Source organism: Serratia sp. GW822-FHT06E05, assembly GCF_058799445.1.
This window is the reverse complement of the sequence record NZ_JBXALM010000009.1, coordinates 171,878-226,776: the sequence shown is the minus strand read 5'-3', so window position 1 is coordinate 226,776 and position 54,899 is coordinate 171,878. Positions and strand designations below refer to the sequence as shown.

Annotated in this window: 59 protein-coding genes and 2 tRNA genes (2 of these 61 running past the window's edge); 41 read left to right on the top strand and 20 right to left on the bottom strand. The window is 54.8% G+C overall.

Annotated elements, in window-relative coordinates; translation table 11 throughout:
• The 10 genes from hflX to AC1RKC_RS19670 all read left to right on the top strand — a co-directional run.
• Nucleotides 1-757: the 3' portion of a ribosome rescue GTPase HflX gene (gene hflX, locus AC1RKC_RS19715; RefSeq protein ID WP_020824906.1), read on the top strand. It extends 524 nt beyond the left edge of the window; only the last 757 of its 1,281 coding nucleotides appear in the window; the start codon falls outside the window, past its left edge; the stop codon is at nt 755-757.
• Between the two features lie 68 nt (nt 758-825).
• On the top strand, nt 826-2,085 hold the full coding sequence (hflK, locus tag AC1RKC_RS19710) for an FtsH protease activity modulator HflK (protein WP_020824907.1): 1,260 nt from the start codon (nt 826-828) through the stop codon (nt 2,083-2,085).
• Between the two features lie 3 nt (nt 2,086-2,088).
• A complete protein-coding gene (hflC, locus tag AC1RKC_RS19705) occupies nt 2,089-3,096 on the top strand; it encodes a protease modulator HflC (RefSeq protein WP_020824908.1) in 1,008 nt (335 codons plus the stop codon).
• Nucleotides 3,097-3,159: 63 nt separating this feature from the next.
• Nucleotides 3,160-3,360 (top strand): DUF2065 domain-containing protein, encoded by a 201-nt coding sequence (locus AC1RKC_RS19700; RefSeq protein WP_020824909.1) that lies wholly within the window; start codon nt 3,160-3,162, stop codon nt 3,358-3,360.
• Between the two features lie 97 nt (nt 3,361-3,457).
• On the top strand, nt 3,458-4,756 hold the full coding sequence (locus AC1RKC_RS19695) for an adenylosuccinate synthase (protein WP_041415174.1): 1,299 nt from the start codon (nt 3,458-3,460) through the stop codon (nt 4,754-4,756).
• 233 nt (nt 4,757-4,989) lie between these two features.
• A complete protein-coding gene (nsrR, locus tag AC1RKC_RS19690) occupies nt 4,990-5,415 on the top strand; it encodes a nitric oxide-sensing transcriptional repressor NsrR (protein WP_020824911.1) in 426 nt (141 codons plus the stop codon).
• 59 nt (nt 5,416-5,474) lie between these two features.
• Nucleotides 5,475-7,961: a ribonuclease R gene (rnr, locus tag AC1RKC_RS19685; RefSeq protein ID WP_046374661.1), complete on the top strand. Its 2,487-nt coding sequence runs from the start codon at nt 5,475-5,477 to the stop codon at nt 7,959-7,961.
• Nucleotides 7,962-8,020: 59 nt separating this feature from the next.
• Complete coding sequence (gene rlmB / locus AC1RKC_RS19680; RefSeq protein WP_020824913.1) at nt 8,021-8,752, top strand: 23S rRNA (guanosine(2251)-2'-O)-methyltransferase RlmB; 732 nt, start codon at nt 8,021-8,023, stop codon at nt 8,750-8,752.
• 129 nt (nt 8,753-8,881) lie between these two features.
• Nucleotides 8,882-10,513, top strand: a complete 1,632-nt coding sequence (locus AC1RKC_RS19675) for an isovaleryl-CoA dehydrogenase (protein WP_020824914.1) — start codon at nt 8,882-8,884, stop codon at nt 10,511-10,513.
• Nucleotides 10,514-10,600: 87 nt separating this feature from the next.
• Nucleotides 10,601-10,999, top strand: a complete 399-nt coding sequence (locus tag AC1RKC_RS19670; RefSeq protein ID WP_020824915.1) for a DUF350 domain-containing protein — start codon at nt 10,601-10,603, stop codon at nt 10,997-10,999.
• Here AC1RKC_RS19670 and AC1RKC_RS19665 read toward each other — a convergent pair.
• Together AC1RKC_RS19665 and bsmA are read right to left on the bottom strand one after the other, a co-directional pair.
• Nucleotides 10,996-11,271, bottom strand: coding sequence for a YdgH/BhsA/McbA family protein (locus tag AC1RKC_RS19665; RefSeq protein ID WP_020824916.1), 276 nt, complete (start codon nt 11,269-11,271; stop codon nt 10,996-10,998). The genes AC1RKC_RS19670 and AC1RKC_RS19665 overlap by 4 nt on opposite strands.
• 122 nt (nt 11,272-11,393) lie before the next feature.
• Nucleotides 11,394-11,702 (bottom strand): biofilm peroxide resistance protein BsmA, encoded by a 309-nt coding sequence (bsmA, locus tag AC1RKC_RS19660; RefSeq protein ID WP_020824917.1) that lies wholly within the window; start codon nt 11,700-11,702, stop codon nt 11,394-11,396.
• 126 nt (nt 11,703-11,828) lie between these two features.
• Here bsmA and yjfP point away from each other — a divergent pair, with 126 nt between their 5' ends.
• On the top strand, nt 11,829-12,581 hold the full coding sequence (yjfP, locus tag AC1RKC_RS19655; protein ID WP_046374660.1) for an esterase: 753 nt from the start codon (nt 11,829-11,831) through the stop codon (nt 12,579-12,581).
• A gap of 94 nt (nt 12,582-12,675) precedes the next feature.
• Here yjfP and AC1RKC_RS19650 read toward each other — a convergent pair whose 3' ends face one another.
• Nucleotides 12,676-12,942, bottom strand: a complete 267-nt coding sequence (locus AC1RKC_RS19650; RefSeq protein ID WP_020824919.1) for a YdgH/BhsA/McbA family protein — start codon at nt 12,940-12,942, stop codon at nt 12,676-12,678.
• A 457-nt stretch (nt 12,943-13,399) separates the two neighbouring features.
• Here AC1RKC_RS19650 and rpsF point away from each other — a divergent pair, with 457 nt between their 5' ends.
• The 5 genes from rpsF to AC1RKC_RS19625 all read left to right on the top strand — a co-directional run bounded on the left by rpsF (nt 13,400) and on the right by AC1RKC_RS19625 (nt 15,318).
• Entirely contained in the window at nt 13,400-13,798 is a 399-nt protein-coding gene (gene rpsF, locus AC1RKC_RS19645) for a 30S ribosomal protein S6 (protein WP_006317459.1), read from the top strand.
• 8 nt (nt 13,799-13,806) lie between these two features.
• Entirely contained in the window at nt 13,807-14,124 is a 318-nt protein-coding gene (gene priB / locus AC1RKC_RS19640; RefSeq protein WP_006317460.1) for a primosomal replication protein N, read from the top strand.
• A gap of 4 nt (nt 14,125-14,128) precedes the next feature.
• Nucleotides 14,129-14,356 carry a 30S ribosomal protein S18 gene (rpsR, locus tag AC1RKC_RS19635; protein WP_000135199.1) on the top strand — a complete coding sequence of 76 codons (228 nt, stop codon included), beginning with the start codon at nt 14,129-14,131 and terminating at the stop codon, nt 14,354-14,356.
• A 39-nt stretch (nt 14,357-14,395) separates the two neighbouring features.
• The gene (gene rplI / locus AC1RKC_RS19630; protein WP_004933629.1) at nt 14,396-14,848 is read left to right on the top strand and encodes a 50S ribosomal protein L9; all 453 of its coding nucleotides are present in this window, start codon (nt 14,396-14,398) and stop codon (nt 14,846-14,848) included.
• Between the two features lie 110 nt (nt 14,849-14,958).
• Nucleotides 14,959-15,318 carry a DUF488 domain-containing protein gene (locus AC1RKC_RS19625; protein WP_115060325.1) on the top strand — a complete coding sequence of 120 codons (360 nt, stop codon included), beginning with the start codon at nt 14,959-14,961 and terminating at the stop codon, nt 15,316-15,318.
• Here the strand turns inward: AC1RKC_RS19625 and AC1RKC_RS19620 are convergent.
• A complete protein-coding gene (locus AC1RKC_RS19620) occupies nt 15,315-15,983 on the bottom strand; it encodes an OapA family protein (RefSeq protein ID WP_046374658.1) in 669 nt (222 codons plus the stop codon). The two genes, AC1RKC_RS19625 and AC1RKC_RS19620, sit on opposite strands and share 4 nt — an antisense overlap.
• A gap of 288 nt (nt 15,984-16,271) precedes the next feature.
• On the opposite strand from AC1RKC_RS19620, the gene bamJ reads away from it, so the two are divergent.
• Nucleotides 16,272-16,892 carry a BamJ family beta-barrel-assembly machinery protein gene (bamJ, locus tag AC1RKC_RS19615; RefSeq protein WP_020824922.1) on the top strand — a complete coding sequence of 207 codons (621 nt, stop codon included), beginning with the start codon at nt 16,272-16,274 and terminating at the stop codon, nt 16,890-16,892.
• Between the two features lie 43 nt (nt 16,893-16,935).
• Here bamJ and ytfE read toward each other — a convergent pair whose 3' ends face one another.
• Nucleotides 16,936-17,601, bottom strand: coding sequence for an iron-sulfur cluster repair protein YtfE (gene ytfE, locus AC1RKC_RS19610; RefSeq protein ID WP_493092681.1), 666 nt, complete (start codon nt 17,599-17,601; stop codon nt 16,936-16,938).
• Nucleotides 17,602-17,720: 119 nt separating this feature from the next.
• Nucleotides 17,721-19,673 (bottom strand): bifunctional 2',3'-cyclic-nucleotide 2'-phosphodiesterase/3'-nucleotidase, encoded by a 1,953-nt coding sequence (locus AC1RKC_RS19605; protein ID WP_493092682.1) that lies wholly within the window; start codon nt 19,671-19,673, stop codon nt 17,721-17,723.
• Nucleotides 19,674-19,929: 256 nt separating this feature from the next.
• Between AC1RKC_RS19605 and cysQ the strand changes: the two genes are divergently transcribed.
• Nucleotides 19,930-20,670 carry a 3'(2'),5'-bisphosphate nucleotidase CysQ gene (gene cysQ, locus AC1RKC_RS19600; protein WP_041415176.1) on the top strand — a complete coding sequence of 247 codons (741 nt, stop codon included), beginning with the start codon at nt 19,930-19,932 and terminating at the stop codon, nt 20,668-20,670.
• A 1-nt stretch (nt 20,671) separates the two neighbouring features.
• Here the strand turns inward: cysQ and AC1RKC_RS19595 are convergent, their stop codons facing one another.
• A complete protein-coding gene (locus tag AC1RKC_RS19595; protein WP_020824926.1) occupies nt 20,672-21,229 on the bottom strand; it encodes a YtfJ family protein in 558 nt (185 codons plus the stop codon).
• 326 nt (nt 21,230-21,555) lie between these two features.
• Between AC1RKC_RS19595 and AC1RKC_RS19590 the strand changes: the two genes are divergently transcribed.
• Nucleotides 21,556-21,762, top strand: coding sequence for a DUF1107 domain-containing protein (locus AC1RKC_RS19590; RefSeq protein ID WP_012004917.1), 207 nt, complete (start codon nt 21,556-21,558; stop codon nt 21,760-21,762).
• Between the two features lie 90 nt (nt 21,763-21,852).
• Here the strand turns inward: AC1RKC_RS19590 and paeA are convergent, their stop codons facing one another.
• Together paeA and msrA are read right to left on the bottom strand one after the other, a co-directional pair.
• The gene (gene paeA / locus AC1RKC_RS19585; protein ID WP_020824927.1) at nt 21,853-23,184 is read right to left on the bottom strand and encodes a polyamine export protein PaeA; all 1,332 of its coding nucleotides are present in this window, start codon (nt 23,182-23,184) and stop codon (nt 21,853-21,855) included.
• Between the two features lie 177 nt (nt 23,185-23,361).
• Nucleotides 23,362-24,003 (bottom strand): peptide-methionine (S)-S-oxide reductase MsrA, encoded by a 642-nt coding sequence (gene msrA / locus AC1RKC_RS19580; RefSeq protein WP_020824928.1) that lies wholly within the window; start codon nt 24,001-24,003, stop codon nt 23,362-23,364.
• A gap of 286 nt (nt 24,004-24,289) precedes the next feature.
• On the opposite strand from msrA, the gene tamA reads away from it, so the two are divergent.
• From tamA to AC1RKC_RS19565, 3 genes are read left to right on the top strand one after another with little or no spacing between them, the layout of a single operon-like run.
• Nucleotides 24,290-26,026 (top strand): autotransporter assembly complex protein TamA, encoded by a 1,737-nt coding sequence (gene tamA / locus AC1RKC_RS19575; protein WP_046374655.1) that lies wholly within the window; start codon nt 24,290-24,292, stop codon nt 26,024-26,026.
• On the top strand, nt 26,023-29,841 hold the full coding sequence (gene tamB / locus AC1RKC_RS19570) for an autotransporter assembly complex protein TamB (protein WP_493092683.1): 3,819 nt from the start codon (nt 26,023-26,025) through the stop codon (nt 29,839-29,841). Before tamA ends, tamB begins: the two co-directional genes overlap by 4 nt.
• Before the next feature lie 2 nt (nt 29,842-29,843).
• The gene (locus tag AC1RKC_RS19565) at nt 29,844-30,191 is read left to right on the top strand and encodes a gamma-glutamylcyclotransferase family protein (RefSeq protein ID WP_006317485.1); all 348 of its coding nucleotides are present in this window, start codon (nt 29,844-29,846) and stop codon (nt 30,189-30,191) included.
• Between the two features lie 52 nt (nt 30,192-30,243).
• Here the strand turns inward: AC1RKC_RS19565 and ppa are convergent, their stop codons facing one another.
• On the bottom strand, nt 30,244-30,774 hold the full coding sequence (gene ppa / locus AC1RKC_RS19560) for an inorganic diphosphatase (protein WP_004952787.1): 531 nt from the start codon (nt 30,772-30,774) through the stop codon (nt 30,244-30,246).
• A gap of 256 nt (nt 30,775-31,030) precedes the next feature.
• Between ppa and AC1RKC_RS19555 the strand changes: the two genes are divergently transcribed.
• Nucleotides 31,031-32,584 carry a methyl-accepting chemotaxis protein gene (locus AC1RKC_RS19555; protein ID WP_020824932.1) on the top strand — a complete coding sequence of 518 codons (1,554 nt, stop codon included), beginning with the start codon at nt 31,031-31,033 and terminating at the stop codon, nt 32,582-32,584.
• Between the two features lie 37 nt (nt 32,585-32,621).
• On the opposite strand, the gene fbp is transcribed toward AC1RKC_RS19555, so the two are convergent.
• Nucleotides 32,622-33,626 (bottom strand): class 1 fructose-bisphosphatase, encoded by a 1,005-nt coding sequence (fbp, locus tag AC1RKC_RS19550; protein ID WP_020824933.1) that lies wholly within the window; start codon nt 33,624-33,626, stop codon nt 32,622-32,624.
• 168 nt (nt 33,627-33,794) lie between these two features.
• Here fbp and mpl point away from each other — a divergent pair, with 168 nt between their 5' ends.
• Nucleotides 33,795-35,174 carry a UDP-N-acetylmuramate:L-alanyl-gamma-D-glutamyl-meso-diaminopimelate ligase gene (gene mpl / locus AC1RKC_RS19545; protein ID WP_020824934.1) on the top strand — a complete coding sequence of 460 codons (1,380 nt, stop codon included), beginning with the start codon at nt 33,795-33,797 and terminating at the stop codon, nt 35,172-35,174.
• A gap of 203 nt (nt 35,175-35,377) precedes the next feature.
• Here mpl and yhcN (AC1RKC_RS19540) read toward each other — a convergent pair whose 3' ends face one another.
• From yhcN (AC1RKC_RS19540) to argR, 3 genes are all read right to left on the bottom strand, one after another.
• Nucleotides 35,378-35,641, bottom strand: a complete 264-nt coding sequence (gene yhcN / locus AC1RKC_RS19540; protein WP_020824935.1) for a peroxide/acid stress response protein YhcN — start codon at nt 35,639-35,641, stop codon at nt 35,378-35,380.
• Between the two features lie 124 nt (nt 35,642-35,765).
• Entirely contained in the window at nt 35,766-36,029 is a 264-nt protein-coding gene (gene yhcN, locus AC1RKC_RS19535) for a peroxide/acid stress response protein YhcN (RefSeq protein WP_048762811.1), read from the bottom strand.
• 405 nt (nt 36,030-36,434) lie between these two features.
• Nucleotides 36,435-36,905: a transcriptional regulator ArgR gene (gene argR, locus AC1RKC_RS19530; RefSeq protein ID WP_020824937.1), complete on the bottom strand. Its 471-nt coding sequence runs from the start codon at nt 36,903-36,905 to the stop codon at nt 36,435-36,437.
• Nucleotides 36,906-36,952: 47 nt separating this feature from the next.
• Between argR and AC1RKC_RS19525 the strand changes: the two genes are divergently transcribed.
• Complete coding sequence (locus AC1RKC_RS19525) at nt 36,953-37,120, top strand: hypothetical protein (RefSeq protein WP_169534188.1); 168 nt, start codon at nt 36,953-36,955, stop codon at nt 37,118-37,120.
• A 251-nt stretch (nt 37,121-37,371) separates the two neighbouring features.
• Complete coding sequence (gene mdh / locus AC1RKC_RS19520; RefSeq protein ID WP_174354051.1) at nt 37,372-38,310, top strand: malate dehydrogenase; 939 nt, start codon at nt 37,372-37,374, stop codon at nt 38,308-38,310.
• A gap of 68 nt (nt 38,311-38,378) precedes the next feature.
• On the opposite strand, the gene AC1RKC_RS19515 is transcribed toward mdh, so the two are convergent.
• On the bottom strand, nt 38,379-38,639 hold the full coding sequence (locus AC1RKC_RS19515) for a helix-turn-helix domain-containing protein (RefSeq protein WP_020824939.1): 261 nt from the start codon (nt 38,637-38,639) through the stop codon (nt 38,379-38,381).
• Nucleotides 38,640-38,821: 182 nt separating this feature from the next.
• Between AC1RKC_RS19515 and AC1RKC_RS19510 the strand changes: the two genes are divergently transcribed.
• Nucleotides 38,822-39,172: a DNA-binding protein gene (locus AC1RKC_RS19510; protein WP_048762812.1), complete on the top strand. Its 351-nt coding sequence runs from the start codon at nt 38,822-38,824 to the stop codon at nt 39,170-39,172.
• 49 nt (nt 39,173-39,221) lie between these two features.
• On the opposite strand, the gene ispB is transcribed toward AC1RKC_RS19510, so the two are convergent.
• Nucleotides 39,222-40,193, bottom strand: coding sequence for an octaprenyl diphosphate synthase (gene ispB / locus AC1RKC_RS19505; protein ID WP_046374652.1), 972 nt, complete (start codon nt 40,191-40,193; stop codon nt 39,222-39,224).
• 269 nt (nt 40,194-40,462) lie between these two features.
• Here ispB and rplU point away from each other — a divergent pair, with 269 nt between their 5' ends.
• The 4 genes from rplU (at nt 40,463) to cgtA (ending at nt 43,316) form a co-directional block, all read left to right on the top strand.
• Nucleotides 40,463-40,774 carry a 50S ribosomal protein L21 gene (gene rplU / locus AC1RKC_RS19500; protein ID WP_004933561.1) on the top strand — a complete coding sequence of 104 codons (312 nt, stop codon included), beginning with the start codon at nt 40,463-40,465 and terminating at the stop codon, nt 40,772-40,774.
• 17 nt (nt 40,775-40,791) lie between these two features.
• Nucleotides 40,792-41,049 carry a 50S ribosomal protein L27 gene (gene rpmA, locus AC1RKC_RS19495; RefSeq protein WP_004933559.1) on the top strand — a complete coding sequence of 86 codons (258 nt, stop codon included), beginning with the start codon at nt 40,792-40,794 and terminating at the stop codon, nt 41,047-41,049.
• A 106-nt stretch (nt 41,050-41,155) separates the two neighbouring features.
• Complete coding sequence (locus AC1RKC_RS19490) at nt 41,156-42,127, top strand: DMT family transporter (RefSeq protein WP_041415179.1); 972 nt, start codon at nt 41,156-41,158, stop codon at nt 42,125-42,127.
• A 16-nt stretch (nt 42,128-42,143) separates the two neighbouring features.
• Nucleotides 42,144-43,316: an Obg family GTPase CgtA gene (gene cgtA / locus AC1RKC_RS19485; protein WP_020824943.1), complete on the top strand. Its 1,173-nt coding sequence runs from the start codon at nt 42,144-42,146 to the stop codon at nt 43,314-43,316.
• Between the two features lie 51 nt (nt 43,317-43,367).
• On the opposite strand, the gene pmrB is transcribed toward cgtA, so the two are convergent.
• The 3 genes from pmrB to dacB are packed head-to-tail and all read right to left on the bottom strand — an operon-like array spanning nt 43,368 to nt 46,533.
• A complete protein-coding gene (gene pmrB / locus AC1RKC_RS19480) occupies nt 43,368-44,432 on the bottom strand; it encodes a two-component system sensor histidine kinase PmrB (protein ID WP_020824944.1) in 1,065 nt (354 codons plus the stop codon).
• Nucleotides 44,429-45,091: a two-component system response regulator PmrA gene (gene pmrA / locus AC1RKC_RS19475; protein WP_493092704.1), complete on the bottom strand. Its 663-nt coding sequence runs from the start codon at nt 45,089-45,091 to the stop codon at nt 44,429-44,431. The genes pmrB and pmrA overlap by 4 nt, the downstream gene beginning before the upstream one ends.
• Nucleotides 45,092-45,099: 8 nt before the next feature.
• On the bottom strand, nt 45,100-46,533 hold the full coding sequence (dacB, locus tag AC1RKC_RS19470; RefSeq protein ID WP_234530566.1) for a serine-type D-Ala-D-Ala carboxypeptidase: 1,434 nt from the start codon (nt 46,531-46,533) through the stop codon (nt 45,100-45,102).
• Nucleotides 46,534-46,789: 256 nt separating this feature from the next.
• On the opposite strand from dacB, the gene greA reads away from it, so the two are divergent.
• On the top strand, nt 46,790-47,266 hold the full coding sequence (gene greA, locus AC1RKC_RS19465; protein WP_020824947.1) for a transcription elongation factor GreA: 477 nt from the start codon (nt 46,790-46,792) through the stop codon (nt 47,264-47,266).
• Nucleotides 47,267-47,380: 114 nt separating this feature from the next.
• Here greA and yhbY read toward each other — a convergent pair whose 3' ends face one another.
• On the bottom strand, nt 47,381-47,674 hold the full coding sequence (gene yhbY / locus AC1RKC_RS19460; protein WP_004933536.1) for a ribosome assembly RNA-binding protein YhbY: 294 nt from the start codon (nt 47,672-47,674) through the stop codon (nt 47,381-47,383).
• A 144-nt stretch (nt 47,675-47,818) separates the two neighbouring features.
• Here yhbY and rlmE point away from each other — a divergent pair, with 144 nt between their 5' ends.
• From rlmE to nusA, 9 genes are all read left to right on the top strand, one after another.
• Nucleotides 47,819-48,448: a 23S rRNA (uridine(2552)-2'-O)-methyltransferase RlmE gene (gene rlmE, locus AC1RKC_RS19455; RefSeq protein WP_012004940.1), complete on the top strand. Its 630-nt coding sequence runs from the start codon at nt 47,819-47,821 to the stop codon at nt 48,446-48,448.
• A 56-nt stretch (nt 48,449-48,504) separates the two neighbouring features.
• A complete protein-coding gene (gene ftsH, locus AC1RKC_RS19450) occupies nt 48,505-50,436 on the top strand; it encodes an ATP-dependent zinc metalloprotease FtsH (RefSeq protein ID WP_041414147.1) in 1,932 nt (643 codons plus the stop codon).
• Nucleotides 50,437-50,528: 92 nt separating this feature from the next.
• A complete protein-coding gene (gene folP / locus AC1RKC_RS19445) occupies nt 50,529-51,362 on the top strand; it encodes a dihydropteroate synthase (protein ID WP_020824949.1) in 834 nt (277 codons plus the stop codon).
• Between the two features lie 7 nt (nt 51,363-51,369).
• Nucleotides 51,370-52,707 carry a phosphoglucosamine mutase gene (glmM, locus tag AC1RKC_RS19440; protein WP_046374649.1) on the top strand — a complete coding sequence of 446 codons (1,338 nt, stop codon included), beginning with the start codon at nt 51,370-51,372 and terminating at the stop codon, nt 52,705-52,707.
• 252 nt (nt 52,708-52,959) lie between these two features.
• Complete coding sequence (gene secG, locus AC1RKC_RS19435; protein WP_020824951.1) at nt 52,960-53,295, top strand: preprotein translocase subunit SecG; 336 nt, start codon at nt 52,960-52,962, stop codon at nt 53,293-53,295.
• A 77-nt stretch (nt 53,296-53,372) separates the two neighbouring features.
• Nucleotides 53,373-53,459 (top strand) — tRNA-Leu (locus AC1RKC_RS19430).
• A 60-nt stretch (nt 53,460-53,519) separates the two neighbouring features.
• Nucleotides 53,520-53,596 (top strand) — tRNA-Met (locus tag AC1RKC_RS19425).
• A 217-nt stretch (nt 53,597-53,813) separates the two neighbouring features.
• Nucleotides 53,814-54,266, top strand: a complete 453-nt coding sequence (gene rimP, locus AC1RKC_RS19420; RefSeq protein WP_071827073.1) for a ribosome maturation factor RimP — start codon at nt 53,814-53,816, stop codon at nt 54,264-54,266.
• Between the two features lie 21 nt (nt 54,267-54,287).
• On the top strand, nt 54,288-54,899 hold the 5' portion of the coding sequence (gene nusA, locus AC1RKC_RS19415; protein ID WP_004952855.1) for a transcription termination factor NusA. It continues 897 nt past the right edge of the window; the window shows 612 of its 1,509 coding nt (coding positions 1-612); its start codon is at nt 54,288-54,290; its stop codon lies beyond the right edge, outside the window.

Here is a 54,899-nt window from a genome sequence, read left to right as displayed (position 1 = left end):
ACGCCGCCTGGAGCGGGTAGCTAAGCAGCGTGAACAGGGCCGACGTGCGCGTACCCGTGCTGAAGTGCCGACCGTATCGCTGGTAGGGTATACCAACGCCGGAAAATCCACCCTGTTTAACCGAATTACGTCCGCCGATGTCTATGCGGCAGACCAGCTATTTGCCACTTTGGATCCTACCCTGCGGCGCATTGACGTGGCCGATGTGGGCGATACCGTGTTGGCGGATACCGTAGGCTTTATCCGGCACCTGCCGCACGATCTGGTGGCCGCCTTCAAGGCGACGCTGCAAGAAACGCGTCAGGCGTCTTTGCTGTTGCATGTAATCGATGCCGCGGATACTCGCGTCGATGAAAACATTGAAGCGGTCAATACCGTGCTGGCAGAGATTGAATCGGATGAGATCCCTACACTTTTAGTGATGAACAAAATAGATATGCTGGATGATTTTGTCCCGCGTATCGACCGCAACGATGAAAACTTACCGATCCGGGTGTGGCTGTCCGCCGCCAGCGGTGAAGGTATCCCGTTGCTGTATCAGGCGTTGACGGAGCGCTTATCGGGGGAAATCGCGCATTATGAGCTGCGCTTACCGCCAGAGGCAGGCCGTCTTCGTAGCCGTTTTTACCAGCTTCAGGCAATTGAAAAAGAGTGGAACGAAGAAGACGGCAGCATTGGCGTGGTGGTACGTATGCCTATCGTCGAATGGCGTCGCCTCTGCAAACAGGAACAGGAACTGATTAACTTTATAGTATGATCATATCCTGTTACATTTGAGCTTCGCGTAAGCCTGAAGTACCCAATCACAGAATATGGAGCTAAAACATGGCGTGGAATCAGCCCGGTAATAACGGACAGGACCGCGACCCGTGGGGGAGCAGCAATAATAATGGCGGCAACTCTGGCGGTAATAACAAAGGCGGTCGTGATCAAGGGCCACCTGATTTGGACGATATCTTCCGCAAACTGAGCAAGAAATTGAGCGGTTTGGGCGGGGGCAAAGGCTCCAACAGCAATAACAGCGGCGGCACCGGCACTTCTGGTCCGGGCCTCAGTGGTCGCATCATTGGCATTGCCGCGGTAGCGGTAGTGGTGATTTGGGCTGCCAGCGGCTTCTACACCATCAAGGAAGCCGAACGTGGTGTTGTGACCCGTTTTGGCAAGTTCAGCCACCTGGTACAGCCAGGTCTGAACTGGAAGCCGACCTTTATCGATGAAGTGCGTCCGGTTAACGTGGAGTCGGTTCGTGAATTGGCGGCGTCTGGCGTGATGCTGACCTCCGACGAGAACGTAGTGCGCGTAGAAATGAACGTGCAGTACCGCGTGACCAACCCGGAAGCCTATCTGTTCAGCGTGACCAATGCCGACGACAGCCTGAGCCAGGCTACCGACAGCGCCCTGCGTGGCGTTATCGGCAAGTACACCATGGACAAGATCCTGACCGAAGGTCGTACTATCGTGCGTAGCGATACCCAACGCGTACTGGAAGAAACTATTCGTCCGTACAACATGGGCATCACGCTGCTGGACGTCAACTTCCAGGCCGCTCGTCCGCCGGAAGAGGTGAAGGCCGCATTTGACGATGCGATTGCCGCACGTGAGAACGAGCAGCAGTACATCCGTGAAGCGGAAGCTTACGCCAACGAAGTTCAGCCACGTGCTAACGGCCAGGCGCAGCGTCTGTTGGAAGATGCCAAAGCGTATAAAGACCGTACCGTCCTGGAAGCTCAGGGTGAGGTTGCTCGCTTTGCCAAGCTGTTGCCGGAATACAAATCGGCACCGCAAATTACCCGTGAGCGTCTGTATATCGAAACCATGGAAAAAGTCCTGAGCCACACCCGCAAGGTGTTGGTGAATGACAAAGGCAACAATCTGATGGTGTTGCCGCTGGATCAAATGCTGCGTGGCCAAACCGGCGCGGCGGCGGACGGCAATAAAGACACCAGCCTGATTCGTCTCAACCCCGCTCCGTCTGCCAACAGCGGCGCCAGCTCCAGCAGCCAGCGCACCAGCAGCGGCTCGGTCATGGACCAGCGCCGGGCAAATGCGCAGCGTGACGACACCACTCGCGTAGGGAGAGAGTAATCAATGCGTAAGTCTTTTGTAGTAATCGTCCTCGCGGTGCTGGTGGCGTTATACGCTTCTTTGTTCGTGGTTCAGGAAGGTCAGCGTGGCATCGTGCTGCGCTTTGGCAAGGTTCTGCGTGACAGCGACAACAAGCCGCTGGTGTATGCGCCAGGCCTGCACTTCAAGATCCCGTTTATTGAATCAGTGAAGACGCTGGATGCGCGTATCCAGACCATGGATAACCAGGCTGACCGCTTTGTGACCAGCGAGAAGAAAGACCTGATTGTCGATTCTTACCTGAAATGGCGTATCAGCGATTTCAGCCGTTACTATCTGGCAACCGGCGGCGGTGATGTTTCACAGGCCGAAGTGCTGCTGAAACGTAAGTTCAGTGACCGTCTGCGTTCCGAGATTGGCCGTCTGGATGTGAAAGACATCGTCACCGACTCGCGTGGTAAGCTGATGTCCGACGTGCGTGATGCATTGAACACCGGTACCGTGGGTGACGATCAAGAAGTCACCACCACCGAAGCCGATGACGCTATCGCCTCTGCAGCGGCGCGTGTTGAGAAGGAAACCACCGGCAACCTGCCGAAGGTTAACCCGAACAGCATGGCGGCGTTGGGTATCGAAGTGATCGACGTGCGTATCAAGCAGATCAACCTGCCGGCGGAAGTGTCTGATGCGATCTACCAGCGTATGCGCGCCGAGCGTGAAGCGGTAGCCCGTCGTCACCGTTCACAGGGTCAGGAAGAAGCCGAGAAGCTGCGTGCGACCGCAGACTACGAAGTGACTCGTACCCTGGCGGAAGCTGAGCGTACTGCACGTATCACTCGCGGTGATGGCGATGCCGAAGCGGCCAAACTGTTTGCCAACGCATTCAGCCAGGATCCGGACTTCTACGCCTTTATCCGTAGCCTGCGTGCTTACGAAACCAGCTTCAGCAGCAATAACCAGGACGTGATGGTTCTGAGCCCAGACAGCGATTTCTTCCGCTACATGAAGTCGCCTGACTCCACGCGCAAATAATCACGACAGGTAATTGATCGAGGGCCCGTTTAAACGCGGGCCCTTTCTTTTTGGGAGTTTCTGATGAATTCAACGATCTGGCTGGCGTTAGGGCTGGTTTTGGTGCTGGAAGGCCTGGGGCCGATGCTGTTTCCACAGGCCTGGCGTAAAATGATACTGGCGATGACCCAGTTGCCTGACTCTACCTTACGGCGGTTTGGCGGCGGAATAGTGGTTGCGGGCTGTGTGATCTACTACATGTTGCGTAGTCGCACGGGGGTTTAAAGGTTAGCCTAAAAAATACGCAACTCAACGCTAAAAGTGCTGAAACTCACGAATTACGGTGGTAGAATCCATTTTTAAGCAACCGGTGATTTTTAAAATGGGTAAGAACGTCGTCGTACTGGGCACTCAATGGGGTGACGAAGGTAAGGGCAAGGTCGTAGACCTGCTGACCGAACGGGCTCAATATGTAGTGCGCTATCAAGGTGGTCACAACGCTGGCCATACTCTGGTAATTAACGGTGAAAAAACCGTCCTTCATTTAATTCCTTCAGGCATTCTGCGTGAAAACGTGACCAGCATCATCGGCAACGGTGTAGTTCTGGCGCCAGACGCGTTGATGAAAGAAATGGGTGAACTCGAAGCGCGCGGCATCCCGGTACGCGAACGTCTGTTACTGTCCGAAGCCTGTCCGCTGATCCTGCCTTACCATGTTGCGTTGGATAACGCGCGTGAGAAAGCACGTGGCGCGAAAGCTATCGGTACCACCGGTCGCGGTATCGGCCCGGCTTACGAAGATAAAGTAGCTCGTCGCGGTCTGCGCGTCAGCGACCTGTTCAACAAAGAAACCTTCGCCGTTAAGCTGAAGGAAATTGTTGATTATCATAACTTCCAGTTGGTTAACTACTACAAAGTCGAAGCTGTTGATTACCAGGCGACTCTGGATTACGTGCTGTCTATCGCCGACATCCTGACTGCAATGGTTGTTGACGTTTCTGAACTGTTGGACGGCGCGCGCAAGCGTGGCGACCTGATCATGTTCGAAGGCGCGCAGGGCACCCTGCTGGATATCGACCACGGTACCTATCCGTACGTAACCTCTTCCAATACCACTGCTGGCGGCGTTGCTACCGGTTCAGGTATTGGTCCGCGTTACGTGGATTACGTGCTGGGCATCGTGAAAGCCTACTCCACCCGCGTGGGTGCAGGTCCGTTCCCAACCGAACTGTTCGACGAAACTGGCGAATACCTGTGCAAACAGGGTAACGAATTCGGCGCCACTACTGGCCGTCGTCGTCGTACCGGCTGGTTGGATGCCGTAGCGGTTCGCCGCGCAGTGCAGATCAACTCCCTGTCTGGCTTCTGCCTGACCAAGTTGGACGTGCTGGATGGCCTGAAAGAAGTGAAAATCTGCGTGGGCTATCGCATGCCAGATGGCCGCGAAATGACCACCACGCCGCTGGCGGCTGAAGGTTGGGAAGGTATCGAACCAATCTACGAAAGCATGCCTGGCTGGAGCGACACCACTTTTGGCGTGAAAGAACACAGCAAATTGCCACAGGCAGCGCTGGACTACATCAAGCGCATTGAAGAACTGACTGGCGTACCGGTAGACATTATCTCTACTGGCCCGGACCGTAGCGAAACCATGATCCTGCGCGACCCGTTCGACGCATAATCTGACTTTGCTGCAATAAAACAAACCGGGCGTGTCCCGGTTTGTTTTTATCCTGATTTTCCCCGATTGCGGTTTCACGTCCAAAAATCCTTTCTTTAACCTGTCCCAGAGCTCGACATGCGCTAAATAATTAGCGGCGAACTCTCTGGCTGGTTTATTATCCAATAAGTAATCTTTTGAATAGTGCCGAAAATCGGCGTATCAGACGGGTAAAATGATACCCAGAGGTAGATGTGCAGTTAACAAGTTTTACTGATTATGGCCTGCGGGCGTTGATCTACATGGCCTCGCTGCCACCGGACAAAATGACCAGCATCTCGGAAGTCACCGAGGTCTACGGCGTGTCCCGAAACCATATGGTAAAGATCATCAATCAGTTAAGCCGGGTTGGGTTTGTCACCGCAGTGCGCGGTAAGAACGGCGGCATCCGTTTAGGCAAACCGGCCGAAACCATTCGCCTCGGCGACGTGGTCAGGGCGCTGGAGCCGCTCTCACTGGTTAATTGCAGCAGTACGTTTTGCCACATAACCCCTGCCTGCCGCCTGAAGCAGGTGCTCCAACAGGGCGTACAGAATTTCCTTGAAGAGCTGGATAACCACACGCTGGCCGATATGGTCGAAGACAATCCATCGCTCTACAAGCTATTGCTTGTCGAATAAAGCGTCGCTGAGAAGACAAGGCTCAGCGGCACCCTGCTGATGACAACGGAGGAACCGCAATGTCACAAGATCCATTCCTGGAACGAGAAGCAGAAAAATATGAATCCCCCATTCCGAGCCGTGAATTTATTTTGGCCCATTTGGCGAAAAGAGAAACGCCGGCCAGCCGCGAAGAGCTGGCCAAAGAGCTGAATTTAACCGGCGAAGAACCCCTGGAAGCGTTGCGCCGTCGCCTGCGGGCGATGGAACGTGATGGCCAATTAATCTTTACCCGCCGCCAGTGCTACGCGCTGCCGGAACGTCTGGACCTGCTGCGCGGCACCGTGATCGGCCACCGCGATGGCTTCGGCTTCCTGCGTATCGAAGGCAGCAAAGACGACCTGTATCTGTCAGCTGAACAGATGAAGATGGCGATCCACGGCGACGTGGTGTTGGCACAGGCCATGGCTGCCGATCGCAAGGGCCGCCGCGAAGCGCGTATCGTCCGTGTGCTGGTGCCGAAAACCAGTCAAATCGTCGGCCGCTTCTTCATGGACGCCGGTACCGGCTTCGTGGTGCCGGATGACAGCCGCCTGAGCTTCGATATCCTGATCCCGGCCGACGCCGTCAGCGGTGCGCGCATGGGCTTTATGGTGGTGGTTGAACTGACCCAGCGCCCAACCCGCCGTACCAAAGCGGTTGGCAAGATTGTCGAGATCCTCGGCGATAAAATGGGGACCAGCATGGCGGTAGATATCGCGCTGCGCACTCATGAAATCCCACATGTTTGGCCGCCGCAGGTGGAAAAACAGGTTGCCGACCTCAGTGAGCAGGTACCGGAATCCGCCAAAAAAGGCCGCGTTGATCTGCGTAAACTGCCTTTGGTAACGATTGATGGCGAAGATGCCCGCGATTTCGATGACGCAGTCTACTGCGAGAAAAAACGCGGCGGCGGTTGGCGCCTGTGGGTTGCCATTGCCGACGTCAGCTATTACGTGCGTCCGCGCACGGCACTGGATGACGAAGCCCGTAACCGTGGGACTTCAGTGTACTTCCCATCGCAGGTTATTCCGATGCTGCCGGAAGTGCTGTCTAACGGCCTGTGTTCGCTTAACCCGCAGGTAGACCGTCTGTGCATGGTGTGTGAGATGACCATCTCTGCACAAGGGCGCCTGTCGACGGCCAAATTCTATGAAGCGGTCATGAGCTCTCACGCCCGCTTAACGTATAACAAGGTCTGGCATATTCTGCAGGGCGATCAGGAGTTGCGTGAGCATTACCACCCGCTGGTCAAACACCTGGAAGAATTGCATGCGATGTACAAGGTGCTGGATCAGGCGCGTGCTGAACGTGGCGGTATCGCTTTCGAAACCGAAGAAGCCAAGTTTATCTTTAACGCCGAACGTCGTATTGAGCGCGTCGAACCTACGGTGCGTAACGACGCTCACAAACTGATCGAAGAGTGCATGATTATGGCGAACGTCGCCGCTGCACGCTTTGTCGAGAAAAATAACGAACCGGCGCTGTTCCGCGTGCACGATCGCCCAAGTGACGATCACATCAGTGCGCTGCGCAGCGTGCTGGGCGAGTTGGGCCTTACGCTGGGCGGTGGCAACAAGCCGCAGCCGAAGGACTACGCCACACTGATGGATGAAGTGTCCGAACGTCCTGACCATGAAATGCTGCAAACCATGCTGCTGCGTTCGATGAAGCAGGCGGTTTACGATCCGGAAAACCGCGGCCACTTTGGTCTGGCGCTGGCTTCTTATGGCCACTTCACCTCACCGATCCGCCGTTATCCGGATCTGGCGATGCACCGTGCGATCAAGTACCAACTGGCCAAAGAGCACGGCGAACCGAAAGAGCGCTGGACGCCGACTGGTGGTTGGCACAGCGAATTCGAAGAAATGCTGCAGTTGGGCGAGCACTGTTCAATGGCTGAACGCCGCGCCGATGAAGCGACGCGCAACGTTGCCGACTGGCTGAAATGCGACTTTATGCAGGATCACGTCGGTGAAGTGTTCAGCGGCATTATTGCCAGCGTGACCGGCTTCGGTTTCTTCGTGCGTCTCAACGATCTGTTTATCGACGGCCTGGTGCACGTATCGTCGCTGGATAATGATTATTATCGCTACGATAATATCGGCCAGCGTCTGATTGGCGAATCCTCAGGCGTGGTTTATCGCCTGGGCGACACGGTAGAGATCCGTGTGGAAGCGGTGCATATGGATGAGCGTAAAATTGACTTCGCTCTGGTCTCCAGCACCCGCAAACCACGCGGTGAAGGCAAAACTGAACGCGATCGCGCCAAGAAAGGCGGTCAGCGCACCTTGCGTGATGGCGCAGGCGCAGGCCGCACCACGTCACCGCGCAAACGCCGGGGCGGCAAACCGCCAGCCAATTTTGAGCCTGACAGCGCCTTCCGCAAGGATGAAGCCAAGCCCGCTGACAAGGTGAAGAAAGACAAAAAGGCAAAAGCCAAGAAAGTGTCCGACAAAACCCGGAAAATAGCGGCGGCGACCAAGGCCAAACGCGCCGGCAAGAAGAAAGGTGCTGAGCAGGCTTAACCTGCCACACGTCATTATCACCGGCAGGCGTTTGCCTGCCGCACAGTAAAAAGAGCATCATGAGCGAAATTATTTACGGTATTCATGCCGTCAAAGCCCTGTTAGACAACGATCCGCAACGCTTCCTGGAAGTGTTTATCCTCAAAGGCCGCGACGATCGTCGGCTACAGCCGTTGATTGCCGAGCTGGAAGCGACCGGCATTGTTATCCAGGTGGCGAACCGCCAGTGGCTGGATGAGAAGGTCGAGGGTGCGGTGCATCAGGGGATCATTGCCCGGGTGCGCGAAGGACGCCAGTATCAGGAAAATGACCTGCCGGCGCTGCTGGAAAGCGTGGATACCCCGTTCCTGCTGGTGCTGGACGGCGTGACCGACCCGCATAACCTCGGTGCCTGCTTGCGCAGCGCCGACGCGGCCGGTGTGCACGCGGTGATTGTCCCGCGCGATCGTTCTGCCCAGTTGAACGCAACGGCCAAGAAAGTGGCCTGTGGCGCGGCGGAGAATGTGCCGTTGATTCGCGTCACCAACCTGGCGCGCACCCTGCGATTGTTGCAGGAGATGAACGTCTGGATCGTGGGCACTGCGGGTGAAGCCGACCACACGCTGTTCCAGAGCAAAATGACCGGCCCGATGGCGCTGGTGATGGGGGCGGAAGGCGAAGGTATGCGTCGTCTGACTCGCGAGCACTGCGACGAGCTGATCAGCATTCCGATGGCCGGTACGGTTTCTTCACTGAACGTTTCGGTGGCGACCGGTATCTGCCTGTTTGAAGCGGTGCGTCAACGCAGTTGATTTATCCGTAAGGGCGCAGCTTTTGCGCCCTTAATTCCTTTCTCAATGCCTACCCTGTGATCTCGCCTGCGGCAGAATTCCCCCTGACGACCATAATTACTCCTGACGCTTTTATCAGGGAGCAAGCCAATGGTCTGGAATACACACACCGTTTTTAATCAGCCGAAGCCGCTGGGCAACAGTAATCTGTTCCTGTCCGATACGCCATTGCATGAAGCCATTCAGCGTGAGCAGGCCGGTTGGGATGCGGACGTGCTGGCCTCGCTGGGCCAACAGTTGGGCACTCAGGAGTCGCTGGAGTTGGGGCGGCTGGCCAATGCCAACCCACCGGAACTGCTGCGCTATGACGCCACCGGCCAGCGATTGGACGACGTCCGTTTTCATCCCGCCTGGCACATCCTGATGCAAGGGCTGATAGCCAACCGGGTGCATAACCTGCCGTGGCAGGAGGACGCCCGAATCGGCTCTTTTGTGGCGCGGGCGGCGCGGTTTGTATTACATGCGCAGGTCGAGGCCGGCACTTTGTGTCCGGTGACCATGACCTTTGGCGCAATTCCTTTGCTGCAGCGCTCGTTGCCTGCGGAGTTCCAATCCTGGCTAACGCCGCTACTGTCCGATCGTTACGACGCGCATTCATTGCCCGGCGGGCAAAAGCGCGGTTTGCTGATCGGCATGGGAATGACCGAAAAGCAGGGCGGTTCCGATGTGCTGAGTAATACCACCACCGCGAGCCCGCTGGGTGCACGCGGCCCAGGAGAAGCCTACCGTTTGGTCGGCCACAAGTGGTTTTTCTCGGTACCGCAGAGCGATGCGCACCTGGTGCTGGCGCAGACCGAAAATGGGCTGTCCTGTTTCTTCCTGCCGCGAATTTTGCCTGACGGCACACGCAATGCCATAAGGTTGGAACGGCTGAAGGATAAGTTGGGCAACAGGTCCAACGCCAGCAGCGAAGTAGAATTCCAGGATGCCAGCGCCTGGCTGGTGGGCGAGGAAGGGGATGGTGTACGACATATCCTGAAAATGGGGAGCCTGACGCGTTTTGACTGCGCACTGGGTAGCCACGGGCTGATGCGGCGCGGACTGTCGGTGGCGTTGTACCATGCTCTGCAGCGGCAGGCGTTTGGTAAGACGCTGATTGAACAACCGATGATGCGGCAGGTGCTGGCGCGAATGGCCCTGCGCCTGGAGGGGCAGACGGCGGCCCTGATGCGTCTGGCGCGTGCTTATGACAGCGCAGGTAGCACGCCCCTGGAGCAGGCGTTATGCCGTGTGATGACGCCTGCGGCGAAGTTTGAAGTCTGCCGGCAAGGCATTCCTTTTATTGGTGAAGCCATGGAGGCGCTGGGCGGTATTGGCTATTGCGAAGAGAGCGAACTGCCGAGGTTGTACCGTGAAATGCCGGTAAACAGCATCTGGGAAGGCTCCGGCAATATTATGTGTCTGGACGTCATGCGCGCCTGGGGCAAGCTGCCGGCGGTGCAGGAGGCGCTGGAGCAGGAGCTCGGTGAAGTGAGAGGGCAGAACCGCCATTATGATCACCAATGGCGACGGTTGCTTCAGCTGATGCGCAAACCTCAGGAAGAGCAAGGGCGTGCGGTGACCGGCGCCTTGTTTAATCTGTTCGCGGCGGCGCAGCTTCTGCGTTACAGTTCACCGCCGTTGGCGGAAGCCTGGTGTCAAATGATGCTTGATGCCCGTGGTGAGCGGACATTGCCGGAAAGGCTGTGCGAAACGCTGTTTACCCGCGCGATGGGCGGCTAGGGAAAACGGTGGCACCACAGCCGGAAAAGCTTTTTAATTCAGCTCTTGGCCCGTAAGGGATACTGACCTCTGACCAGGAAACATGACATGGATATTCTCAGCGCGTTGGCGGCATTCGCCTCTTATTTTTTCAGTGGCTTTGCCATGGTTCTGGTGTTTTTGTTCGTTTATACCCGCATTACGCCGCATGACGAATGGGCGTTGATCAAGGCTGACAATCAGGCCGCCGCTTTTGGATTCGTCGGTGCCTGCCTGGGGTATGTCATCCCGCTGGCGAGTGCAGCGATCAACTCCGTCAGCCTGTTGGACTATCTGTTGTGGGGCGTGGTGGCGCTGGTGGTACAGCTGCTGCTGTTTGCGGCGGTGAAAATCTATATGCCGCGAATTAGCGACAAAATTGAGTCCAATCACGTGGCGGCCGGGATTTTCCTCGGCGGCGTGTCGATCAGTGGCGGTGTGCTGAATGCGGCCTGCATGACCTACTAAAGGTAAAGTATTGCGGAGGCGCGCCAGCCTGGCTGATGCGCCTGTTCTTCCATTCGCAGGATGCGGTAATAGCTTGCCCCATGCTCATCCGCCTTTTGGGCGATCAATTGTTCTACGTCCTGAGGGGAGCCGGAGAGGTTGTTCAGGGTGATTTCCGCAATTTCGCTGAGTGGCGTAACGCGGTCTGCGGGGGCCAGTTCAGCGGACTGGGCGCTGGCGCTGAGTAACCCCATAGAAAGCAGGAGGGCGGTGAGTGCGGCGGAGCGTGTCATGGCGTTCCCCTTCGTCGGATCCTGGATTCACGGCCGCGGGCTGCGGCGCGCTGTTTGCCAGTGTGCTCTATCCAACTTCAGTCTGTGCAAAGCCAATGTAAATCTTATTAAAACTCCAGCAGTTACCGATACAGGATCGCCTGCGAATACCACTGGCCGGGAACCACGGTTTCGCTGTTCATGATGATCATGTAATAGCGCGCGCCGCTGGCATTGGCCTTCTGCTGAATTTCCGCTTCCACATCCATCGGGCTGCCGCGCACCAGGGCGCTGGTGGTGCCTATTTTTTCCAGGCTACCGGTTTGTGCCCGGGTTATCTCCTGCGCCTGTCCGGTCGGCGGTGGGGGCGCTTTGGGCGTCGTGGTCATCATGCCACAGGCGCTAAGCAGCGTGACCAGCGTCAAGGAGAGCAGCAGGCGGGACATTTTCATAGATACCTCAAGAAAGCGGATAGCGTGATTTGAGTGTAACCCATTATAAATTGGAACAGATTGAGCTAATGCTTTTTAGCGCAAGTTTGCCATTATGAAGGCAATGGCGATGCAGAGGGAAAATGAATGATTGAAATTTATGACGAGCGAGCAGGAGATATTGCGGTCATCCATGCCGTGCCGCAGGGGCAGTATCATCAGCCGTTGCCGACGGTATTTTTCTACCATGGTTATACCTCGTCGAAAGAAGTCTACGCCTACTTTGCCTACGCGTTAGCCAGGGTGGGATTTCGCGTGGTGCTGCCGGATGCCGATTTGCACGGCGAGCGTTTTGACGGCGATGAACAAAAGCGGTTGTCCCGCTTTTGGGAGATCCTGCGCAGCAATATCGATGAGTTACCGGCGTTGAAGGCGGACTTTGAACGGCGCGGGCTGATTGCCGAAGGGCGCATCGGCGTCGCGGGCGCGTCCATGGGGGGGATGACGACGTTGGGAGGCTTTGCTCGTTATCCGTGGGTGAAAGCTGCGGCGAGCCTGATGGGGGCCGGTTATTACAGTTCCCTGGCGCAGACGCTGTTCCCACCGCTGGATGAACAGGGAAACCCCTTGACGGCGAGCGGTTTTGATACGCGCATTGCCGCGCTTGCGGATTATGGCCTGGAACGCCAGTTGGAAAAAATTGCCGATCGTCCGCTGCTGTTATGGCACGGCGAAGCGGACGATGTGGTCCCGGCGGCTGAAAGTCGACGCCTGGCAACCGAGCTTCGCCAGAGTGGTTGGGACCGGCAACTGACATTTTTGACTGAACCGGACGTCAAGCACCGCATCACGCCGTTAGCGCTTGACGCAACGGCCGAGTTCTTCGTGAAAACCTTATAAAAAAAGCCCCCTGCGGGCAGGGGGCTGACGACATTTTCACATTTTAATTTGCCGCTTTTGGGCGCGGCTTGCTTCCCTGGCACTGCATGCAGGCTTAACGATACAGTTCCGCGCTGACGTGAATGGTGCTGTTGTTTTCCGGTTCGTGCAGCGCAATGATCCGGTAAGCGGTCGCGCCGCGCTGATCGGCTATTTTGCTCACTTGGCTGCTGGCGTCATCCGGCGACACCACATTCTGGTTCAACGTGACGAATCCCACGCTCTGGCGTTGGTCAGCCTGATGCGAAGTGATTTCGGTAGCGGCCATGACGTTGGCGGAAAACAGTAAAGCAATGGCGGTGGCGATGGTAATGCGTTTCATAAGTGCCTCTCTTAACTGTTTGCTTCAACGGCCTGACAGCAGGTGCCAGTGCAGCAAAAAGTTATTTGTCTGTATTGAATAACCTCAAATCTTTTTCGTCGCGCTGTCTGCGGCGGATAACAACAATTTTAGACCTTCCGGCAGGATTAAAAAGGGGGGCTTTTTGATGTCATCATTCAAAAAAAATGAATGAATTTTGCGCATCAGTGATGATTTCATTGAAAGATTTTTTGAACTGATGGATCTGTGTACATAGGTTGTACAGATAGCAAATCGTGCTATTTACGCATCGGGCCCGCATTACCGATAATAAATACCCTTCCGTCCTTGAGTTTCCCAGCCTGCGCAAGTATGATTACGCGTCATTTTTTCAGCCGCACACACATACACGTTCCTTGCTTCCATGGGCCGCGGTTGACCCTGACAGGAGGCTGAATAATCCGTAAGGAGCAATTCGATGCGTCATTACGAAATCGTTTTTATGGTCCATCCTGACCAAAGCGAACAGGTTCCGGGCATGATCGAGCGTTACAGTGCTACCATCACTAACGCTGCTGGTCAGATTCACCGTCTGGAAGACTGGGGCCGCCGTCAACTGGCTTACCCGATCAACAAACTGCACAAAGCTCACTACGTTCTGCTGAACGTTGAAGCTCCGCAGGAAGCGATCGATGAGCTGGAAACTAACTTCCGCTTCAACGACGCCGTTATCCGTAGCATGGTTATGCGCGTTAAGCACGCGGTAACTGAAGCATCTCCGATGGTTAAAGCGAAAGACGAACGTCGTGGCGATCGCCGCGAAGACTTCGCTAACGAAACCGCAGATGATGCAGATGCTGGGGATTCTGAAGAGTAATTGCCGCCGTGACATCTAATCGTCTGGTTTTGTCGGGCACTGTGTGCAAGGCGCCGGTTCGAAAAGTGAGTCCTTCCGGGATCCCCCACTGCCAATTTGTGCTAGAGCACCGTTCGCAGCAAATGGAAGCCGGATTTAGCAGGCAAGCATGGTGCCGAATGCCCGTGGTTGTCAGCGGACAACAGTCACAAGCACTAACTCAAAGATTAACGGTCGGCAGTCAGATAACCGTGCAAGGCTTCGTAAGCTGCCATCAAGGGCGCAACGGGCTGAACAAACTGGTTCTGCATGCCGAGCAGATTGAATTGATAGATTCTGGAGACTAGCCTAATGGCACGTTATTTCCGTCGTCGCAAGTTCTGCCGTTTCACCGCGGAAGGCGTTCAAGAGATTGACTATAAAGACATCGCTACGCTGAAAAACTACATCACTGAAAGTGGTAAAATTGTCCCGAGCCGTATTACCGGTACTCGTGCAAAATATCAGCGCCAGCTGGCCCGTGCTATCAAGCGCGCGCGCTACCTGTCTTTGTTGCCGTACACTGATCGTCATCAGTAATCGGCCACTGTCCATTAACGACTTTGAGAGGATAAGGTAATGCAAGTTATTCTGCTTGATAAAGTAGCAAACCTGGGCAGCCTGGGTGATCAAGTTAACGTTAAAGCGGGCTACGCCCGTAACTTCCTGGTACCACAGGGCAAAGCTGTTCCTGCTACCAAGAAAAACGTAGAGTTCTTCGAAGCACGCCGTGCTGAACTGGAAGCCAAACTGGCTGACGTTCTGGCTGCTGCTGAAGCTCGCGCAACCAAGATCAACGAACTGGGTTCAGTCACCATCGCGTCTAAATCAGGCGACGAAGGTAAACTGTTCGGCTCTATCGGCACCCGCGACATCGCTGACGCAGTTACTGCGGCAGGCGTTGAAGTTGCCAAGAGCGAAGTTCGTCTGCCGAACGGCGTTCTGCGTACCACTGGTGAACACGAAGTTCACTTCCAGGTACACAGCGACGTGTTCGCACAGCTGAATGTAGTTGTGGTTGCAGAAGCTTAATCGCTCCTGCCAGCCAAGTTAAAACGCCAGCCTCGTGCTGGCGTTTTGCTTTTCTGCGTCCGGTAAAACGCGCTACCCTGCTATCACAGCATGAATGAGGAGCAGCGGAAATGGCGGAGATTATCTTGCAGCGCGTTTACGATTTTACCGGCCCTGCACCGGAGCACTGTTATCTGATCGATCGCTTGTGGCCGCGAGGCATCAGCAAGGAACGATTGCAGGGCGTGCAGTGGCTAAAGCAGGTTGCGCCGGATAACGCGCTGCGGCAGTGGTTTCATCAACATCTTGACCAGTGGGACGAGTTCGAAAGCCACTACCGCTTGCAACTGGCTCAAAATGACGCCTGGCAGCCATTGGTGGCTTTACTAAGACAGGGGCAACCCTTGACCTTACTTTATGGCAGTAAAGACACACAGCACAACCATGGCATCGTGCTGCGCGACTTTCTGTTAGGGCAGTTAGTGGATTAACGCTCGCGGCGATAGCTGCCGTCGGCCTGGCGGCGGAATAACACCTGACTGTTGTCAGCGGTGGTGACAGATAGCGCGGTGATCACGCCGTTGGTATCACGTTCGATACGCACTTCCTGGCCGGCCTTCATGTTGCTGAGTGGCTTATCGTTACCTTCCACCTGCGCCATGGCGAAAACTTCGTTCACCGGCAGGTTGTTGTCACGGAAAAGCTGCGCCAGCGTCTGGCCCGGTTGGATCTGGTAGCGTTGCCAGTTGCCCGCCGGTTCCGGCTCTACAGCGTGCTGCTGCTGAGTGTCGTTTTGCAATTCGGCCTGCAAGGGAACGCTGTTTTCCTGCTGGGTGACAGGGAATGGCTGTTTTTCCGATGAATACGGCCACAGCAGTGCCAGCAGCAGGATGATGCCGAAAATCAGGGTCCAGCGACGATGAAAATAAGGCAGTGGCTCCATCCAACCGAAGCCGTCCGGCAGGTGCCAGATCTTCAGCAGTAACGCTTTGATGTTTTGCCCCTTACCGCTTTCCGGTGGTTGTTCTGAATCCGGGTCTTCTACCGACGCTGGCGCGGAGCCGGGCTTCAGGCGCTGACTGAAGTTCAGCCAGGTACGCAACAACGGCTGGTAGATACGGGTGGTCTTCCTTCTCCTGGGCGAGATTCTGCCCATGGTAACCTCTCTTCAACGGCGTAAAAATATCACGGTACAAAAGGGTGTACCGCCGACCCGATACCCTGTTTTCAGTATAGTCCGCTAACTGATTGAAGTGAAAGGCAGCAGCAAACCTATACCTGTTGCGGCAGGCGATTCGCCTGGGCGCGCGGGAGCGGGTGTTAACTGAGGGTTATTGTTTCTTTTTCTACGACAAAAGTCATCATTCTCCACACAAGATTTTACCCGGCATTGCGGCGCTGTTATGCTGCGCTTTCGACTTTTTACAGACTAAAGGAAAACCCCATGACAACCCCTTCTTTTGACAGCGTTGAAGCGCAGGCGAGCTACGGGATTGGTTTACAGGTCGGCCAGCAGCTGCAAGAGTCCGGTCTGGAAGGTTTACAACCGGAAGCTTTGCTGGCAGGTTTGCGTGACGCGCTGGAAGGGAATGCCCCGGCGGTTCCGGTAGACGTGGTGCACCGTGCGCTGCGCGAAATCCACGAACGTGCGGATGCCGTACGTCGTGAGCGTCAACAGGCGATGGCCGTTGAAGGCCAGAAATTCCTGGAAGACAACGCCAAGCGCGACGAAGTTACGCTGACCGAATCCGGTCTGCAGTTTTCCGTGCTGGAGCAGGGCAACGGCCCAATCCCGTCCCGTCAGGATCGCGTGCGTGTGCATTACACTGGCCGTCTGATTAACGGCGACGTGTTCGACAGCTCCGTAGAGCGCGGTCAACCGGCAGAATTCCCGGTTAGCGGCGTGATCCCTGGCTGGATCGAAGCGCTGACCCTGATGCCGGTCGGTTCCAAATGGCAGCTGTATATTCCACACGATCTGGCCTACGGCGAGCGTGGTGCCGGCGCATCCATCCCGCCATTCAGCGCGCTGGTGTTCGACGTCGAACTGCTGGAAATCCTGTAATTCTCTAACAGATTTCTCTGGGCGCCTTAATGGCGCCCTTATTTTATGCGCCGTTCAGCGCGCGGGGGAACAACAGGTTGTTCTCCAGATTGATGTGTTCCATCAGGTCATCAATAAACTCGTCGATACCACCATACAGCGCCTGCCAGGTATTGCAGGCACCTTCCGGTGGCGTCACGTTGTGGGTGAGGAACTTCACCACTTCCAGCTGTTCGCCCGCTTCGTCATGCTCATGTTCCATTACCGAGATCGGCCCTGCCGCCTGCCGGCCCATACCCTGCTTGATCATCGGGAACAGGATCTGTTCCTCTTTCATCATGTGATTTTCCAGATCCAGCCGGATCAGGTTCAGCTGTTTCGCCAGACCGCGTGGACAGGTGGCTTTGTCGGCATGAACCCGTTCGACTTTTTCCGCCATCAGTACCAGCTCGGCCAGCTGTTCACGGTGCCGCTGATGGAAGCGTGGCAGAATATAATCAATCAGTTCACCGAGCGGTGCAGTACGCCAGTCATAGCTTGCTGCCGGTCTGGCGGCGAGGGTGGCCAATTCGCTTTCAAGCTGCTCGAGATCCAGTCCTTTACGCTCGGCCGCGCGTTGCAGCGTTTGTTTTCCGCCACAGCAGAAATCCAAATCGTTCAGGCGGAACAGGCGTGATGCCCGGGGAATAGCGATGGCGAGAGCGCCGAGGGATTGATTACGGTAATCCATGAGAGTGCCTCTTTAAATGAAAAATCTATAACATGCATTTTAAATGCAATTTAAAGGACGCGCCAGCGAGAAAAAGGAGTAGATGGCCGGGGGGAACGCTGTGCCTCCCGGCCTGCAGCTTATTTGCTACTTAAATCAATCTTATAAACTGCGAAACCGATGTTATCCGTGCCTTCGGATTTCATTGGATACTGGGTATGTGCCTTGATAAATGCTGACGCTTTCTCGCTTGGCGAGGTTTCAAAGCGAATATCCAGCGGTTGCGGGCTGCGGAAGGTCGCCAGGCGCCAATTGTTATCCACCTGTGGCCGTACTGCGCCATGCTGCTTGGTTTCAGCGCTGATATAGGCCGCCAACACTGAACGGTTCTCGTCCGGCGAAGCGAAGGCAATATGCTGATCGCCAGTGCCGGCGAACTTGCCACCGTAAGCGCGATAGTTATTGGTCGCCACCAGGAAGGTGGCTTTAGGATCAATTGGCTTGCCTTTGAACGTCAGCTGCTTGATACGTTCCGCCTTGTTGTTTATCAACTGGCATTCGCCGTCGTAACGCGCAGGCTGGCTGACGTCGATCTGGTAATTAACCCCATCAATCACGTCGAAGTTATAGGTGCGGAAGCCATCCCAGTTGATCAGGCCCTGCGGTTGGCTGCTGTTGACGTCGATTTGATTGAACTGCCCGGCGGAGCACTCCAGCCACTCCTTCACCTCTTTGCCACTGGCTTTTACTACCACCAGGGTGTTGGGATAGAGGTAGAGATCCGAAGCGTTACGGAAGGTGAGCTGGCCTTTTTCCACTTCGACGAAGCTGGCCGGATCGTTTTTGCGGCCGCCGACCTTGAACGGCGCTGCCGCTGACAGCACCGGCAAATCGGCCAGATCCGGGTCGCCCTGAATGTAGTGTTCCACATAGGCTTTCTGCGCGTTATTTACGATTTGTACCGTTGGGTCATCCTGTACCAGCGCCAGGTAGCTGTACATGTTGTCATCAGCTTTGCCGACCGGCTTACTGACAAAATCGCGCGTGCCCTTATGATCTTCCGCCAGGACTTTCACCAGCTTGGCGTCTTCCGCCGCCAGCGATTTCTTGTTCTCTTTGTCGTAGATGGGCCGTGCTTCCGCTTTGGCGGAAGCTACTTTCCAACTGCCAGAGTCGTTGTTCAACTGCAGATCGACAACGCCGAGGTGGTCGCCCCACTGGCCGGGCATGACCGCAGGTATGCCGTTCAGCGTGCCCTGAGCGATGTCAGCGCCTTTGATATTGGCGAAGTCTTTGCTCGGGAATACCGCGTGAGCATGGCCGAACATGATGGCGTCAATGCCCGGAACCTGGCTGAGGTAGTACACCGAATTCTCTGCCATCGCCTTGTACGGCTCGCTGGACAGGCCGGAGTGCGGGATCGCCACGATCAGATCGGCCCCCTGTTTACGCATTTCCGGCACGTAGCGTTTGGCGGTTTCGGTGATGTCGTTGACCTTAACCTTGCCTTGCAGATTGGCCTTATCCCACACCAGAATTTGCGGTGGCACAAAACCGATATAGCCGATGCGTAAACTATGTTCCTTGCCGTCACGGTCTTTTACCGGCGTATCGACGATAATGTAAGGAGTGAACAGCGGTTTCTGCGTTTTAGCGTCGATCACGTTCGCATTGATATACGGGAACTTGGCACCGCTGATGGCGGTTTTCAGGTAATCGAGGCCGTAGTTGAATTCGTGGTTGCCGATATTGCCGACCACATAATTCAGGGTGTTCATGGCCTTATAGACAGGATGAATATCGCCGGGCTTCAGGCCCTTGGCCGCCATATAGTCACCGAGCGGGCTGCCCTGAATGATGTCGCCGTTATCCACCAGTACGCTATTGGTGGCCTGCTGGCGAGCCTGTTCAATCAGGCTGGCGGTGCGCACCAGACCGAACTTGTCGGTCGGTTTATCCTTGTAGTAATCGAAGTCCATCATGTTGCTGTGCAGGTCGGTGGTTTCCAGCACGCGCAGATCGACCGTTGCCGCCTGCGCTGAGGCGCAAACCAGCACAGCGAGGACAGACAACGTCAGCGGACGCTTCATCATTTTTGGCTTTCTCCATTCTATTTTTCGAGTTTTATCGCAGAGGGGCATGTAATTAACATTGGTTGTCTCACCAAACTGTGAAGTGTGGCAGAAAATCGGCCAAGGTATCGGAGGAAATGTCACAGTTGTGACGGCAAAGACTCGAGTCATTACCGAAGGTTAAATCGTTATGATGGATATTCGATGCAAAAAAAACTAGGCTGCTAGCAATGAGAAAGGGGAAATGGCCCACGGAACTGTCTATCTGAGGTGAATGATGTTAGAAAAAATTTGCCAACTGTCCCGCGAGGCGGGCGCGGCCATCATGGCGGTGTACAACGGTGAACAACCGCTTGATGTTACACAAAAAAAAGATGACTCCCCGGTGACGGCGGCCGATCTGGCGGCGCACCACATTATCCAGCGCGGCCTGGCGGCGTTAACGCCGGACATCCCCTTGCTGTCGGAAGAAGATCCACCGACCTGGGAAGTGCGGCAGAATTGGACGCGCTACTGGCTGGTCGATCCGCTGGACGGCACCAAAGAGTTCCTGAATCGCAACGGTGAGTTCACGGTAAATATCGCGTTGATTGAAGACGGGCAGGCGGTAATGGGCGTGGTTTACGCCCCGGCGATCGACGTGCTGTATCTGGCCGAGCGCGGTAAAGCCTGGAAAGAAGAAAAGGGCCACCGGCAGGAGATTGGCGTCAGCAATGCCCATCCGCCATTGGTGGTGGTCAGCCGTTCGCACAGCGACGAAGAGCTGAAGGACTACCTGAAACAGCTGGGCGAACACCAGACCGTTTCCGTCGGTTCTTCGCTGAAATTCTGCCTGGTGGCGGAAGGTAAAGCGCAGCTCTACCCGCGCTTTGGGCCCACCAATATCTGGGATACCGCCGCCGGTCATGCCGTGGCCGTGGCAGCCGGGGCACAGATCCACGACTGGCAGGGCAGACCTCTGCTCTATACGCCGCGTGAATCCTTCCTAAACCCCGGCTTCAGGGTTTCGCTGTTCTAAATCAGTTCGCCAGCAGCTGGTGCAGTTGGGTCATGACCTGCTGCACCTCTTCTGGCGTCAGGGCGCCGTCTTTGGCGAACTGGATCCTGCCTTGCTTATCCAACACCACAATGGCCGACCCTTTCGGCTGCAAATCCCAGGCCTTGCGCACGTTGCCGTTGCTGTCGACCACAAACTGCGACCAGGGGAACTCTTTCTTGCTGTCTTCAATGCTGTTGCGAACAAACACCGCGGTGCCGAGTATCGCGTCGTCGGTATTCACTATTGTCGTCGTTTGGTAACGATCGTGCGGTAGTTTAGCTTTCTTAATCGCTTCGATCAGCGGATCGTTCATCGCCTTGGCGGAGCTACGGCCGGCAATATGCTGTATGACTCGCACTTTCCCACTGAGTTGCGCGCTATTCCAGTTTTGATAGCTAAACTTATCATTAGCGTAATTCAACTCTCCCTTATCGCTGACGCCGACCGGCGCGACGCGTTGCTGGAGTTGGAAGTTGTGCGCAGAGGCTAAAAAGGGGGCAAGCAGCAGGGAAACAATAAGCAGGTGACTTTTTTTCATGCCTTCTCCTTGGAAGGGGAACGGTGCCGACAGCACCCGACAGCCTAAAGCATAGGTGGTGATCGGAGGTCTGTCCTGTTAGCTGGATCGCAGTTTCCCCTTCTGGCCGGTAATACCTGTGTTTTGAAGGGATATACTGAAAAAGTTATATATTATCATATACAATTCTGTCAAAAAGTGTAAATCCAGTGAAGATATCCGTGCAGAAGTGAACATTATCGTCTTTACTAGGTCTACTACATGGCAATCAAGTTGCGTTCTTACTTTAGAGGCTGCCACCTTGGCGGCTCGCTGAGCGCATGGACCAAACGGAGGAGAGTAATAGAATGAGAATCTTCCAGCGTTATAATCCGTTGAAAGTGGCGAAGTACGTAAAAACCCTGTTTCGTGGCCGGCTGTATATCAAAGATGTAGGCGCGTTCGAATTCGACGAAGGGAAAATCCTGTTACCGAAAATTCGTGACCGGCGCCACTTCAGCGTGATGTCAGAGGTAAACCGTCAGGTGTTGTTACTGCAAACTGAGATGGGTTGATGCGCGGTTAGTATCCTGCTACTGAAGTACCCTGCAAAAGCTCCAATAATTGCGGCCCCGATGGGGCCGCTGACGTTTCTACAGTCCGGATCAGGCAGGGGCGTTGTCTTCTGGCGCCTTCGGCAGTACCGCCGCCGGTTTGTCGCTCAGTTTGGTTACCAGCAACTGGTCAATCTTGTAGCTGTCGATGTCCACCACTTCAAACTTGTAGCCGGCGTATTTCACGAAGTCGGTGCGTTTTGGGATCTTGCGCAGCATGTACATCATAAAGCCGCCGATGGTTTCGTAGTTGCCCGCCTGCGGGAACTCATCAATGTGCAGAACGCGCATCACATCGTCGATTGGCGTACCCCCCTCAATCAGCCATGAGCTTTCATCGCGTGCGACGATCTGCTCTTCCTGGCCTTGACCGACCAGATCGCCCATCAGGGTAGTCATTACGTCATTCAACGTGATGATGCCCACGACCAGTGCATATTCATTGAGAATAACGGCAAAGTCTTCGCCGGCCGTCTTAAAGCTTTCCAGCGCTTCGGACAGCGTCAGGGTATCCGGTACGATCAGCGCAGCGCGGATTTGCACACCGCTGCTCAGCACCAGGCTTTGATTGCCCAGCACGCGGTTCAGCAAGTCTTTGGAGTCAACGTAGCCGACCACCTGATCGATATTGCCGTCGCATACCAGGAACTTGGAGTGCGGATGGGTCGAGACTTTCTCGATAATGCTTTCTTCGGTTTCACGCAGATCGAAGTAAACCACGCTTTCACGCGAGGTCATCGACGAAGGTACGGTGCGTGACTCCAGTTCGAACACGTTTTCGATCAGCTCATGTTCCTGCTTGCGCAGCACGCCAGCCAGGGCACCGGCTTCCACTACCGCATAGATGTCGTCGGAAGTGATGTCGTCCTTGCGCACCATCGGCAGTTTGAACAGGCGGAAGATCAGGTTTGCCATGCCGTTGAAGAACCACACCAGCGGCCGGAAGATCATGATCGAGAAACGCATCGGGTTGATGATCCGGACGGCGACTGTCTCTGGTGCAATCATACCGATGCGCTTCGGGGTCAAATCTGCGAACAGGATGAACAGGCTGGTCACCAGGACGAACGAGCAGATAAAGCTGACTTGCTCCGCCATCTCCGGGGACAAAAAGCGATCGAACAACACCTGGAAGCTAGGGGAGAAGGCAGCATCGCCGACGATACCACCGAGAATGGCTACGGCGTTCAGGCCAATCTGCACCACGGTAAAGAACAGCCCCGGGGTTTCTTGTAGTTTAAGGACTTTGGCGGCATTGACGTTACCTTCGTCAGCCATCAGTTTCAGTTTAATCTTGCGTGACGCGGCCAGAGAAATTTCCGACAGTGAGAAAAACGCACTCACTGCGATCAGAAAAAGAATCAGTAAAATACTGTTTAACATAATCTATCCATACGTGCCGACGGGATGACGGCGCTCTTGAGGAAGGGTAGTACATTGTAAAAAAAGTAGTGATAACAACCAGAAAGGAGGCTATCAGGCCGCAGATGCGGCCCGCATAGTATAGCAGCAGCCCTACAGGGGCCGCCAGCGGTTAAAAAATTACCGCTGACCAAGGGTTTAGCCCTGGGGTGGCAAACAAACGCCGATGCCGCCCAGGCCGCAGTAGCCTTCAGGATTCTTGTACAGATACTGCTGATGGTCATCCTCGGCATAGTAAAACGGCAGCGCTGGCACCACTTCGGTGGTGATGGTGCGTTGGTCGCCCGCCTCGTTCATGGCCTGCTGGAAACGCTTCAGACTGCTTTCGGCTGCGGTCTGCTGTTCCGGCGTCAGCGTATAAATTGCTGAGCGATACTGAGTGCCGACGTCGCCACCCTGACGCATGCCCTGCGCCGGATCGTGGTTCTCCCAGAACACCTGCAGCAGCTGCTTATAGCTGATGATTTTCGGATCGAATACCACCCGCACCACTTCAGTATGACCGGTCTGGCCGCTGCACACTTCGCGGTAGGTTGGGTTTGGCGTAAAACCGCCGCTGTAGCCTGCCGCCGTGCTGTACACGCCCTGCTGCTGCCAGAACAGGCGCTCCACACCCCAGAAGCATCCCATGGCGAAGATAGCCACTTCCATGCCTTCCGGCACCTGGGTCATTGAATGGTGAGTGACCACGTTGAGCGTGGCAACCGGCATGGGCGTCGTGCGGCCAGGCAGTGCGTTCGCCTTGTCGACGGTTTGTGTTTTATCAAAAAATGGCACCACGGTTGACTCCTGTTGTCACAGTAAGAATTGACCTAAGACACGGCAGTTCGGTTGTATCTAACCGCAACTTTGCCCACAATAAGCTACATATTCAGATTATGAATCAGATTAACGCAGTATTTAGAGCGCCAAAAGCTAAGAATGCGCCAGTTTACTGCGGCAGTAAAATCGTAATATGTCGCGTCTGGAATAAGGCTGAAAGGGCTGCCGTCTTGATAGCGCGGAGTATGCCCTGGCACCAGAGTGCGTGTTATAACAGGAAAGTAAAATAAATTAAGGAGAACGCGTGCCACGATACCGTGCCCTGTGCTTTTTGTGTGCGCTGCTCGCGACGCCTGCGGCGTTTTCGGCGAATGTGCGGCTGCAGGTTGAAGGACTTAGCGGGGAACTGGAAAAAAACGTCCGGGTACGCCTGTCTTCCATCACTCCGGAAGAGGTCGGTACTGATGGCCGTTTCCGCGCACGCGTGGATGAAGCTGTTCGTCAGGGGCTGAGAGCGCTTGGCTATTATCAGCCTACCATCGAATTTACGTTGGACGATCGGCCAGGGCTGGCGCGGCCGGTGCTGCACGCCAAGGTCAATCCGGGTGAACCGGTGCGCATTGCCGGGGCCAATATCGCGCTGGAAGGCGGTGCGAAAACCGATGAAGACTATCTGTCGTTGGTCAAAAAAGGCAAACCGACGATAGGTGAGATCCTTAATCACGGTAAATACGACAGTTTTAAAGGTTCACTGACCGGCCTGGCGCTGCGCAAAGGTTATTTCGATGCCGATATGACCAAAAGCCAGCTCGGCGTGGCGGAGGATCTGCATAAGGCCTATTGGGACATCGACTTCGACAGCGGGCAGCGTTACCGCTTCGGCCAGGTGAAGTTTACCGGTTCGCAAATTCGTGAAGACTATCTGCAAAATCTGGTGCCCTTTCATCAGGGGGATTATTACACTTCGGAAGACCTGGCCGAACTGAACCGCCGTTTGTCCGCCACTAACTGGTTTAACTCGGTGGTGGTCTCCCCTGATTTCAAAGATGCCAAAGAGAACAAGATTTTGCCGCTAGATGCGTTGGTGTCACCACGCACTCGCAACACCATCGAAACCGGTGTCGGTTACTCCACCGACGTTGGCCCCCGCGTTAAAGGCACATGGAAGAAGCCCTGGCTTAACGATCGCGGCCACAGTCTGGAAACCAGCGCCAGTATTTCGGCCCCGGAGCAGCAGCTCGATCTGACCTATAAGATCCCGTTGCTGAAGAATCCGCTGGAGCAGTATTACCTGCTGCAGGGCGGGCTCAAGAACGTCGATCTCAACGATACCAAGTCCGTAACCTCCAAAGTGGTGGCCTCGCGCAACTGGGATCTCTCCAGCGGCTGGCAGCGGGCTATTAACCTGACCTGGCGCTGGGATAACTTTACCCAGGGTAACGTCAGCAATACCACCATGCTGCTTTACCCTGGCGTCAGCCTCAACCGCACCCGCTCGCGCGGAGGTCTGATGCCGACCTGGGGCGATAGCCAACGCTACTCCATCGACGTTTCCGACACCACCTGGGGATCAGGCGTGGACTTCGCGTTGATGCAGGCGCAGAACGTCTGGATCCGCACCCTGGCCGATAAGCACCGGTTCGTGGCGCGCGGGCAGGTGGGGTGGATCGAGACCAACGACTTCGACAAAGTGCCGCCAGACCTGCGATTCTTTGCCGGTGGCGATCGCAGCATCCGTGGCTACAAGTACAAAGACATTTCCCCCCGCAACGATGACGGCAAGTTGACCGGTGCCTCCAAAATGCTGACTGGCTCGCTGGAATATCAATACAACGTTACCGGTAAATGGTGGGGGGCGATGTTCGTCGATTCCGGTGAAGCGGTGAACGATATCAAGCAGAGCAACTTCAAAACTGGCGCCGGTGTAGGCGTACGCTGGCAGTCGCCGGTAGGGCCAGTGAAGCTGGATATCGCCGCGCCCGTGGGGGACAAGGACACCCACGGGATGCAGTTCTACATCGGTTTGGGGCCTGAACTATGAGCCTGATAAAAAAGATTTGCTTTGGTTTCCTGATTGTCTTGCTGTTGCTGGTCGGGGCGGTGGCGTACTTGCTCGGTACCACCAGTGGTTTGCATATGACCCTCAACGCTGCTGCTCGATGGGTGCCGGGGTTGGATATTGCCAGCGTGAGCGGTGGCTGGCGTGATCTGACGCTAAAAGGCGTGAAGTATCAGATGCCGGGCGTCACGGTGAATGCCGGACAATTCCATCTGTCACTCGATCTGGCCTGCTTTAAAAACAGTTCGCTGTGCGTCAATGCGCTGACCGCGCAGGACGTCGACGTGGTGGTGAAAACCAAAGAAATGACGCCGTCTGCGCCGGTGGAAGAGACCAGCGAGCCGACCACTAATCTGAGCACGCCGTACCCTATTACCTTGCGTATGCTGACGCTGAATAACGTTAAGGTCAGCGTAGACGACACGGCAATCTCTCTTGGTGAATTCCGTACCGGAGCGCAGTGGCAAGAGCGTGCGTTGACCTTGCTGCCCACCAAAATCAGCGGCCTGTTGATTGCACTGCCGAAAACACCGCAGAACCCGTTGCCGGAGGCGATACAGCCGGCTGTCGAGGTTGCGAAAAAAGTGGGTGAACAGGTCGACAAGGCGGCGAAACCGGCACCGGTGCCGGAAGAGAAGCCACTGGGCGAAACGTTGAAAGAGCTGTTCGCCAAGCCGCTGCTGCCGGATCTGCCGGAAATCCGCCTGCCGTTGGACATCACGGTTAAGGAGATCAGCGGGGAACAACTGCGCTTGACCGGTGATACCGAGGTGTTGATTACCAGCCTGTTGCTGCAGGCCAGCACCCAGGATCAGCATATCAAGCTGGACAATTTCGATGTGAAATCCCCGCAGGGCACGTTGTCTGCGCAAGGGCAGGCGACGCTGACCGGCAGTTGGCCGGTGGAAATGGTGGCTAACAGCACGCTGAATATCGAGCCGCTGAAAGGGGAAAAGGTCAAACTGAACGTCGGCGGTGGGCTGCGCGAAGAACTTAAAGTGGCGCTGAACCTCTCCGGACCGGTCGGTGCGCAGCTTGATGTACAGACCCAATTGGCCGAAGTGGGTTTACCGCTGGCACTGACGCTGCAAAGCAAACAGCTGAAATGGCCGCTGAGCGGCGAAGCTCAGTATCAGGTCAACGATTTCCGCCTGCGTTTCAATGGCAAGGCGACTGATTATGCCTTGTCGACCCGGGCTAATATCAAGGGGCAGGATCTCCCGCCGGCGGTGCTGACGCTGGACGGTAAAGGTAGCGTTGAACAGTTCAAACTGGATCGCCTGCGGTTGGCGGCCTTGCAGGGCAATACCGATTTGACGGCGCTGGTGGACTGGAGCAAGGCCATCAGTTGGAATTCACAGCTGACGCTGAGCGGCATCAATACCGCCAAGCAGTGGCCGGAATGGCCGGCGAAGTTGGACGGTAAAATCACTACGCGTGGCAGCCTGCACGGCGGCAGTTGGCAATTGCAGGTGCCGGTGCTGCAGCTCGATGGTAACGTGAAGCAAAACAAAGTCACTGCACGTGGCACGCTTAGCGGCAATGCTGCCGGTCAGTGGAAAATCCCGGGCATCGATCTGACGCTGGGACGCAACCAACTGAACGTTAAGGGCCAACTGGACGAGAAAAGCTGGAACCTGGATGCGAATATTGACGCGCCACGTCTGGACGGCGCTCTGCCAGGGCTGGGCGGTACGGCGAAAGGCTTGCTGAAGCTACGGGGCAATCTGCAAGCGCCTCAGTTGCTGGCCGACCTGACCGCTTCCGGCCTGCAGTGGCAGGCGCTGCGCATCAACCGGGTGAAGATTGACGGCGACGTGCGTTCCAGCGATCAGATCCAGGGTCAGTTGGCGGTACGCGTTGAGCAACTTAAGCAGGATGCGCTGGATATCAGCCTGCTGACACTGGATGCCAAAGGCAGTGAGAAGCAGCATCAGCTGCAGTTGAAAATTGACGGCAAGCCGGTATCCGGTCAGTTGGCGCTGCAGGGCAGTTTCGATCGCCAACAGCAGCGCTGGCGCGGCAACCTGAACAATACCCGTTTCGATACCCCGGTGGGCGAATGGCGCTTAACTCGCGCCATTGCGCTGGATTACCTGAATACCGCGCAGAAAATCAGTATTGGACCGCACTGCTGGCAGAACCCGAACGCCGAACTGTGCGTACCCAAGACCATCGAAGCAGGCCAGAGTGGCCAGGCCAGCGTGGTATTGAACCGCTTTGATCTGGCGATGATCAAACCTTTCCTCGGTCCGGAGACCGCTTTGAGCGGCGTGTTCACCGGGCGGGCGGACGTAAGCTGGAAACCGGGCGGTGCGCTGCCGGACGCGAAAGTTTCCCTGGTGGGTAACGGCGTGAAGGTGGTTCAGCAAGTGCAGGGCAACGCGTTGCCGATCGCCTTTGATCGGCTGAATCTTAATGCCGGCCTGTCCAACGGTCGTGCGCAGGCCGACTGGTTGATCAAGTTGACCAATAATGGCCAATTTGACGGTAACGTACAGGTTGCCGATCCACAGGTACGACGCATTATCAGCGGCAACGTCAATATCACCAATATCTCGCTGGCGATGATCAATCCGGCGTTGATGAAGGGGGAGAAGGCCGCGGGCATGCTGAATGCCAATCTGCGCCTGGGTGGCAGTGCGCAGAAGCCTCTGGTTTATGGCCGGATGGCGTTGGATAAGGTTGATATAGATGGTCACTGGATGCCGTTTGATATGACGGACGGCCGCCTGGTGATGAACTTTGACGGCATGACCTCGACCATGGAAGGGCTGGTCAGCACCACGCGCGGACAGCTTAACCTGTCGGGCGATGCTGACTGGCGCGACATCAACGCCTGGCGCGCACGTATCGCCGCCAAGGGCGATAAGCTGCGGGTGACGGTGCCGCCGATGATCCGCATCGACGTTTCACCCGATCTGGTGTTTGAAGCCACGCCGCAGCTGTTCTCGCTCAATGGTTCGGTAGATATTCCGTGGGCGCGCATTACGGTGCAGGAGTTGCCGGAAAGTGCGGTGGGCGTCTCTTCCGACGAAGTGATGCTGGACGACCAACTGAAACCGATACAGCCGAAAACCGCAGGGATCCCGATCAACAGCAACCTGATGATCCACGTGGGTAACGATGTGCGGCTGGATGCCTTTGGCTTAAAAGCCCGCTTGAAGGGCGATCTGAAAGTAGTGCAGGACAAGAATGGCCTGGGCCTGAACGGCCAGATTGACATCCCTTCCGGTCGCTTCCATGCTTATGGTCAGGATTTGATCGTCCGCAAGGGCCAACTGATGTTCTCAGGGCCGCCGGATCAGCCGCTGCTTAATATTGAAGCCATCCGTAATCCTGAATCGACCGAAGACGACGTCACCGCTGGGGTACGCGTTACCGGGTTGGCGGATGCACCCAAGCTGGAAGTGTTCTCGGATCCGGCCAAATCTCAGCAGGAAGCGCTGTCTTATCTGCTGCGCGGGCAGGGATTGGGCAGTTCCGGCGCCGATGGTAACGCAATGACCTCAATGTTAATTGGGATGGGGGTTGCACAAAGTGGTCAACTTGTGGGTAAAATCGGCGAGGCGTTTGGCGTAAGCAATTTGGCCCTGGATACTCAGGGTGTCGGCGACAGTTCCCAGGTTGTCGTGAGCGGTTATGTTCTCCCAGGCTTACAAGTAAAATATGGGGTGGGTATTTTCGACTCGCTGGCTACGTTGACGTTGCGTTACCGCCTGATGCCTAAATTGTATCTGGAAGCGGTGTCTGGTCTCGACCAGGCATTAGATTTGCTCTATCAGTTTGAGTTTTAGCGATGCGAATAATTGTCTACGGCAGTTTACGACGCAAACAGGGAAACAGCCATTGGATGACCAACGCCCAATGGCTCGGCGAGCATGAGCTCGAAGGCTATCAGATTTATAATCTGGGCCATTACCCGGCGGCGATCCCTGGAGAGGGCACGGTACATTGTGAAGTGTACCGCATCAACTCATCGATTTTGGCTGAGCTGGACGAACTGAAAAGCAACACCAAGGACTATAAGCGCGAGCTGATTCAGACGCCTTATGGGAGTGCGTGGATCTATCTGTATAAACACAGTGTGGACGGTTACCCGCGAATTAACAGCGGCGACTGGCTGAAGCGTCTCGACGAAAAGTAAAAAAAAACACCGCTCACTGAGCGGTGTTTTTTTATCGGACGGCGGGCAAGAATTACTTCTTGGCGGCACGCTCGAAAGAAGCAACGATTTCAGCTTTGGCAGCGGCAGCATCTGCCCAGCCTTCCACTTTCACCCATTTGCCTTTTTCCAGATCTTTGTAGTGCTCGAAGAAGTGAGCGATCTGGGCACGCAGCAGTTCCGGCAGGTCGTTCACGTCTTTGATGTGATCGTACTCTTTGGTCAGCTTGCTGTGCGGTACGGCAACCAGTTTCGCATCTTCGCCGGCTTCGTCGGACATCTTCAACACGCCAACCGGACGGCAGCGGATCACAGAACCAGGCTGCAGTGGGTATGGGGTTGGCACCAGCACGTCAACCGGGTCACCGTCCAGAGACAGGGTGTGGTTGATGTAACCGTAGTTGCACGGGTAGAACATCGCGGTGGACATGAAACGGTCAACGAACAGCGCACCGGTGTCCTTGTCGATTTCATATTTGATCGGATCGGCGTTTGCCGGGATTTCGATAACAACGTAGATGTCTTCCGGCAGGTCTTTGCCAGCAGGGACCAGGTTCAAGCTCATGTCGGTTTCCTTTAATCAAACCAGAAATGGAGTGGCGGCTATTATAGCGGACTCTTTTGCGATTTCCTGCCCTTTTCATCATCCCCGCCCCGGCGCAGAGCCATCCATCGAATTTCCAGATAAATCCTCCCACGGCGTTAAGTTTTCTCGAGGGTTGCCGATAACTTCATCAAATAATAATGAGTCGGCGAAGTCTGGCTCCGCGTTTTACCTCCTCTACGTAAGATCTCACTATTTCTGAAGCCGGGAAGAACTCATGCTAAAAAAGATTACGGTCAAGGCCGGGCTGATTGCCCTGTTGAGCCTGATGACGCTGCTGTTGATTATGGTCAGCACGATTGGCGTCAACGCGATTAACGAAGGATCGCGCTCGTTACACACCCTGAATCAAATCCTGGGGGAAGAGTTGGGGTCGCTGGCCAGCAGTTCCAACCTGACGCTGCGCGCCAGAACCGCTGCCTCACTGGCGGTACGCCAACGGGAAATCGGCCAGATTGAGGTTTCAGATGCTACGGTGGGCCGTATCTATGACTACCTTGCGCAATCGAAGCAGGAAATGGCGCGTTTTGTCAGCGTCGGCACTGTTACCGAACGTGGACGCGAGCTGTCCGGTCGTTTGCAAAATAGCTACCGCGCCTATCTGGAACAGGGCGTTGGGCCGATGGCCGATGCCATCAAGGCCGGCAAAGTTGATGATTACTACGACATTCAGGAAACAAAAATTTCCGCGTTGAGCATCGCTTTTGAAAAGGACCTCAGCGACTTCCGCAGCTTCGCCATGAAGATTGGCCAGCAGCGGGTGAATGAAGCGGAAAGCAATGCCAGCACTAAAATTACGCTGATCGTGATTGCCGGCCTGCTCAGCATTTTGCTGGCGCTACTGGCCTGGTTTGCCCTGCGGGTGATTATCCTGCGTCCGCTCGATGAGTCAATCGCCCAGTTGGAACATATCGCCAGCGGTGACCTGACGCACCGCATCACCGGCGAAGGCGAGACCGAGATGGGCCGTCTGGTGCGTGCGATGCAGCGGATGCAGCAGGCCTTGGTCAGTTCGGTCAGCAAGGTGCGCGATGCCAGCAGCCAAATCGATACCGGTTCACGCGAACTGGCTGCCGGCAACCTGCATCTTGCGCAGCGTACCGAAGAATCAGCCGCTTCTCTGGAAGAAACCGCCGCCAGCATGGAACAGCTGACCTCGACGGTGAAGATGAACGCCGAGAACTGCGAACAGGCGAATCAACTGGCGCTGAGCGTATCCGATATTGCCAACCAAGGCAGTGAAGTGGTCAGTCAGGTCATGGACAAGATGCAGGCGATCACCGACAGCTCACGCCGCATTGCCGATATCATCAGCGTGATGGACGGCATTGCCTTCCAGACCAACATTCTGGCGTTGAATGCGGCGGTGGAAGCGGCACGTGCCGGTGAACAAGGGCGTGGTTTTGCCGTGGTGGCCGGTGAGGTTCGCAGCCTGGCTCAGCGCAGTGCGCAGTCAGCGAAAGAGATCAAAGGGTTGATTGAAGCGTCGCAGAATCGGGTGCAGGAAGGCGAACAAATGGCCGGTTCGGCGGCGAAAACCATGAACGGCATTACCGGTGAAGTGGGCCGGGTGACGGCGCTGATGCGGGAAATCTCTGCGGCTACGCGTGAGCAAAGCAGCGGTATTGAGCAGGTAAACCTGGCGGTGGCGCAGATGGATCAGGTGGCGCAACAGAATGCGGCCTTGGTCGAAGAGTCTGCGGCGGCGACGCGCTCGCTGGAGGATCAGGCGCAGTTGTTGGCGCAGAGCATGGCAGCGTTCAAATTATAATGCCGGGGACGGCGTGCCGTCCCCCACATCGAACTCGTTATTCGTCCGGGTTCTCAGCGATAAAGCGCTCTGCGTCTTCCACCATGGATTTGGTGCCGACAAAGAACGGTGCGCGCTGGTGCAGTTTCACCGGGGTGATGTCCAGAATACGGTTTTTACCGTCGCTGGCTTTACCGCCGGCCTGTTCCGCCAGGAACGCCATCGGGTTGCATTCATACAGCAGGCGCAGCTTGCCTTGCGGGTGGCTGGCGGTGCTTGGATAAATGTAGATGCCGCCTTTCAGCAGGTTGCGGTGGAAGTCGGCAACCAGTGAACCGATGTAGCGTGAGGTATAAGGGCGTTGCGTAGCTTCGTCCTGTTCCTGACAATATTTGATGTATTTCTTCACGCCGCGCGGGAACTTGATGTAGTTACCTTCGTTGATGGAATACATATTGCCGCTGGCCGGGAAGCGGACTTTCTCGTGGGAGAGGCAGAACACGCCCAGAGAAGGATCGTAGGTAAAGGCATGCACGCCATAACCGGTGGTGTACACCAGCATGGTGGATGAACCGTAAACCACGTAGCCTGCGGCGACCTGTGCGCTGCCTGGCTGCAGGAAGTCTTCTTCGGTCACTGGCGTACCGACCGGGGTAATGCGACGATAGATAGAGAAAATCGTACCGACCGAGACGTTGACATCGATGTTGGACGAACCGTCCAACGGATCCATCAGCACCACATACTTGGCATTTTCAGCCCGCTCGCCGTCGAATATCACGATTTCATCTTCTTCTTCAGAAGCGATACCCGCAACTTCACCGCGCGCTTTCAATGCTGCTTTCAGCTTTTCATTCGCGTACAGGTCCAGTTTCATCTGAACTTCGCCCTGTACATTGGAAACGCCGCTGGTGCCCAGAATATCCACCAGACCCGCTTTGTTGATATCGCGGTGGATGATTTTGGCGCCCAGTTTAATTGCAGAAAGTAGCGCAGTCAGCTCGCCGGTGGCGTGTGAGAAGTCGTGCTGTTTCTCGACGATAAATTCGCCTAACGTTTTCATGACACAATCCCTGAATCTACGGATGGGTAGCGGTTTGTTAACAAACCGCCAACGTATTCGCGAGCAGTGTAGCCCAAAGATGAACGCTATTCATAGGCAAATCCATTTCTTCTGGACGATTCTGAGCGTTAGAATGAGTCAACATTCGACGTACTCTATGAGAAAACTATGCGCATTCACATTCTTGGGATCTGTGGCACCTTTATGGGCGGGCTGGCGGTGCTGGCTCGTTCGCTAGGGCATGAGGTGACCGGCTCTGACGCTAATGTCTATCCGCCGATGAGCACGCTGCTGGAGAAGGAAGGGATCGACCTGATCCAGGGCTACGATCCTGCTCAATTGGATCCGGCGCCGGATCTGGTGATCATCGGTAACGCCATGACGCGGGGTAATCCTTGCGTTGAAGCGGTACTGGAACAGGGGATCCCTTACGTTTCCGGCCCGCAGTGGCTGCACGATTATGTGCTGCGCGATCGCTGGGTGCTGGCCGTGGCCGGCACGCACGGCAAGACCACTACCGCCGGTATGGCAACCTGGATCCTGGAAGCCTGCGGCTATCAACCGGGCTTCGTTATCGGTGGCGTTCCGGGCAACTTTGACGTTTCCGCGCGTCTGGGCGGTAGCCCGTTCTTTGTGATCGAAGCCGATGAGTATGACTGCGCCTTCTTCGACAAGCGTTCCAAGTTTGTACATTACAGCCCGCGTACGCTGATCATGAATAACCTGGAGTTCGATCACGCTGATATCTTCGACGATCTGAAAGCGATCCAGAAACAGTTCCACCATCTGGTGCGTCTGGTGCCGGGCAAGGGCAAGATCATTTTGCCTGATAACGACAACCACCTGAAACAGGTGATGGCGATGGGCTGTTGGAGTGAGCAAGAGCTGGTCGGGGAAGAGGGCGCATGGCGCGCTCAAAAATTAACGCCGGACGCCAGCCATTATGCGGTGTTCCTCGACGGCGAACAGGTGGGCGAAGTGAAGTGGTCGCTGGTGGGTGAACACAACATGCATAACGGTTTGATGGCCATTGCCGCCACGCGCCACGTTGGTGTGCTGCCAGCCGATGCCTGTCGCGCGCTCGGTGAGTTTATCAATGCTCGCCGCCGTCTGGAACTGCGCGGTGAAGCTCATGGCGTTACGGTGTATGACGATTTTGCCCATCACCCAACGGCGATCCTGGCGACCTTGGCCGCATTGCGCGGCAAGGTTGGCGGTACCGCGCGCATTTTGGCTGTGCTCGAGCCGCGCTCCAACACCATGAAAATGGGGATCAGCAAAAATGATTTGGCACCGTCTCTGGGCCGTGCCGATGAGGTCTTCCTGTTCCAACCGCACCATATCCCCTGGCAGGTGGCGGAAGTCGCGGAAGCCTGTGTACAGCCGGCCCACTGGAGCGCCGATCTCGACACGCTGGTGGACATGATCGTGAAAACGGCCCAGCCTGGCGACCACATTTTGGTGATGAGTAACGGCGGCTTCGGTGGGATCCATGACCGTCTGCTGGAGGCATTGGCCCACAAGTCAGAACCTAAAGTGACTTATTGATCGTCGATTCAGTGTGACTGAAGCAAAACTAAAAGGCCGCTTGCGGCCTTTTCTTTTGCCCATAAAAAAGCCCTCGCGAGCGAGGGCAACGGGGTTCGTCGGATAGGACGACGAAGTTTCTTCAAGGAATCAGTGCTTACGATAGAACTCGGCAGTGGCAGTGACGAGGGTAATCAGTTCGGTAAGCAGGGTTCCCTGAATTGTTATTTGTAGATTTCGGCTGTCGCGTGCCAATTGCCGTTTTCGTAGGCTTCGATCACGCGGTAGGCTTTAGCGCCTTGTTTATCGGCTTTGTCAGACAGGGCCTGGCGAATATCGGAAGGCGCGCCGGTGACGCCGCTGACGGTGATGGTACCGGCAGACTGGAGCGTATTGGCCTGGTCGTTAGTGATTAACGTCGCGGCGGAAGCGCCGAACGAAACGACAGACAGCAGGCTAAGTGCAGCGAGAGTGGTTTTCATGTTCATGATAGTGCGTCCTGTTGTGATAACCGCCTGGAAGGGCTTTTGCAGCATTTTTGTACTTGAAGGCTGTTATCAGTGGTGCTCGGTACCAGAGTTATATTGCCCGTTGCCGGGTAACGCCTTGTACTTATTTGTAAATTTCTGCTGTCGCGTGGAAGTTACCTTCGTTGCGTGCTTCGATTACACGGTAAGCGGTCGCCCCTTTGGCATCGGCCTTTTCAGACAGTGCCTGACGGATATCTGAAGGTGCGCCGGCAACGCCGCTGACGGTAATGGTGCCTGCAGATTGCATTTTTGCAGCCTGGTTTGCATCAACAGATTGTGCTGCAAATGCGCCGAAAGAAAGCATGGAGAGAACGCTCATGGTTGCGATGGTAGATTTAATTTTCATGATTTGACCTTTTCGTATTCTTTTATCAGTTCCAATGAACTGTGATTTACGTCACGGAAATGAGTATACATCTAGTAACGCCAAAAATTAATAGTTCGCTAACAGTTTCTAGTGAAACTTTATTATGACGATCCTTATCTTTTATAACCAGATGGAATAAAAAGCGGTTATAAAACGATCTTTTGATGTTAAATTTATGTAATTTCAATAGGGTAAGTGCTTTTGACCAAAAGTGCGGAAGATCACAGTAGCTATCACTAGCTAAGCGGAAATGTCATTGAAATGTGTTGCGAAGAGAAAGAAACCTGGCGTTAAAAGTGGTAGGGGGCGGCGGAAAAGTAAGGATGGGGTTAAAGAAACGCTAACAAAACGCAACGGCTCGCCGCATTTTGTTAGCGTTATGCATCACAGCTCCTGTTCGAACAGGGTCAGGATGGCTTCGTACAGCTGGCGCGCGGTAAAGCTGCTGGCTGGGGTAACGAAAATGGTGTCGTCACCGGCGATGGTGCCGAGAATACCTTCGGATTTGCCCAGAGAATCCAGCAGGCGAGCAATGAGCTGCGCGGCGCCGGGGCTGGTGTGGATCACGACAACTGCATCGTTATGATCGACATCCAGCACCAGATTCTTCAACGGGCTGGTGGTGGTCGGCACGCCGAGTTCAGCGGGAAGGCAATACACCATTTCCATTTTGGCATTGCGCGTACGCACCGCGCCGAACTTGGTCAGCATGCGCGATACTTTGGATTGGTTGATGTTTTCGAAGCCTTCTTCTTGCAGCGCCAAAACAATCTCGCCTTGAGAACTGAATTTTTCTTCTTTCAATAACGCTTTAAACGCCTTGATCAGATCTTCCTGCTTTGCGGGATTACGCATTTTGCACCGTGGAATGTTGACAATAGAAGTGATGATTATGCATATAAATGAATTTTTATGCAATAAAAGGACGCCCGGAAAAAATAACAATGCCCGGACAACGAGGAAAGGGCAGCATTTTAACAAAATCCGTACCCCATGAATATGCCCTTTCGGTGACCGAAAATGCCGCCCGCGGTGGTAAAGAAAATGTTATTAAAATGATGTTGTTCTGATGTTGTGTAAGGGTGTAATGTAACCGCCGGTTAACTTGCTCGTGAATAACCTCGCAGTATTTTTGATTAGTGTGCGCTATGCCCTTAATGCGTAAGCTATTTAATCTAAAATGAGCGCGACATCGGCTGTTTTATTGCGCCAGTTCTCAAACAGACTGTTAAGAGATTGTTTTTAAAGGTGTAATAATTTAAGGTCCGTAACCAACATATTCACGGCGCTTTATATATTTAAGATAATAAAGGAGTATAGGATGAAAGTTGCAGTTCTCGGTGCTGCTGGCGGTATCGGCCAGGCCCTCGCCCTTCTACTCAAAACCCAGCTTCCTTCAGGTTCTGAACTCTCTCTCTACGACATTGCCCCCGTTACCCCAGGCGTTGCCGTCGATTTAAGCCACATCCCAACCGCAGTGAAAATCAAAGGCTTCAGTGGCGAAGACGCTACTCCAGCTCTGCACGGTGCAGACGTGGTGCTGATTTCTGCAGGCGTTGCGCGTAAACCAGGTATGGATCGTTCAGATCTGTTCAACGTGAACGCAGGTATCGTGCGTAATCTGATCCAGCAAGTGGCAACCACCTGCCCGAAAGCCTGCATCGGCATTATCACCAACCCGGTCAACACCACCGTGGCTATCGCGGCAGAAGTGCTGAAGAAAGCCGGTGTTTATGACAAGAACAAACTGTTCGGCGTGACCTCGCTGGATATCATCCGTTCCAACACCTTCGTGGCTGAGCTGAAAGGCAAACAGCCGGAAGAGCTGAACGTGCCGGTTATCGGCGGACACTCTGGCGTGACCATTTTGCCGCTGCTGTCGCAGATCCCTGGCGTGAGCTTTACCGATCAGGAAGTGGCCGATCTGACCAAGCGTATCCAAAATGCGGGTACTGAAGTGGTTGAAGCCAAAGCCGGCGGCGGGTCTGCAACCCTGTCTATGGGCCAGGCGGCGGCGCGTTTCGGCCTGTCTCTGGTTCGTGCGCTGCAAGGCGAAAAAGGCGTGGTGGAATGTGCTTATGTGGAAGGCGATGGCAAATACGCTCGCTTCTTCGCGCAGCCGCTGGTGCTGGGTAAGAATGGCGTTGAAGAACGCAAAGACATCGGCACTCTGAGCGCGTTCGAACAGAAAGCGTTGGAAGACATGCTGGATGTTCTGCACAAAGATATCGAACTGGGCGAAAAGTTTATCAATAACTGATCATCCAGCAGTGCATGAGTATGCATAGGCCGCCGGACAACGTACCGGCGGTTTTTTTATGCCCGCAGCTAGGACCGAATACGGGCTTTTCGATCCAGTAAGTTATTGGTATGGGGATCGAAATAGCGGCTCGGCCAGATTTCTGCAGGGTGTATATCGAGCGTTTCGGCAATCAGCCATTCTCCTTTTGGCCAGGGACGCGACAGTGCGTTTGCCAGCGTTGATGAGCTAAGTCCTGCCTTGCGCGACACCGCCGCCAGTGTCGTTCCCTTCTTACGTAAAGCCGCAATGATATCCGCCGGATGCCAATCCTTATTCCTTGAGTTCATGTTTGCATTCCTTTTTTGATTAGCGAAAGTTCTGTTAGTGGTATAACTAACAGGTCAAGATTAATCGTTTGAACAACATGAAACGCTTATACGGAAACTAGGATACCACTAAATTTCTTAAAAAATATCCAATAAATTTCCTAAAAAAGATCTTCGCCTACTTTTGTCCAGAGAACATGGCCATGAAAAAAGAGTGGTTTGCCGCCAAGGAATTGACCGGCGTGGCAGGGTTACCTTCCTCACCACAGGGAATAAACTTGATGGCGCGTCGTGAAGGCTGGATCAGCCGCCGGCGCAAAGGCGTACAGGGAAAGGCGCTGGAGTATCACATTGACAGTTTGCCGACCGGTACGCGCAATTTACTGATCTTGAAAGAGGAACCGGCGCTGTATGAAGTTGAACGCAAGGATCCGCTGACGGTGTGGATTGAGTATTACTACCACCTGACGGAGAGCGAACGCGAAAAGATGTTGGCTTTCCTGATGCGAGAAGGGATTGGTGGCCTACTGGCGCGTGTCTTTCCGGGGAAATGAACAGACCCGCATCGCGGGTCTGTGGAAACTGCAGGGCGTTTGTTATTTCTTAAAAATCGCGTTGAACCGCAAGATGGGCTAATCCTTCCAGCGCGGCACGGTGGGCAGACTCCGGCAACACCTGCAGTGCGGCAATCGCCTTGTCGGCCTCTTCCTCAGCGCGTTGGCGGGTATATTCCAGCGAGCCGCATTGCTCCATGGCCTGTAAAACCGGCTCCAGCAAATGACGACCGTTGCCCTGTTCAATCGCGCCGCGGATCATGGCTTTCTGCTCGCCTTCACTATTATGCATGGCATGCAGCAAGGGCAGCGTCGGTTTGCCCTCGTTAAGATCGTCACCGGTATTCTTACCCAGGGTGCTGCCGTCGGCGCTGTAATCGAGCAGGTCGTCGATCAGCTGGAAGGCGGTGCCGAGATAGCGGCCGTAATCCTGCAGCGCTTTTTCTTCTGCCTCGCTGGCGTCCGAAAGGATCGCCGAAGATTGTGCCGCCGCTTCGAACAGGCGTGCGGTTTTGCTGTAGATCACCCGCATGTAGCTTTCTTCGGTAATGTTCGGATCGTTCACGTTCATTAACTGCAGCACTTCACCTTCGGCAATCACATTGACCGCCTCGGACATCAGCGCCAATACACGGAGCGATTCCAGGCTGGTCATCATCTGGAAAGCCCGCGTATAGATGAAGTCGCCAACCAATACGCTGGCGGCATTGCCGAAGGCAGCATTGGCAGTGGCCTTGCCGCGACGCATATCGGATTCATCCACCACATCATCATGCAGCAGGGTTGCGGTATGAATGAATTCGATCAGCGCAGCGACGGTAATGTGTTTATCACCCTGATAATGCAATGCCCGCGCCGCCAGAACGGCGATCATCGGGCGGATGCGTTTACCGCCACCACTGATAATGTAATAGCCAAGCTGATTGATGAGCGTGACATCGGAATTCAGCTGTTCGAGAATTGTTGCGTTCACGGCCGCCATATCTTGCGCGGTTAACTCGGTAATTTGCTCTAGGTTCATTGTATTTTTTTCAGCTGTGTTTCTCTTCACCGCGTTGAGATCGCTGCTCACATCGGTACATGGCGGTAACTGTCCTACTGATTGTACTTGAAAAACGCCTCAGATAAACGCCATGAAAGAAACTGTGCTTTTTTTCTTCTTTTTTCTACTTCTGGTCTTATTCTGCTCTTGTCATATGCTGGATTATTGCGTAGAATTCGCGCCCTATTGTGAATATTTATAGCGCGCTCTGTACTGAACAGTTGGGCACGCGGAAAGCGGAGTTTTATATGTACGCGGTTTTCCAAAGTGGTGGTAAACAACACCGAGTAAGCGAAGGTCAAACCGTTCGCTTGGAAAAGCTGGACATCGCAACTGGTGAAGCTGTTGAGTTTGACCAGATTCTGATGATTGCTAATGGCGAAGATATCAAAATCGGCGTTCCTTTCGTCGATGGCGGTAAGATCAAAGCTGAAGTCGTTGCTCACGGTCGTGGCGAGAAAATTAAGATTGTTAAGTTTCGTCGTCGTAAGCACCATCGTAAGCAGCAGGGCCACCGTCAGTGGTTCACTGACGTTAAAATCACCGGCATCAGCGCTTAAGTTAGGGGAGCAGATTAATGGCACACAAAAAGGCTGGCGGCTCGACTCGTAACGGTCGCGATTCAGAAGCTAAACGTCTGGGCGTTAAACGCTTTGGCGGCGAAGCAGTACTGGCAGGCAGCATCATCGTTCGTCAGCGCGGCACTAAATTCCACGCTGGTACCAACGTGGGTTGCGGCAAAGACCACACTCTGTTTGCTTTGAAAGACGGTAAAGTCAAATTCGAAGTTAAAGGCCCGAGCAATCGTAAATTCATCAGCATCGAAGCTGAATAATTTTTCGAGCCTTACGAAATAGATGTAAGCCCCGCAACTCGTTGCGGGGCTTTTTACATTTATGGGCTGCTTGTGCATCGGCCCGTCAGCGCTGGCAAAAGGTAAGATGGAAACGAAACAGCAGGTCGGAATTGGCATTTTCCTGGCGGTGACTACGGCAGTTTGCTGGGGTGCATTGCCGATTGCGATGAAAGAAGTGCTGGTAGTGATGGAGCCGTTTACCGTCGTTTGGTATCGATTTACCATCGCGGCGCTGGGGCTGGGGATCATTTTGGCCGTGCGCGGCAGATTGCCACCGGTGACCATGTTCCGTCAACCACGCTGGCTGCTGATTTTGGCCATCGCCACCGCGGGCCTGCTGGGGAATTTTATCTTCTTCAGCTCTTCGTTGCAGTACCTTAGCCCGACCGCATCGCAGGTCATCGGCCAGCTGTCGCCGGTCGGTATGATGTTTGCCAGCGTGCTGGTTTTAAAAGAGCGGATGCGCATCACCCAGGTGATTGGCGCACTGATGCTGATTTGCGGGCTGCTGTTGTTCTTCAATGTCAGCCTGATTGAGATTTTCACCCGCCTGACGGATTACACCCTGGGGGTGCTGTTGGGCGTGTGTGCGGCGATGGTCTGGGTGACTTATGGCGTGGCGCAGAAAGTGTTGCTACGTCGATTAGCCTCGCCGCAAATTCTGGTAATGTTGTACACTTTATGTGCGATCGCGCTATTCCCTCTGGCCAAGCCTGAGGTGATTTTCCAGCTCAGCGGCTGGCAATTAGCCTGTTTGCTGTTCTGTGGCGCCAACACGCTGATTGGCTATGGTGCGCTGGCGGAAGCCATGGCGCGCTGGCAGGCGGCGCAGGTGAGTGCGTTAATCACGCTGACCCCGCTGTTTACCCTGCTGTTTTCAGATTTGTTGGCGCTGGCCTGGCCACACGTATTCGCCGCCCCGACATTGAATGTCGTCGGTTATGTCGGCGCTTTCGTCGTGGTAGCGGGCGCCATGTTTTCCGCAATTGGTCACCGTTGGTGGCCGCGACGGGCAGAAACCCGCCTGGTTGCTCCTTTGAAGCAGCCCGGTGAATGATTTACGGAGACGGTAAATGAAGTTTGTAGATGAAGCAGCGATTTTGGTCGTTGCAGGTGACGGTGGTAATGGTTGCGTCAGCTTCCGCCGCGAAAAGTATATCCCGAACGGCGGCCCTGATGGCGGTGACGGCGGCGATGGCGGCGACGTCTATCTGTTGGCGGACGAAAACCTCAACACGCTGATCGACTACCGCTTTGAGAAATCTTTCCGTGCTGAACGTGGCCAGAACGGCCAAAGCCGTGACTGTACCGGCAAGCGTGGCAAAGATATCACCATCAAGGTACCGGTCGGTACCCGCGTGCAGGATCAGGGCACCGGTGAGATCCTCGGTGACATGACTCGCCATGAACAACGTCTGATGGTAGCGAAGGGCGGTTGGCACGGTTTGGGCAACACCCGTTTTAAATCATCAGTTAACCGTGCACCGCGCCAGAAAACGCTGGGCACCGCCGGTGAAGCACGTGACATCTTGCTGGAGCTGTTGCTGCTGGCCGATGTTGGCATGCTTGGCCTGCCAAACGCTGGCAAATCCACCTTCATTCGTGCAGTGTCCGCCGCTAAGCCGAAAGTGGCCGACTATCCATTTACCACTCTGGTCCCAAGCCTGGGCGTGGTACGTATGGATCACGAACAGAGCTTCGTTATTGCCGACATTCCTGGCTTGATCGAAGGGGCTTCCGACGGTGCCGGCCTGGGTATTCGCTTCCTGAAGCACCTGGAGCGTTGCCGCGTTCTGCTGCACCTGGTGGATATCGCACCTATCGATGAATCCGATCCGGTAGAAAACGCCAAAGTCATTATCAACGAGTTGAATCAATACAGCGAAAATCTGGCGCAGAAGCCACGCTGGCTGGTTTTCAACAAGGTTGACCTGATAGGTGAGGAAGAAGCCGCCGAGCGCGCCAAGGCGATTGCAGAAGGCATGGGCTGGGAAGGCAAGTACTACATGATCTCCGCGGTGAATCGCGAAGGCGTGAATGCGTTGTGCTGGGACGTGATGAAGTTCATCAACACCCAACCGAAAGCCATGGCTATCGAAGAAAGCGCACCGGAGAAAGTCGAGTTCATGTGGGATGATTACCACCGTGAACAGATCGCTGAAGTGGAAGCTGAAGCGGAAGACGATTGGGATGATGACTGGGACGAAGATGACGACGAAGGCGTCGAAATCATTTACCAGAAATAATCTTGCAAAGAAAAGGGCTCAGTTAAAAACTGGGCCCTTTTTTTATCGGCATTATTTGTTCAGGACATTCTCAGGTAACCAGCATTGTGCATTCAGCCCGTGGGTATCCTGGCGATTTTCCAGAGTCAGACGGCCCTGATGCAGTTGCACTATGCGGGTGACGATGTTCAGTCCCAGTCCGCTGCCGCCATAGCGTTGATCCATACGGCGGAATGCCTGAGTGAGCTCACCTTCCATTTGTTCTTTGATTCCCGGGCCTTCATCCGTCACCTGCAACTGATAGCCGGGTTTCTGCTGTGTCAGCTGCACCTGAATGCTGCTGCCTTCCGGGCTGTAGCGGTGAGCATTTTCTACCAGATTACGCAGCAGCAGGCGAAGCAGGACCGGATCGCCATGCATCGGGGCCGCCGTCGGGAGCTGCCATTGCAGTTTTTGTCCGCGCTGGCGGGTCAACTCCTCAAGTTCCTCTTGTAGCGGCAGGATCACGTCGCTCACCCAATCGAAACGCTGATAGTGGCCGCTGGCAAAGTCTTGTCCGGCGCGTGCGAGCATCAACAGCTGTTCGACGGTGTGCATCAGTTGATCGATGCGGGTGATCAACGGCTTACTTTGCGGGACCCCCTGTTTTTCCATTAACTCCAGGTGCAGTCGTATCCCCGCCAGTGGCGTTCGTAACTCATGTGCGGCATCTGCGGTGAACAGTCGTTCTTGTTGAATGGTGTTATCCAACCGTGAGAACAGTTGGTTGAGTGTGGTGGTGACCGCCATAATTTCGAGGCTGTCTCCGCTGAGCGGCAGAGGCGTCAGGTTATCGGCGGAACGCTTCTCCAACCGTTGCTGCAGCTGATTGAGCGGGCGAATAATCCAGCTGATAGCCCAGAATGAGGCCAGCAGGGTGACGATCATCATGATCAGCGAAGGGGCGAGCAGTGAGGCTATCGCCTCGGCGATTTCCGTATCGACACGCTCGGTACGCACCTTGGCCGACAGGGTTTCATCCACCAGGAAACTGATTTGCTCCTGGCTTTCATGCCAGAGCCAAAAGGCGCTGATTAACTGGGTGACCAACAGGATCAGCGCCAGCATCAACAACAGACGACGGCGCATGCTGATCATGATGAGGATTCCAGACGATAGCCAATGCCACGAACGGTACGGATGCGGTCCTTGCCCAATTTACGACGCAGGTTATGGATATGCACTTCCAGCGTGTTGGAGCCTAAATCATCCTGCCAGGTATAGAGATCCTGCTGCAACAGCTCGCGATTAACCGTTTGACCGGCGCGCATCATCAGGCGGGAGAGGATGGCGAATTCTTTCGGCGTCACCTCCACCGGCTGCTGCTGAACATAAACCTGCTGGCTGGAGAGATTGAGCTGGAGATCGTCCAACTGAATAAGATTGTCGCTGTGGCCCTGATAGCGGCGGATCAGGGCGCGCACGCGCGCCTGTAGCTCAACTAACGCGAAGGGCTTGACCAGGTAATCGTCAGCACCGGCGTCCAGCCCGTCGACCCGGTCTTCCAGTGCGTCACGGGCGGTCAAAATCAGCACCGGCAGATCGACCTGCTGGCGGCGCCACTGCCGCAGCAGGCTGGTGCCATCCATGTCGGGCAAGCCCAGATCGAGGATAATCATGCTGTATTGGCTGGTGATGAGCAGAGCATTGGCCTCCGCTGCCGTGGCGGCGCAGTCACAGGCATAGCCTTCCCCGGCTAATGCCAGTGCCAACCCTTGTTGCAGCAGCTCATCGTCTTCCACAATCAGCAGTTTCATCATAACCCTCAGTTATTCTGATAAATATCCCGATACAGGCGGCTTTCGAAACGCACCAGTGGTGCTCGACGCTGCTTTTGATCTTCCGGCGGTACGGCATAGCCTGACAGATACTGTACGAAGGCAAAACGCTGGCCGCTGGCGGTAGTGATAAAACCGGCCAGGTTATATACGCCCTGCAGCGCACCGGTTTTGGCGGACACCTTGCCGTCAACACCGGCTTCGTGCAGCCCGCCACGGTAGCGCAGCGTTCCGTCGTAACCGGACAGCGGCAGCATCGAAATAAAGTTCAGCTCGCTGTCATGCTGCGCAATGTATTGCAGCGCCTGCATCATGGTCGCCGGAGCCAGCAGGTTATGGCGTGAAAGGCCTGAGCCGTCTACCACGATGCTGTTGCCCAAATCCACGCCGGCCTTCTGACGCAGCACCTGACGCACGGCGTCAGCGCCGGCACGCCAGGTACCTGGAACGCCAAAACGTTCATGACCGATGGTCCGGAAGACGGTATCGGCAATCATGTTGTCCGATTTCTTCAGCATAATCTTCAGCAATTCGTGCAACGGTGCTGATTGAGTCTGGGCGATCACCGTGCCTTTCAGGCCCGGCTGCGTCTGGCGCTTCAGGTGTCCGTCGATCTGGATACCGGCCTGGGTCAGCTCATCTTTCAGGATCGCCCCGGCGTAGCTGGCACCATCCTGAATGGCGAAGGCCAGCGGCAGGGGATCGCTGCGTTGGGTCAGGCAACCGGTCAGGGTAAAGCGGTTCAATTCGCCCGGCACCACATCCAGCTCGCAGTATTGGGCATCCGCGGACCCTTTCGCCAACGTGCGAACCTGGCTAAACATATTGACCGGATAATAGGAGGCCACGCGAATAAAGGCCATATCGCCCGGATTGGGGGCGCTGTACAGCGACACCGAGAAACAGTTGCGGTCGACTATCGCCGCCGCCGGCGGTGCGCTGAAACACTGCGTCAGGTCGTTCCACGGCCAGCCGGGGGCTTTGTCATGGCTGGCGAATACCGAGGTATCGACCAGCACATCGCCGGTAATCTGGTGCACGCCCTGTTTTTTCAGGATCGCCACCATGTTGCGCAGGCTCTGGCGCTTAAAGGTCGGATCGCCGCCAAAGCGGGCAATCAGGTTGCCGCGCAGCACGCCGTCGCTGATGTCGCCCTGGCTCTCCAGCGTGGTGGTGAAGCGATAGTCTGGGCCGAGCTGCAACAAGGCAGCTAAAGCGGTCAGTACTTTTTGGGTACTGGCCGGCAACGCCATTTGCTGAGAGTGATAATCGATGGTCGGAGCGCTAGCGCCGATCTTCTGAACTACCAGGGCAAGGTTGGCCCCATCAGGCAAATATTGTGTGTAATCTTCAACCGGGGCCGCATTCGCATTCAGAACAAATGCGCAAGCCAATGCACTGACAATTCGTGAAAAACGCATAATCTCGGGATAACAGCTGGATAACGTGCCGTCATACTACGGTGCATTCAGGGAAAAAGTAAACGATGACCCTCAAGGAACTCTAGGCTAAAATGCGTATCAAAATGCAAAATCGATCCTGACTTGGGCAAGGGTTCCGAGTCAGGCTTCTTTTGTTTATCGCCTGGAGGCGGGGGGCACGTACCCACCGTTTTTTCATACGAACACGTCAGGATGACGGCTATTTGAACAGGAAAGATTTAGAGGTATTTATACTATGAAACAGATTCCGATGACCTTGTTTGGCGCTGAAAAACTGCGCGAAGAACTCGAATATTTGAAAGGCGTGCGCCGTCCGAAAATCATTGCGGACATCGCTGACGCCCGTGAACACGGCGATTTGAAAGAAAACGCAGAGTATCATGCGGCGCGTGAGCAGCAGGGATTCTGTGAAGGACGTATCCAGGAAATTGAAGCCAAGCTGTCGAACGCGCAGGTGATCGATATCACCAAGATGCCAAACAATGGCCGCGTGATTTTTGGCGCTACCGTATCGGTGCTGAACCTGGATAGCGAAGAAGAAGTGACCTACCGTATCGTTGGCGACGACGAAGCTGATTTCAAGAAAAATCTGATTTCTGTGAATTCGCCTATGGCACGTGGCCTGATCGGCAAAGAACAAGATGATGTGGTTGTGATAAAAACCCCGGGTGGCGATGTCGATTATGAGATCTTGAAGGTTGAATATCTCTGATTACCTTCCAATCGTGCAGAAAATCGCCAGGGTTTTGTAAAGAAAGGAAAAAGGCCGCGTGCGGCCTTTTATCTGAATCAGGTGCATGGCACCTTTTCGTTAACCCAATGCTTATTAACGCGGTAGACTGATCTTGCGCTCTTTAGACGGGCGGTAAAGAATAAGCGTACTGCCGATGACTTGCACATTGCAGGCACCCGTTTCACGCACGATAGCGTCGGCGATCAGGGTTTTGGTTTCGCGATCTTCAGCAGCGATTTTTACCTTGATCAGCTCATGATGCTCCAGAGCCTGTTCAATTTCAGCCAGCACCCCTTCGGTGAGACCGTTATTACCCAGCATGACAACCGGTTTTAACGGATGCGCCAGGCCTTTCAGGTGCTGTTTTTGTTTATTATTCAGATTCATTGTCTTTTTTGCTTAAGTTGGGATTGAAAACGGTACATTCTACCGCCATCTCATGTATATCACCAAATCGGTCTTCATCGGTGTGAGTCTACATGAGCTGCGAACCTGACATTAAGACTCTTTTTATGATAGTTGGAAAACGAGATGGCTAATAAAAAGCGTTCTGCTAGCTCCAGTCGCTGGTTACAAGAACACTTTAGCGATAAATATGTGCAACAGGCGCAGAAAAAAGGGCTACGTTCGCGCGCCTGGTTTAAACTTGATGAAATACAGCAGAGTGACAAACTGTTTAAACCTGGCATGACCGTAGTAGATTTAGGTGCGGCGCCGGGTGGTTGGTCGCAGTATGTCGTGACCCAGATTGGCGGTTCCGGCCGCATCATCGCCTGTGATATTTTGCCAATGGATCCTATCGTTGGCGTCGATTTCCTTCAGGGCGATTTTCGTGATGAACTGGTGCTCAAGGCTCTGTTGGAACGTGTAGGTGAAAGTAAGGTTCAGGTGGTCATGTCTGACATGGCCCCGAATATGAGTGGCACTCCGGCCGTCGATATTCCAAGATCGATGTATCTGGTGGAATTAGCACTGGGAATGTGTCGTGATGTCCTCGCACCAGGCGGAAGTTTCCTGGTGAAGGTGTTCCAGGGAGATGGCTTTGACGAGTACCTACGGGAAATTCGCTCCCTGTTTACGAAGGTTAAGATTCGTAAGCCAGACGCTTCCCGCGCACGTTCGCGCGAAGTGTACATTGTAGCGACAGGGCGCAAGCTGTAGTACCCTAACGCTGTTTGTTAACACAGTTGTAATATGAGGTTAATCCCTTGAGTGACATGGCGAAAAACCTAATTCTCTGGTTAGTCATCGCGGTAGTGTTGATGTCTGTATTCCAGAGCTTTGGGCCCAGCGAGTCGAATGGCCGTAGGGTGGATTACTCTACCTTCATGTCCGAACTGACCCAAGATCAGGTTCGCGAAGCGCGAATCAATGGACGTGAAATTAACGTTACCAAGAAAGACAGTAACAAATACACGACCTACATCCCTGTCAACGATCCTAAGTTGCTGGATACGTTGTTGACCAAGAATGTGAAAGTGGTTGGTGAACCGCCTGAAGAGCCGAGTTTGCTGGCTTCTATCTTTATTTCATGGTTCCCGATGTTGTTGCTGATCGGGGTCTGGATCTTCTTCATGCGTCAAATGCAGGGCGGCGGCGGCAAGGGCGCGATGTCCTTCGGCAAGAGCAAGGCCCGCATGCTGACGGAAGACCAGATCAAAACCACTTTTGCTGACGTTGCCGGCTGTGACGAAGCGAAAGACGAAGTAAGCGAACTGGTGGAATACCTGCGCGAGCCGAGCCGTTTCCAGAAGCTGGGCGGCAAGATCCCGAAAGGCGTGCTGATGGTTGGCCCGCCGGGGACAGGTAAAACCCTGCTGGCGAAAGCTATCGCCGGTGAGGCGAAAGTGCCGTTCTTCACCATTTCCGGTTCTGACTTCGTGGAAATGTTTGTGGGTGTCGGTGCTTCCCGTGTGCGTGACATGTTCGAGCAGGCGAAGAAAGCGGCACCGTGCATCATCTTTATCGATGAAATCGACGCCGTCGGTCGCCAGCGTGGTGCCGGCCTTGGCGGCGGTCATGACGAACGTGAACAGACGCTGAACCAGATGCTGGTTGAGATGGACGGCTTTGAAGGCAACGAAGGTATCATCGTTATCGCTGCGACTAACCGTCCAGACGTGCTTGACCCGGCATTGCTGCGTCCAGGCCGTTTCGACCGCCAGGTTGTGGTGGGCTTGCCGGACGTGCGTGGCCGTGAGCAGATCCTGAAAGTGCATTCACGCCGCGTGCCACTGGCACCCGATGTTGATGCATCTGTACTGGCTCGTGGTACGCCTGGCTTCTCCGGTGCTGACCTGGCCAACCTGGTTAACGAAGCTGCGCTGTTTGCCGCACGTGGCAACAAACGTGTTGTGTCGATGGTGGAGTTCGAAAAAGCCAAAGACAAGATCATGATGGGGGCAGAACGTCGCTCCATGGTGATGACCGAAGCGCAGAAAGAGTCGACCGCGTATCACGAAGCTGGCCACGCCATTATTGGTCGCCTGGTTCCTGAGCACGATCCGGTGCATAAGGTCACGATTATCCCTCGTGGCCGTGCGTTGGGTGTGACCTTCTTCCTGCCGGAAGGGGATGCGATCAGCGCCAGCCGTCAGAAGCTGGAAAGCCAAATCTCTACTCTGTACGGCGGCCGTCTGGCTGAAGAGATCATTTACGGACCGGAAAAAGTCTCTACCGGTGCCTCGAACGACATCAAAGTGGCGACCTCGATTGCCCGCAACATGGTGACCCAATGGGGCTTCTCCGAGAAGCTGGGGCCATTGCTGTATGCGGAAGAAGAGGGCGAAGTGTTCCTGGGCCGTTCAGTGGCCAAGGCGAAGCACATGTCGGACGAAACCGCGCGCATTATCGACCAGGAAGTTAAATCCCTGATTGAACGTAACTATGTGCGAGCGCGTTCGCTGTTGATGGAAAACATGGACATCCTGCATTCAATGAAGGACGCCCTGATGAAGTACGAAACCATCGACGCGCCGCAGATTGACGATCTGATGAACCGCAAAGACGTGCGTCCGCCAGCGGGTTGGGACGATGTGGGCAAGGGCAGCAATTCCGACAACGGTGGCACACCAAAAGCCCCGACGCCGGTTGATGAACCGCGCACACCAAACCCAGGCAATACCATGTCTGAACAGCTAGACAAGTAACTTTGGCTGTGTAATAACATCGAACCCCGGCATGCCGGGGTTTTTTATTGCCCGGCGGGCAGTGAACCAGGCAACAGTAAGGTGGATTAGCAATGCAGTTAACCGTGCGAGACATGACTCTCGATCTTTCCCATCCGCGGGTGATGGGGATCCTCAACGTGACCCCGGATTCTTTTTCTGACGGCGGCCAACACAACCAGCTTAATCAGGCTTTGCTGCACGCGCATGCGCTGATTTCGGCCGGTGCGACCATGATTGATGTGGGCGGCGAGTCGACAAGACCGGGAGCGGCTGAGGTCAGCGAAGACGAAGAGATCGCGCGCGTAGTCCCCGTCGTTGAAGCCATTGCCCGGCGTTTTGAAGTTTTTATCTCGGTAGATACTTCGAAAGCGGGGGTGATCCGCGAGTCGGCTCAGGCCGGTGCGCACCTGATCAACGACGTTCGCTCATTGCAGGAGCCGGGCGCATTGGCCGCTGCGGCGGAAAGCGGGTTGCCAGTGTGCCTGATGCACATGCAGGGTGAGCCACGAACCATGCAGCAGGCACCGCACTACGACGATCTTATTGGCGATGTGAACGCCTTTTTTCAGCATCATATTGAACGCTGTAATGCCGCCGGTATTACAAATCAGAAATTGCTGCTCGACCCCGGGTTCGGTTTCGGTAAGAATTTAGCGCACAATTATCAGCTTCTGGCCAGATTGTCTGAGTTTCATCACTTCGGCCTGCCGCTTTTGGTGGGAATGTCGCGTAAGTCGATGATTGGGCAACTGCTGAATGTCCCTCCTGATCAGCGGGTTATCGGCAGCGTAGCCTGCGCGGTTATCGCCGCCATGCAGGGAGCGCAGATTGTCAGAGTGCATGACGTTAAAGAAACCGTCGAGGCGATGCGTGTCGTCGAGGCAACCATTTCAGCTAAGGGATGATAGAGACATGAGCGAGCGCAAATATTTTGGTACCGACGGCATTCGTGGCAAGGTCGGTGATAGCCCTATTACCCCAGATTTCGTTCTGAAGCTGGGTTGGGCGGCGGGCAAGGTGCTGGCACGCCACGGTTCTCGTAAAATTATTATCGGCAAAGATACCCGTATCTCAGGTTACATGCTTGAGTCGGCATTGGAAGCCGGTCTTGCCGCGGCGGGGCTGTCTGCTTCCTTCACGGGGCCTATGCCGACGCCGGCGGTAGCCTATCTGACGCGTACCTTCCGTGCGGAAGCCGGTATTGTGATCTCCGCTTCTCATAACCCGTTTTACGACAACGGCATTAAATTCTTCTCCATTGATGGCGCGAAGCTGCCGGATCATGTGGAAGAAGCCATTGAAGCTGAAATGGAAAAACCGCTGACCTGCGTAGAATCTTCCGAACTGGGTAAAGCGAGCCGGATCATTGATGCTGCCGGCCGTTACATCGAATTCTGTAAAGGCACCTTCCCGAGCGAACTGAGCCTGAAAGGCCTGAAAATTGTGGTGGACTGCGCCAACGGCGCGACCTATCACATTGCGCCGAGCGTGCTGCGTGAACTGGGTGCCACGGTGATTGCCATCGGCGTTGAACCGGATGGCATGAACATCAATGAAAAATGCGGTGCAACAGACGTTCGCCAACTGCAAGAGCGCGTGCTGCTGGAAAAAGCGCACGTCGGTCTGGCATTTGACGGTGACGGTGACCGGGTGATGATGGTTGATCACCTTGGTCACAAGGTCGACGGCGACCAGATCCTTTATATCATCGCCCGCGAAGGGTTGCGTCAGGGCCAACTGCGCGGTGGCGCGGTTGGCACGCTGATGAGCAACATGGGGCTCGAACTGGCACTTAAGCAACTGGGCATTCCCTTCGCTCGCGCCAAAGTCGGCGATCGCTATGTACTGGAGAAGCTACAGGAACTGGGATGGCGCATTGGTGCGGAGAACTCCGGCCATGTAATCCTGCTGGATAAAACTACCACCGGTGACGGCATCGTTGCAGGTCTGCAGGTACTGACGGCGATGGTCCGCAACAACATGAGCCTGCACGACCTGTGCAGCGGCATGAAATTACTGCCGCAGATCCTGGTCAACGTGCGTTTTGTCGGCGAGCACAACCCGCTTGAATCGGAAGAGGTGCGTAAAATCACCGAGCAGGTCGAGGCTGAACTGGCCGGCCGCGGCCGCGTGCTGCTACGTAAATCCGGTACCGAGCCGCTGATCCGCGTGATGGTGGAAGGCGAGGACGAGCAGCAAGTGACGGCATTGGCACATCGCATTGCCGACGCGGTGAAATCTGCGGGCTAACGCTTTTTTGATCGGTCCGGGGGCAACCGCTGCCCTCGGAAATCACAGCCTGCGAATTTTATTGGCGTTTTTTTCCGCAAACGCGCCGGTGGCTGCAAATTGCCCTTGCGTGGTTTGGCGCCTTTGGTTAGTATTCACACCCGCTTCAGTGGGCAGTTTGATATAACGCCTGCGACTTCTTAATAGAATTAGAAGCCTTTGGGGTGTGAAGCATTTGGCACGCGGTGAAGCCGCAAGGATACGGGTACAACTATGTACGAAGCTCTTCTGGTAATTTTCCTGCTGATCTCAATCGGGCTGGTTGCTCTGATTATGCTGCAGCAAGGTAAAGGCGCTGATATGGGAGCCTCATTCGGAGCAGGTGCTTCTGGCACGTTGTTCGGTTCGAGCGGTTCCGGTAACTTCATGACCCGCATGACGGCTGTGCTGGCGACGCTGTTCTTCGTCATCAGTCTGATCCTGGGCAACCTGAGCACCAACCAGAGCAAGAAAGGCAGCGAGTGGGAAAACCTGGGTCAGCCAGTGAAATCTGAGCAGACTACCGCGCCGGCAGCACCAACCAAGCCGAGCAGCGATATCCCGCAGTAAGCAGCACGCAGTAACAGAGTTTGAAAACGGTTGTTATTACCTCATTAAAATAACGGCCGTTAGCAGTAAGAATCAGTACCGAGGTGGTGGAATTGGTAGACACGCTACCTTGAGGTGGTAGTGCCCTAACGGGCTTGTGGGTTCGAGTCCCATCCTCGGTACCAAATCCCAGAGATAACTTGCAATTTTGCGATTATCGGCGTAATATTTGCCACGTTTTCGGACGCGGGGTGGAGCAGCCTGGTAGCTCGTCGGGCTCATAACCCGAAGGTCGTCGGTTCAAATCCGGCCCCCGCAACCACTTTCCTTTAAGTGTTTATTTTCAAATACACTTTTCGATTGAATTCCGCTTTTCTCGATCAACATTTGAAAATGACACTTGTTAGAAAGTTGCACCGAAGCCGCTTAGCGGCAAACAGGGTCCAGTTGCATAAAGCCCCGAATTTTCGGGGTTTTTTGTTATTTGGCAACAGAATCACTGGGCTATTAGGCCCTTTTTTTATGTCTTGGGGGTGGGCTTGTCCACATTAGAGCAAAAATTAACAGAGATGCTTTCGGCACCGGTAGAAGCGTTGGGCTTTGAACTTGTAGGCATCGAATTTATTCGTGCGCGCCAATCGACGCTCCGTATCTATATTGACAGTGAAAACGGCATCAATGTTGACGATTGCGCTGATGTCAGCCACCAGGTCAGCGCTGTATTGGACGTCGAAGAGCCAATCACAGTCGCTTACAACTTGGAAGTCTCCTCTCCTGGCCTTGATCGCCCGATGTTCACCGCCGAACACTATACTCGTTTCCTCGGTGATGAAGTCAGCTTGGTCCTGCGCATGGCCGTACAGAACCGTCGCAAATGGCAGGGCATTATCAAGTCTGTCGATGGCGAGATGATCACGGTTACTGTGGAAGGGAAAGATGAAGTGTTCGCGCTGAGCAATATCCAGAAAGCGAACCTGGTACCCCACTTTTAAAGTTTGGATGAGGCAACTAGGATGAATAAAGAGATTCTGGCTGTTGTTGAAGCTGTTTCCAATGAAAAATCCCTTCCGCGTGAGAAGATTTTCGAAGCGCTGGAAACCGCATTAGCCACCGCCACCAAGAAAAAATACGAGCAGGAAATCGAAGTTCGCGTCAGCATTGACCGCAAAACTGGCGATTTCGATACCTTCCGCCGTTGGGTCGCCGTAGATGAAGTGACTCAGCCAACGCGTGAAATCACGCTGGAAGCTGCGCAGTATGAAGAGCCAGGCATCGAGCTGGGCGGTTACATCGAAGATCAGATTGAATCTGTTACCTTCGACCGTATCACCACTCAAACCGCGAAACAGGTTATCGTACAGAAAGTACGTGAAGCCGAGCGCGCTATGGTCGTTGATGCTTTCCGTCAGCACGAAGGTGAAATCGTCACCGGCGTGGTGAAGAAAGTTAACCGTGACAGCATTGCGCTGGATCTGGGCAGCAACGCCGAAGCGGTAATCGGCCGTGAAGACATGCTGCCGCGCGAAAACTTCCGTCCAGGCGACCGCATCCGCGGCATCCTGTACGCCGTTCGTCCCGAAGCCCGTGGTGCCCAGCTGTTCGTCAGCCGCTCCAGCGCTGAGATG

What these genes read in the sequence shown, in the direction of transcription:
- hflK (WP_020824907.1), top strand. Translation starts at nt 826, where the DNA reads ATGGCGTGGAATCAGCCCGGTAATAACGGACAGGACCGCGACCCGTGG.
- hflC (WP_020824908.1), top strand. Translation starts at nt 2,089, where the DNA reads ATGCGTAAGTCTTTTGTAGTAATCGTCCTCGCGGTGCTGGTGGCGTTA.
- AC1RKC_RS19700 (WP_020824909.1), top strand. Translation starts at nt 3,160, where the DNA reads ATGAATTCAACGATCTGGCTGGCGTTAGGGCTGGTTTTGGTGCTGGAA.
- AC1RKC_RS19695 (WP_041415174.1), top strand. Translation starts at nt 3,458, where the DNA reads ATGGGTAAGAACGTCGTCGTACTGGGCACTCAATGGGGTGACGAAGGT.
- rnr (WP_046374661.1), top strand. Translation starts at nt 5,475, where the DNA reads ATGTCACAAGATCCATTCCTGGAACGAGAAGCAGAAAAATATGAATCC.
- rlmB (WP_020824913.1), top strand. Translation starts at nt 8,021, where the DNA reads ATGAGCGAAATTATTTACGGTATTCATGCCGTCAAAGCCCTGTTAGAC.
- AC1RKC_RS19675 (WP_020824914.1), top strand. Translation starts at nt 8,882, where the DNA reads ATGGTCTGGAATACACACACCGTTTTTAATCAGCCGAAGCCGCTGGGC.
- AC1RKC_RS19670 (WP_020824915.1), top strand. Translation starts at nt 10,601, where the DNA reads ATGGATATTCTCAGCGCGTTGGCGGCATTCGCCTCTTATTTTTTCAGT.
- AC1RKC_RS19665 (WP_020824916.1), bottom strand. Translation starts at nt 11,271, where the DNA reads ATGACACGCTCCGCCGCACTCACCGCCCTCCTGCTTTCTATGGGGTTA.
- bsmA (WP_020824917.1), bottom strand. Translation starts at nt 11,702, where the DNA reads ATGAAAATGTCCCGCCTGCTGCTCTCCTTGACGCTGGTCACGCTGCTT.
- yjfP (WP_046374660.1), top strand. Translation starts at nt 11,829, where the DNA reads ATGATTGAAATTTATGACGAGCGAGCAGGAGATATTGCGGTCATCCAT.
- AC1RKC_RS19650 (WP_020824919.1), bottom strand. Translation starts at nt 12,942, where the DNA reads ATGAAACGCATTACCATCGCCACCGCCATTGCTTTACTGTTTTCCGCC.
- rpsF (WP_006317459.1), top strand. Translation starts at nt 13,400, where the DNA reads ATGCGTCATTACGAAATCGTTTTTATGGTCCATCCTGACCAAAGCGAA.
- rpsR (WP_000135199.1), top strand. Translation starts at nt 14,129, where the DNA reads ATGGCACGTTATTTCCGTCGTCGCAAGTTCTGCCGTTTCACCGCGGAA.
- rplI (WP_004933629.1), top strand. Translation starts at nt 14,396, where the DNA reads ATGCAAGTTATTCTGCTTGATAAAGTAGCAAACCTGGGCAGCCTGGGT.
- AC1RKC_RS19625 (WP_115060325.1), top strand. Translation starts at nt 14,959, where the DNA reads ATGGCGGAGATTATCTTGCAGCGCGTTTACGATTTTACCGGCCCTGCA.
- AC1RKC_RS19620 (WP_046374658.1), bottom strand. Translation starts at nt 15,983, where the DNA reads ATGGGCAGAATCTCGCCCAGGAGAAGGAAGACCACCCGTATCTACCAG.
- bamJ (WP_020824922.1), top strand. Translation starts at nt 16,272, where the DNA reads ATGACAACCCCTTCTTTTGACAGCGTTGAAGCGCAGGCGAGCTACGGG.
- ytfE (WP_493092681.1), bottom strand. Translation starts at nt 17,601, where the DNA reads ATGGATTACCGTAATCAATCCCTCGGCGCTCTCGCCATCGCTATTCCC.
- AC1RKC_RS19605 (WP_493092682.1), bottom strand. Translation starts at nt 19,673, where the DNA reads ATGATGAAGCGTCCGCTGACGTTGTCTGTCCTCGCTGTGCTGGTTTGC.
- cysQ (WP_041415176.1), top strand. Translation starts at nt 19,930, where the DNA reads ATGTTAGAAAAAATTTGCCAACTGTCCCGCGAGGCGGGCGCGGCCATC.
- AC1RKC_RS19595 (WP_020824926.1), bottom strand. Translation starts at nt 21,229, where the DNA reads ATGAAAAAAAGTCACCTGCTTATTGTTTCCCTGCTGCTTGCCCCCTTT.
- AC1RKC_RS19590 (WP_012004917.1), top strand. Translation starts at nt 21,556, where the DNA reads ATGAGAATCTTCCAGCGTTATAATCCGTTGAAAGTGGCGAAGTACGTA.
- paeA (WP_020824927.1), bottom strand. Translation starts at nt 23,184, where the DNA reads ATGTTAAACAGTATTTTACTGATTCTTTTTCTGATCGCAGTGAGTGCG.
- tamB (WP_493092683.1), top strand. Translation starts at nt 26,023, where the DNA reads ATGAGCCTGATAAAAAAGATTTGCTTTGGTTTCCTGATTGTCTTGCTG.
- AC1RKC_RS19565 (WP_006317485.1), top strand. Translation starts at nt 29,844, where the DNA reads ATGCGAATAATTGTCTACGGCAGTTTACGACGCAAACAGGGAAACAGC.
- ppa (WP_004952787.1), bottom strand. Translation starts at nt 30,774, where the DNA reads ATGAGCTTGAACCTGGTCCCTGCTGGCAAAGACCTGCCGGAAGACATC.
- AC1RKC_RS19555 (WP_020824932.1), top strand. Translation starts at nt 31,031, where the DNA reads ATGCTAAAAAAGATTACGGTCAAGGCCGGGCTGATTGCCCTGTTGAGC.
- fbp (WP_020824933.1), bottom strand. Translation starts at nt 33,626, where the DNA reads ATGAAAACGTTAGGCGAATTTATCGTCGAGAAACAGCACGACTTCTCA.
- mpl (WP_020824934.1), top strand. Translation starts at nt 33,795, where the DNA reads ATGCGCATTCACATTCTTGGGATCTGTGGCACCTTTATGGGCGGGCTG.
- yhcN (WP_020824935.1), bottom strand. Translation starts at nt 35,641, where the DNA reads ATGAACATGAAAACCACTCTCGCTGCACTTAGCCTGCTGTCTGTCGTT.
- yhcN (WP_048762811.1), bottom strand. Translation starts at nt 36,029, where the DNA reads ATGAAAATTAAATCTACCATCGCAACCATGAGCGTTCTCTCCATGCTT.
- argR (WP_020824937.1), bottom strand. Translation starts at nt 36,905, where the DNA reads ATGCGTAATCCCGCAAAGCAGGAAGATCTGATCAAGGCGTTTAAAGCG.
- AC1RKC_RS19525 (WP_169534188.1), top strand. Translation starts at nt 36,953, where the DNA reads ATGAATTTTTATGCAATAAAAGGACGCCCGGAAAAAATAACAATGCCC.
- mdh (WP_174354051.1), top strand. Translation starts at nt 37,372, where the DNA reads ATGAAAGTTGCAGTTCTCGGTGCTGCTGGCGGTATCGGCCAGGCCCTC.
- AC1RKC_RS19515 (WP_020824939.1), bottom strand. Translation starts at nt 38,639, where the DNA reads ATGAACTCAAGGAATAAGGATTGGCATCCGGCGGATATCATTGCGGCT.
- AC1RKC_RS19510 (WP_048762812.1), top strand. Translation starts at nt 38,822, where the DNA reads ATGAAAAAAGAGTGGTTTGCCGCCAAGGAATTGACCGGCGTGGCAGGG.
- ispB (WP_046374652.1), bottom strand. Translation starts at nt 40,193, where the DNA reads ATGAACCTAGAGCAAATTACCGAGTTAACCGCGCAAGATATGGCGGCC.
- rplU (WP_004933561.1), top strand. Translation starts at nt 40,463, where the DNA reads ATGTACGCGGTTTTCCAAAGTGGTGGTAAACAACACCGAGTAAGCGAA.
- rpmA (WP_004933559.1), top strand. Translation starts at nt 40,792, where the DNA reads ATGGCACACAAAAAGGCTGGCGGCTCGACTCGTAACGGTCGCGATTCA.
- AC1RKC_RS19490 (WP_041415179.1), top strand. Translation starts at nt 41,156, where the DNA reads ATGGAAACGAAACAGCAGGTCGGAATTGGCATTTTCCTGGCGGTGACT.
- cgtA (WP_020824943.1), top strand. Translation starts at nt 42,144, where the DNA reads ATGAAGTTTGTAGATGAAGCAGCGATTTTGGTCGTTGCAGGTGACGGT.
- pmrB (WP_020824944.1), bottom strand. Translation starts at nt 44,432, where the DNA reads ATGATCAGCATGCGCCGTCGTCTGTTGTTGATGCTGGCGCTGATCCTG.
- pmrA (WP_493092704.1), bottom strand. Translation starts at nt 45,091, where the DNA reads ATGAAACTGCTGATTGTGGAAGACGATGAGCTGCTGCAACAAGGGTTG.
- dacB (WP_234530566.1), bottom strand. Translation starts at nt 46,533, where the DNA reads ATGCGTTTTTCACGAATTGTCAGTGCATTGGCTTGCGCATTTGTTCTG.
- greA (WP_020824947.1), top strand. Translation starts at nt 46,790, where the DNA reads ATGAAACAGATTCCGATGACCTTGTTTGGCGCTGAAAAACTGCGCGAA.
- yhbY (WP_004933536.1), bottom strand. Translation starts at nt 47,674, where the DNA reads ATGAATCTGAATAATAAACAAAAACAGCACCTGAAAGGCCTGGCGCAT.
- rlmE (WP_012004940.1), top strand. Translation starts at nt 47,819, where the DNA reads ATGGCTAATAAAAAGCGTTCTGCTAGCTCCAGTCGCTGGTTACAAGAA.
- ftsH (WP_041414147.1), top strand. Translation starts at nt 48,505, where the DNA reads ATGGCGAAAAACCTAATTCTCTGGTTAGTCATCGCGGTAGTGTTGATG.
- folP (WP_020824949.1), top strand. Translation starts at nt 50,529, where the DNA reads ATGCAGTTAACCGTGCGAGACATGACTCTCGATCTTTCCCATCCGCGG.
- glmM (WP_046374649.1), top strand. Translation starts at nt 51,370, where the DNA reads ATGAGCGAGCGCAAATATTTTGGTACCGACGGCATTCGTGGCAAGGTC.
- secG (WP_020824951.1), top strand. Translation starts at nt 52,960, where the DNA reads ATGTACGAAGCTCTTCTGGTAATTTTCCTGCTGATCTCAATCGGGCTG.